General features: G+C 40.0%; 47 protein-coding genes, 4 tRNA genes, 1 pseudogene and 2 riboswitches (1 of these 54 running past the window's edge). Of the genes and pseudogenes, 17 read left to right on the top strand and 35 right to left on the bottom strand.

Features of this window, described 5'->3' with window-relative positions; translation table 11 throughout:
- From H6G74_RS21685 to H6G74_RS31605, 8 genes are all read right to left on the bottom strand, one after another.
- On the bottom strand, positions 1-1,104 hold the 5' portion of the coding sequence (locus H6G74_RS21685) for an OmpA family protein (RefSeq protein WP_190969637.1). 684 nt of this gene lie to the left of the window's left edge; 1,104 of the gene's 1,788 nt are visible here — the first part of the coding sequence; the start codon lies at positions 1,102-1,104; its stop codon lies off the left edge, out of view.
- Positions 1,105-1,146: 42 nt separating this feature from the next.
- The gene (locus H6G74_RS21680) at positions 1,147-1,755 is read right to left on the bottom strand and encodes a hypothetical protein (RefSeq protein WP_190969636.1); all 609 of its coding nucleotides are present in this window, start codon (positions 1,753-1,755) and stop codon (positions 1,147-1,149) included.
- Between the two features lie 155 nt (positions 1,756-1,910).
- Positions 1,911-3,248, bottom strand: a complete 1,338-nt coding sequence (locus H6G74_RS21675) for an ArsB/NhaD family transporter (RefSeq protein WP_190969635.1) — start codon at positions 3,246-3,248, stop codon at positions 1,911-1,913.
- A gap of 273 nt (positions 3,249-3,521) precedes the next feature.
- Positions 3,522-4,166, bottom strand: a complete 645-nt coding sequence (locus H6G74_RS21670; RefSeq protein WP_190969658.1) for a universal stress protein — start codon at positions 4,164-4,166, stop codon at positions 3,522-3,524.
- 201 nt (positions 4,167-4,367) lie between these two features.
- Positions 4,368-4,507, bottom strand: a riboswitch (cyclic di-AMP (ydaO/yuaA leader).
- Positions 4,508-4,524: 17 nt separating this feature from the next.
- Positions 4,525-5,361 (bottom strand): ABC transporter ATP-binding protein, encoded by an 837-nt coding sequence (locus tag H6G74_RS21665; RefSeq protein WP_190969657.1) that lies wholly within the window; start codon positions 5,359-5,361, stop codon positions 4,525-4,527.
- Positions 5,362-5,418: 57 nt separating this feature from the next.
- Complete coding sequence (locus tag H6G74_RS21660; protein ID WP_190969634.1) at positions 5,419-6,861, bottom strand: ABC transporter substrate-binding protein; 1,443 nt, start codon at positions 6,859-6,861, stop codon at positions 5,419-5,421.
- 107 nt (positions 6,862-6,968) lie between these two features.
- Positions 6,969-7,820: a nitrate ABC transporter permease gene (gene ntrB / locus H6G74_RS21655; RefSeq protein WP_190969633.1), complete on the bottom strand. Its 852-nt coding sequence runs from the start codon at positions 7,818-7,820 to the stop codon at positions 6,969-6,971.
- Complete coding sequence (locus tag H6G74_RS31605; protein WP_277927172.1) at positions 7,774-7,896, bottom strand: hypothetical protein; 123 nt, start codon at positions 7,894-7,896, stop codon at positions 7,774-7,776. Before H6G74_RS31605 ends, ntrB begins: the two co-directional genes overlap by 47 nt.
- A gap of 20 nt (positions 7,897-7,916) precedes the next feature.
- A riboswitch (cyclic di-AMP (ydaO/yuaA leader) is annotated at positions 7,917-8,128 on the bottom strand.
- 327 nt (positions 8,129-8,455) lie between these two features.
- Between H6G74_RS31605 and H6G74_RS21650 the strand changes: the two genes are divergently transcribed.
- Both H6G74_RS21650 and H6G74_RS21645 read left to right on the top strand, forming a co-directional pair.
- Complete coding sequence (locus tag H6G74_RS21650) at positions 8,456-9,646, top strand: sensor histidine kinase (protein ID WP_190969632.1); 1,191 nt, start codon at positions 8,456-8,458, stop codon at positions 9,644-9,646.
- 82 nt (positions 9,647-9,728) lie between these two features.
- Positions 9,729-10,181 (top strand): hypothetical protein, encoded by a 453-nt coding sequence (locus tag H6G74_RS21645; protein WP_190969656.1) that lies wholly within the window; start codon positions 9,729-9,731, stop codon positions 10,179-10,181.
- A gap of 15 nt (positions 10,182-10,196) precedes the next feature.
- On the opposite strand, the gene rnc is transcribed toward H6G74_RS21645, so the two are convergent.
- From rnc to H6G74_RS21625, 4 genes are all read right to left on the bottom strand, one after another.
- Entirely contained in the window at positions 10,197-10,880 is a 684-nt protein-coding gene (rnc, locus tag H6G74_RS21640; protein ID WP_190969631.1) for a ribonuclease III, read from the bottom strand.
- Positions 10,881-11,020: 140 nt separating this feature from the next.
- Positions 11,021-11,476, bottom strand: coding sequence for an NYN domain-containing protein (locus H6G74_RS21635; RefSeq protein ID WP_190969630.1), 456 nt, complete (start codon positions 11,474-11,476; stop codon positions 11,021-11,023).
- 420 nt (positions 11,477-11,896) lie between these two features.
- Positions 11,897-12,478: a Uma2 family endonuclease gene (locus H6G74_RS21630; protein ID WP_190969629.1), complete on the bottom strand. Its 582-nt coding sequence runs from the start codon at positions 12,476-12,478 to the stop codon at positions 11,897-11,899.
- 5 nt (positions 12,479-12,483) lie between these two features.
- On the bottom strand, positions 12,484-12,921 hold the full coding sequence (locus tag H6G74_RS21625) for a secondary thiamine-phosphate synthase enzyme YjbQ (protein WP_190969628.1): 438 nt from the start codon (positions 12,919-12,921) through the stop codon (positions 12,484-12,486).
- 153 nt (positions 12,922-13,074) lie between these two features.
- On the opposite strand from H6G74_RS21625, the gene H6G74_RS21620 reads away from it, so the two are divergent.
- Positions 13,075-13,752, top strand: coding sequence for an ATP-dependent Zn protease (locus H6G74_RS21620; protein ID WP_190969627.1), 678 nt, complete (start codon positions 13,075-13,077; stop codon positions 13,750-13,752).
- 171 nt (positions 13,753-13,923) lie between these two features.
- Here the strand turns inward: H6G74_RS21620 and H6G74_RS21615 are convergent, their stop codons facing one another.
- The 3 genes from H6G74_RS21615 to pdxA all read right to left on the bottom strand — a co-directional run bounded on the left by H6G74_RS21615 (position 13,924) and on the right by pdxA (position 17,330).
- Positions 13,924-16,008, bottom strand: a complete 2,085-nt coding sequence (locus H6G74_RS21615; protein WP_190969626.1) for a glycoside hydrolase family 10 protein — start codon at positions 16,006-16,008, stop codon at positions 13,924-13,926.
- A gap of 98 nt (positions 16,009-16,106) precedes the next feature.
- Positions 16,107-16,180 (bottom strand) — tRNA-Val (locus H6G74_RS21610).
- A gap of 67 nt (positions 16,181-16,247) precedes the next feature.
- On the bottom strand, positions 16,248-17,330 hold the full coding sequence (gene pdxA / locus H6G74_RS21605; RefSeq protein WP_190969625.1) for a 4-hydroxythreonine-4-phosphate dehydrogenase PdxA: 1,083 nt from the start codon (positions 17,328-17,330) through the stop codon (positions 16,248-16,250).
- Between the two features lie 261 nt (positions 17,331-17,591).
- Between pdxA and petM the strand changes: the two genes are divergently transcribed.
- The 4 genes from petM to nblR all read left to right on the top strand — a co-directional run bounded on the left by petM (position 17,592) and on the right by nblR (position 20,853).
- Positions 17,592-17,696 (top strand): cytochrome b6-f complex subunit PetM, encoded by a 105-nt coding sequence (gene petM, locus H6G74_RS21600; protein ID WP_062294992.1) that lies wholly within the window; start codon positions 17,592-17,594, stop codon positions 17,694-17,696.
- Between the two features lie 162 nt (positions 17,697-17,858).
- Positions 17,859-18,848, top strand: coding sequence for an SDR family oxidoreductase (locus tag H6G74_RS21595; RefSeq protein WP_190969624.1), 990 nt, complete (start codon positions 17,859-17,861; stop codon positions 18,846-18,848).
- Between the two features lie 131 nt (positions 18,849-18,979).
- Positions 18,980-19,897 (top strand): NAD(+) kinase, encoded by a 918-nt coding sequence (locus H6G74_RS21590; RefSeq protein ID WP_190969623.1) that lies wholly within the window; start codon positions 18,980-18,982, stop codon positions 19,895-19,897.
- Between the two features lie 269 nt (positions 19,898-20,166).
- Positions 20,167-20,853: a response regulator transcription factor NblR gene (gene nblR / locus H6G74_RS21585; RefSeq protein WP_190969622.1), complete on the top strand. Its 687-nt coding sequence runs from the start codon at positions 20,167-20,169 to the stop codon at positions 20,851-20,853.
- Between the two features lie 26 nt (positions 20,854-20,879).
- Here nblR and H6G74_RS21580 read toward each other — a convergent pair whose 3' ends face one another.
- Positions 20,880-21,155, bottom strand: a complete 276-nt coding sequence (locus H6G74_RS21580) for a DUF5132 domain-containing protein (protein ID WP_190969621.1) — start codon at positions 21,153-21,155, stop codon at positions 20,880-20,882.
- 178 nt (positions 21,156-21,333) lie between these two features.
- Complete coding sequence (locus H6G74_RS21575; RefSeq protein WP_190969620.1) at positions 21,334-22,518, bottom strand: NAD(P)H-quinone oxidoreductase subunit H; 1,185 nt, start codon at positions 22,516-22,518, stop codon at positions 21,334-21,336.
- 613 nt (positions 22,519-23,131) lie between these two features.
- On the opposite strand from H6G74_RS21575, the gene H6G74_RS21570 reads away from it, so the two are divergent.
- From H6G74_RS21570 to H6G74_RS21550, 5 genes are all read left to right on the top strand, one after another.
- Positions 23,132-28,564: a trifunctional serine/threonine-protein kinase/ATP-binding protein/sensor histidine kinase gene (locus H6G74_RS21570; protein WP_190969619.1), complete on the top strand. Its 5,433-nt coding sequence runs from the start codon at positions 23,132-23,134 to the stop codon at positions 28,562-28,564.
- Between the two features lie 418 nt (positions 28,565-28,982).
- The gene (locus H6G74_RS21565) at positions 28,983-29,681 is read left to right on the top strand and encodes a nuclear transport factor 2 family protein (protein ID WP_190969618.1); all 699 of its coding nucleotides are present in this window, start codon (positions 28,983-28,985) and stop codon (positions 29,679-29,681) included.
- A gap of 202 nt (positions 29,682-29,883) precedes the next feature.
- A complete protein-coding gene (locus H6G74_RS21560) occupies positions 29,884-31,794 on the top strand; it encodes a M48 family metallopeptidase (RefSeq protein WP_190969617.1) in 1,911 nt (636 codons plus the stop codon).
- A 226-nt stretch (positions 31,795-32,020) separates the two neighbouring features.
- Positions 32,021-32,917, top strand: a complete 897-nt coding sequence (gene rsmH / locus H6G74_RS21555) for a 16S rRNA (cytosine(1402)-N(4))-methyltransferase RsmH (protein ID WP_190969616.1) — start codon at positions 32,021-32,023, stop codon at positions 32,915-32,917.
- Between the two features lie 41 nt (positions 32,918-32,958).
- Positions 32,959-33,210, top strand: coding sequence for a UPF0175 family protein (locus tag H6G74_RS21550; protein ID WP_190969615.1), 252 nt, complete (start codon positions 32,959-32,961; stop codon positions 33,208-33,210).
- 164 nt (positions 33,211-33,374) lie between these two features.
- Here the strand turns inward: H6G74_RS21550 and H6G74_RS21545 are convergent, their stop codons facing one another.
- The 8 genes from H6G74_RS21545 to H6G74_RS21510 form a co-directional block, all read right to left on the bottom strand.
- Complete coding sequence (locus H6G74_RS21545) at positions 33,375-34,013, bottom strand: MotA/TolQ/ExbB proton channel family protein (RefSeq protein WP_190969655.1); 639 nt, start codon at positions 34,011-34,013, stop codon at positions 33,375-33,377.
- 76 nt (positions 34,014-34,089) lie between these two features.
- Complete coding sequence (locus H6G74_RS21540) at positions 34,090-34,842, bottom strand: DevA family ABC transporter ATP-binding protein (protein ID WP_190969614.1); 753 nt, start codon at positions 34,840-34,842, stop codon at positions 34,090-34,092.
- A 13-nt stretch (positions 34,843-34,855) separates the two neighbouring features.
- Positions 34,856-36,016 carry an ABC transporter permease DevC gene (gene devC / locus H6G74_RS21535; RefSeq protein ID WP_190969654.1) on the bottom strand — a complete coding sequence of 387 codons (1,161 nt, stop codon included), beginning with the start codon at positions 36,014-36,016 and terminating at the stop codon, positions 34,856-34,858.
- A gap of 59 nt (positions 36,017-36,075) precedes the next feature.
- On the bottom strand, positions 36,076-37,365 hold the full coding sequence (locus tag H6G74_RS21530) for an ABC exporter membrane fusion protein (protein ID WP_190969613.1): 1,290 nt from the start codon (positions 37,363-37,365) through the stop codon (positions 36,076-36,078).
- A gap of 24 nt (positions 37,366-37,389) precedes the next feature.
- Positions 37,390-37,977, bottom strand: a complete 588-nt coding sequence (locus tag H6G74_RS21525; RefSeq protein ID WP_190969612.1) for a TetR/AcrR family transcriptional regulator — start codon at positions 37,975-37,977, stop codon at positions 37,390-37,392.
- A gap of 457 nt (positions 37,978-38,434) precedes the next feature.
- Positions 38,435-39,124, bottom strand: coding sequence for a Uma2 family endonuclease (locus H6G74_RS21520; protein WP_190969611.1), 690 nt, complete (start codon positions 39,122-39,124; stop codon positions 38,435-38,437).
- Between the two features lie 88 nt (positions 39,125-39,212).
- Positions 39,213-40,805 (bottom strand): 2-isopropylmalate synthase, encoded by a 1,593-nt coding sequence (locus H6G74_RS21515; RefSeq protein ID WP_190969610.1) that lies wholly within the window; start codon positions 40,803-40,805, stop codon positions 39,213-39,215.
- A gap of 89 nt (positions 40,806-40,894) precedes the next feature.
- Positions 40,895-41,425 (bottom strand): LabA-like NYN domain-containing protein, encoded by a 531-nt coding sequence (locus tag H6G74_RS21510; protein ID WP_015114631.1) that lies wholly within the window; start codon positions 41,423-41,425, stop codon positions 40,895-40,897.
- A 976-nt stretch (positions 41,426-42,401) separates the two neighbouring features.
- Here H6G74_RS21510 and H6G74_RS21505 point away from each other — a divergent pair.
- Positions 42,402-44,696, top strand: coding sequence for a CHASE2 domain-containing serine/threonine-protein kinase (locus tag H6G74_RS21505; protein WP_190969609.1), 2,295 nt, complete (start codon positions 42,402-42,404; stop codon positions 44,694-44,696).
- 146 nt (positions 44,697-44,842) lie between these two features.
- On the opposite strand, the gene H6G74_RS21500 is transcribed toward H6G74_RS21505, so the two are convergent.
- Positions 44,843-45,502 (bottom strand): exonuclease, encoded by a 660-nt coding sequence (locus tag H6G74_RS21500; RefSeq protein ID WP_190969608.1) that lies wholly within the window; start codon positions 45,500-45,502, stop codon positions 44,843-44,845.
- A 130-nt stretch (positions 45,503-45,632) separates the two neighbouring features.
- On the opposite strand from H6G74_RS21500, the gene H6G74_RS21495 reads away from it, so the two are divergent.
- Positions 45,633-47,627, top strand: coding sequence for a helix-turn-helix transcriptional regulator (locus tag H6G74_RS21495; RefSeq protein ID WP_190969607.1), 1,995 nt, complete (start codon positions 45,633-45,635; stop codon positions 47,625-47,627).
- A 32-nt stretch (positions 47,628-47,659) separates the two neighbouring features.
- Here the strand turns inward: H6G74_RS21495 and H6G74_RS21490 are convergent, their stop codons facing one another.
- From H6G74_RS21490 to H6G74_RS21460, 7 genes are all read right to left on the bottom strand, one after another.
- Complete coding sequence (locus H6G74_RS21490) at positions 47,660-48,004, bottom strand: XisI protein (protein ID WP_190969606.1); 345 nt, start codon at positions 48,002-48,004, stop codon at positions 47,660-47,662.
- Positions 47,992-48,411 (bottom strand): XisH family protein, encoded by a 420-nt coding sequence (locus H6G74_RS21485; protein WP_190969605.1) that lies wholly within the window; start codon positions 48,409-48,411, stop codon positions 47,992-47,994. The genes H6G74_RS21490 and H6G74_RS21485 overlap by 13 nt, the downstream gene beginning before the upstream one ends.
- 240 nt (positions 48,412-48,651) lie before the next feature.
- Positions 48,652-50,253 carry a TROVE domain-containing protein gene (locus tag H6G74_RS21480; RefSeq protein ID WP_190969604.1) on the bottom strand — a complete coding sequence of 534 codons (1,602 nt, stop codon included), beginning with the start codon at positions 50,251-50,253 and terminating at the stop codon, positions 48,652-48,654.
- 37 nt (positions 50,254-50,290) lie between these two features.
- Positions 50,291-50,414 (bottom strand) — tRNA-OTHER (locus tag H6G74_RS21475).
- A 50-nt stretch (positions 50,415-50,464) separates the two neighbouring features.
- A tRNA-OTHER gene (locus H6G74_RS21470) sits at positions 50,465-50,587 on the bottom strand.
- A 40-nt stretch (positions 50,588-50,627) separates the two neighbouring features.
- Positions 50,628-50,757 (bottom strand) — tRNA-Met (locus H6G74_RS21465).
- A gap of 330 nt (positions 50,758-51,087) precedes the next feature.
- Positions 51,088-51,264: a hypothetical protein gene (locus H6G74_RS21460; RefSeq protein WP_190969603.1), complete on the bottom strand. Its 177-nt coding sequence runs from the start codon at positions 51,262-51,264 to the stop codon at positions 51,088-51,090.
- A gap of 45 nt (positions 51,265-51,309) precedes the next feature.
- On the opposite strand from H6G74_RS21460, the gene H6G74_RS21455 reads away from it, so the two are divergent.
- A complete protein-coding gene (locus H6G74_RS21455) occupies positions 51,310-52,035 on the top strand; it encodes a hypothetical protein (protein WP_190969602.1) in 726 nt (241 codons plus the stop codon).
- 71 nt (positions 52,036-52,106) lie between these two features.
- Here the strand turns inward: H6G74_RS21455 and H6G74_RS21450 are convergent, their stop codons facing one another.
- Positions 52,107-53,231 (bottom strand): quinone-dependent dihydroorotate dehydrogenase, encoded by a 1,125-nt coding sequence (locus H6G74_RS21450; protein WP_190969601.1) that lies wholly within the window; start codon positions 53,229-53,231, stop codon positions 52,107-52,109.
- 195 nt (positions 53,232-53,426) lie between these two features.
- Here H6G74_RS21450 and H6G74_RS21445 point away from each other — a divergent pair, with 195 nt between their 5' ends.
- Positions 53,427-56,291, top strand: a complete 2,865-nt coding sequence (locus H6G74_RS21445; RefSeq protein ID WP_190969653.1) for a sensor histidine kinase — start codon at positions 53,427-53,429, stop codon at positions 56,289-56,291.
- Positions 56,292-56,551: 260 nt separating this feature from the next.
- Positions 56,552-57,451: an alpha/beta hydrolase gene (locus tag H6G74_RS21440; protein WP_190969600.1), complete on the top strand. Its 900-nt coding sequence runs from the start codon at positions 56,552-56,554 to the stop codon at positions 57,449-57,451.
- A 112-nt stretch (positions 57,452-57,563) separates the two neighbouring features.
- Here H6G74_RS21440 and H6G74_RS31930 read toward each other — a convergent pair.
- Positions 57,564-57,671: pseudogene (locus H6G74_RS31930) on the bottom strand (IS982 family transposase); the annotation flags it as partial.

Below are 57,671 nucleotides of genomic sequence, written 5' to 3'. Positions count from 1 at the left end.
AGGATCACGCATTCCTGAAATAAAGTATTTCCCGTTGTAATATCGAGTGTTCAGCACCACAATTCCCGGCTGGGAGTTCAATTTATGGAGATAAGTTTGCCAGCGAATATTTTCTCTCACAGCGAAAAAGCCCCAAATTCCTGCGGCGATCGCCATTAAACCTAAGAAAGCCCAAGCATAGGCATAATTTTGCCGAGCCGGAGTTTTATACTGTACTGCTAAACAGCTTTCTAAATAAGGTTCACTAGCTTGAAATGGTTCGGTTTCGCCTGTAAAGCTATGCAGTTCTATTCCTAATTTGAGATGCAGTTTTTCAATTGCTGCTTGAAAAACTGCGCGTAATTCTTGTGGCGGTTTACCGCGAATTATCCCAGCGATAATTGCTTGTGGCCCTGCTTCTACCCAAATTGTGAGTTCGCCAAAGCGCAAACTTCTGAGTGTATCTTCTTGCAGCACACTAAAAGAATCTTTGACAAAATCTTGAATTGCTGTCAACATCGCTGCTACTAAATCGGGGTCTTGAACAGCTATTTGTTGTAACCTGACATGATGCAGCAATAAACCAGTTTGTCTGTGAATCAGAAATATTTGCTCAACGCGGTAAATTAAAGTCCGCAACAGGACAATTTCTGCAAAGGATTTTCCTGTCCTTTTGGCTTCTAACCTCCATTGAAAACTTTGTGGTGACAAGCTATTTTCTAAGGCTTGATTCAGCGATTGCATCATCTCATCTAAAGCTGTAGCGATCGCTTTGCGAGCAGCTGGGCCAATAATCGGAAAAAATGCTTCAGACAGCACATTTTCATCTTGGCTGACAGAGGCTTGAATTGCTTGTTCCACAGTCGAAACTATCGCTTCTACTAGCTGCTGATCTTGCTTGGAACGCAAAACCACAGCTTCAGGAAGCAAACGACTGATATCTTCTGGTTGAATTTGCGGATTATTTAATCTTTCGTAGAGTTTATTTAGTTGCGAAGGTTCAATCCCAAGGAGTAAGCTGCGAAGTAAATTGAGTTCATCTTGATTGAGAGAATCTAAGTTAGCAGATTCTCCATTCATGCTTTTAGCTTCTGGAGGTACTCGATTCGGGGGATAGTGATTCATTACCCAAATCCCTTAATCTACATCAGTAATTTAAATTTCATCTCAGAATTTCTGATCTGTATTCAGCCGCACAGCTAGTTCTGTAAACAAAGCAGCCAACTTAGAGCGGTCTGTTTTCTCTCTTTGGATGTCTTGCATTTCGCGTTTCAGCACCGCTAAAATTTCTTCATACTTTTGCTGAAGATCATCTTGTAAATTTTTCGATTGATTCAAGATATGTTCGCGCAATTCTCGTTGACGGTTGGTAGTTTGTTCGTCAACTTGAGCGATTTTATTTTCTAAAGATAAGTTACTATTTTTCTGCTCTTCCGAGAGCGATCGCATCCCTGCATCACGCTCTAATTGCTCTTTCTTCAGTTGTGCTGTTAACGAATCAACCTCTTGTCTGATATAACTTTCTAAAGCATCTAAACGTTTACGTGTTTCTTCGCGCAAGCTAACAATTTCTGAAATTAAATTTTCTTCTAAACGAGTAAATCTTTTGTCAACATCACGTATCTGGTTGCCAAAAAGAATATCTCGGACTTTATCTAAGCTGTTAGGTTCACCAATTCCATTAGTAGTAAATTGTAGTTTGTTATTGACTTGATTTAACCCCCCTTGTCCTGGTTCAAGTGCATTGTAATTGGTATATTCTTCAGGCGGGTTCATAAGTTTGATCCTTTTTGAAGCTGATTTTGACTTTGCTCTTATACCTATAATGCAACATTTACAGCCACGACAAAACCATACACTTAGGTATATTTAAATACGTGCTGTTAAAATCACCCCTCTCAAGAAGGAAATTGAATTAGTTATGATTATGCCTAGATCAGAAATCGCACTAACACATATAATCCCGAAGTGGCTAGTTGCAAAAACATCACGGGAATACCGTAGTGTAGAAAGGTTTTAAATGATATACGCCGACCATGTTGCTCAGAAATTCCGGCTGCAACTATGTTAGAAGATGCGCCTACAAGTGTACCGTTACCACCCAATGTTGCACCAAACATCATGGCATAAAACAATGGTAAAACCTCAGCCGGAAATTGCCCTTGAAAGTCTTGTGCTAACACCTCTGTCGGTGCTAACCCTACACTCACAAGATATTGCTTGAGTAAGGGTACCATTGCTACTACTAAAGGAATATTCGGCACAACACTAGATAATATCCCGACAAGAAATAATAAAACTAAAGAACCGAGAATAATATTTCTTCCTAAAATAATTGCCAAAAACCCTGATAAACCATTAATTACACCTGTTTTTTCTAATCCACCAATTAATACAAAAATACTCATAAAAAATATTAATGTACTCCAATCAACATCACGTAAAATATTGTTAACAGTATCAATGCGGCTGTGATGAGATAATAACAACGCCAAAGCTGCACCTAATAAAGCCACAGCAGCAGGTGAAATCGGCACTGGTAACGATTCGCCAATCACAAAAAATATTAATACAAAGGCTATAATCACCGCCCCCACAGTTAATACTCGTGGATGATTAATTTGGGGATGTGGTAATTCTTCCAGATTATCAAGCTTGGTATGCCAAATTTTCCGAAATAAAAATGGTAGGGTAGCTGTAACTGTAACAACAGCAATTACGCCACCTAAACTTAAGTTCCACATATAATCGATAAAACTAATATTAATCGCATCTCCCACAATAAACGTCGCCGGATCACCAACTAAAGTTAATAAACCAGCACTATTAGCTATAAACACCATTAATATCAACAATGGTACAAAATTTATACCTATTTCTTCTGCCATTGGTGGAATTAGTGGCGCTAATAACATTACAGTTGTAGCATTGGGTAAGACTGCACAAATCGGCGTAACAATCCCCACAATACTTAATAACAAACGTTTGCCATCACCTTTGGCTAGAATCACAATTTGAGTGGCTAAATAATCAAATATTTTAGTTGGTTCAAATGCTCTAACAAGCACCATTACACCAAAAAATAACCCTAATGTTCCATGACTATTACCGATATAACCCACGGCTTCTTTTAATGTCATAACGTTGGTGAAAACTAATAGCAATGCTCCCAATAAAGCAGCAATAGTCAGATGCACCCATTCCGTCATAATTAGGACAATTACACCCAAAAAGGTGAAAACGCTCAGGATAGCTTGCCAATGTTCCACTTTAAGCCTCTTGATATCTAGCTAGTTAGTTGCATATTACTGAAAAAGCCACCTAAAGTATAGGTGACTTGCATTAAAGAAGAATTTAGAAGTCAGAAGTTAAAAATCAGAATCAATACCGAGGGTAGTCGAAGAGTCAATGATTGGGTAATTTAGACTCGTCATCAAAATTTAGTGCGATGTTCCATCACTTATTCATCTGTAATTCATCGGAATTCATATTGAATTCTGACAACTGACTCCTGAATTCTAGTTTGTTATTTAAGACAGTAGTTATTCATCAATACCATTGGGTACGCCTAAAATCGCACAAGGAAAATTAAAACCAAGCGCCTGAATCATTTTATGATTAATAGATTTACACCCCAGTAATAAAACATCAGCCGCTTCTAATTTCACAACTTTTGTCAATTCTGTAGCAACGTTACCGAAGCGTAAATGCGATTTAAAAGAACCTTGCCATTCTTCAGCTAAACTACGTGCCTGCCAAAGAATTTTATCAGCTTGTTCTAGATGAGTCAAAGTTTGTACTTGTAAAGACTTGGTGATGCCTTTAATTTTTGGTTGAGTTAATACCGAGGTTGCAGATTGGTACATATTACTGACTCCACATTCGCAGGGAGTTAAATAATCTGCCCAATTCATTTTATCTAAAGACTTTTCACTCTGATTTTGTGCTACTACATAAACAGCTTGGACTATAACTTGCTGATTAGTCGCTAAACGTGTTTGATGAGCAATCCAAAAGGCAATGTCTAGTGCTGTGTGACTATGAGGTGAAGCGTCATAACCAACAATTAAATTGATGGGTTTAGCTGTGGGATAATTTGTCAAATCACTGCTTTTTGGCTCTGGTATTAATACCATTTGCTCAACTAAATCATCTCTACCTATGGCGCTTTGGAGGCGCACTAGCATTGGCTTAATGTTCACAGTTTAACTTCTCCTAAAGGGAACTAATGACGAATGAGAAGCAGGGTGAATGAAGCATGAAGTATGAAGTGTGAAGTATGAAATTTTCAGTAGTAATTTCATCCTTGAGACTTGATTCTTCAGGATTCATTTTTATCCTTTATTTCAAGAAACCCCAATAATAACTGTTATTACAGCCTAATTTTTGGGAGTTCCCTCCATTGCCGACGGAGTTAGCTGACGGGCTAAGACTGGAAGGTGTCTTTCTGAAAGATTAGCCCCATATATATGGTTCCTCCGTTTCAAATCATGATTGTTGATGGATTTGAATTAGGCGACCCGCTAAAAGAAATAATAAACTAATTTACTCATTTTGGGTGAAGTATTTATCAAGGAAATTCAAGGCATAATTACGCAATTCAAAATATTCTTGGGAATTACGCATAGCGGCGCGATCGCGTGGATGATCGAAAGGTACTTCTAAAATTTCCCCAATATTAGCGGCTGGGCCATTAGTCATTAGGACGATGCGATCGCTCATATAAATAGCCTCATCAACATCGTGAGTAATCATCATCACGGCTTGGCGATTATTTTCCCAAATATCTAATACTTGCCGTTGTAATTTTCCTCTAGTTAATGCGTCTAATGCCCCAAAAGGTTCATCCATCAGCAACATTTTCGGACGAATTGCTAAAGCCCTGGCAATACCTACCCGTTGTTTCATACCTCCAGAGATTTCATCAGGATACTTATCTGCTGCCGGGGTTAAGTTTACCATTGCCAAGTGTTCGTTAACAATGCTAATTTTTTCAGCGCGAGTTGCATTTTTTAACACTTCATCTACGGCTAAACGAATGTTTTCTCTAACAGTTAGCCAAGGTAATAAAGAGTAGTTTTGAAAGACCATCATCCTTTCTGCGCCTGGCTTGCGGATTTCTTTGCCATCTAGTCGCACTGACCCTGAAGTTGCTGTTTCTAACCCGGCAACAATTTTTAACAAAGTTGATTTACCACAACCAGAATGACCAATTACGGAAATAAATTCATCTTCACCAATGCTGAGATTGACACTATCCAAAACCACAAAATTACCTTTATCGGGTGTCGGATATGACTTGACTAAATTTTCAATTTCTAAGAAGTTATTACGAGACAGAACTTGCTGTTCAGTATCGATTGAAGTGGGTGTATATTTCATCATCAAAGGCTCCGCTAAAATTTGAACTATTTGTTGGTCTATGTTGAGAATTAATACCTAAGACATAAAGAAACGTACCGGAGATTTAGCCCGAATTTCAAAACTTTTGAGATAGCCTACCGGGTCACTAGGGTCGAAACGTTTTTTGTCAATAAATACTTCTGCCTCTTCCACTTTGTAATCGTCTTTAGGGCATTCAATACCTATTTCTGAGGCTATTTCTCGATATAAATCTGTTCTCCAACCTTTTTCGGCTAATTCCTCGGCATCTTTAGGAAAATCCTTGATTTGTCCCCACCGGGCAGCTTGAGTCATTAACCAAATACTTCTCGAACGCCACATAAATGTTGCGTGTTCGTTTGGCTGTTTGGGTAAGTTGTCGGGAATATCGTAAAAGATGGTAGTATCAGCCGCTTGGATAGTGCGGTCTTTGCCATCAAACCCACCATAGTTGTAACTTCCTAAAATACCTGGAGCTGTAAATTTGGTAATTGAGGCATTTTTATTTTTCGGTCTCGCACCTGTAAAGGAACGGTCGGTAAGTAGTTCGGCGACTTCTTGGCGATTTTCTACTTTGCTGCAATATTGGCAAGCTTCAATCATCGCTTTTACCAAAGAACGATAGGTTTTAGGATATTTATCGATGAAGGATTCCATCACGCCTAATAATCTATCGGGGTGTCCTAACCAGACTTCCTTACCTTGGGCGAAGGTAAAACCAATGTTTTCGTTACCTGTAATGGCTCTGGTGTTCCAAGGTTCGGCTACCATATAAGCTTGCATTGCCCCAATTCGCACGTTTGTCACCATTTGGGGAGGCGGGACGATGATGACGCGAAATTCTTTGAGAGGATCAACACCAGCCGCCGCAGATATATAACGCACGAAGTATTCGTAAATCGCGGAACTCAGAACTACTGCCCAAACTTTATTTTCGGCTGATTGCTTGTCAAAGTAGGCGCGGAAATCTTTTCCAAAGGCCTCTAATGCGCCGTCGCCATATTGTTGTTGATATTCGTACCACGGACGCAAGCCAAAATCCCACATAGCTTTATTCATCGTCATGGCGTTACCGTGGCGATGAATGGTCATAGCTGCACACAAGGGTGCGTGGCGTGCGCCTTCCGCCCCAATTCTGGCGTTAGTGACAGCCCCAGAGACGACGGGGGAAGCATCTAAACGACCAAAAATTAAACCGTCGCGGGAAGTTGCCCAACTGGCTTCGCGGTTGAGTTTGACGTTTAAACCATACTTGCGAAAAAAACCTTTTTTCCAGGCGATCGCAAATGGCGCACAATCATTAACAGGAACGTAACCAACAGTAATATCCGGTTTTTCTAGGTCTTGAGGCCTGACTACGGGTTTGACGGCTAAAGCTTCTTCTGTCAGTCCTGATGCAGATCTATCTCCTGAAATTCCACAGGATGATAGGGCAATTCCGGCTGTTGTGGTTCCCAGTCCTAAGAGAAAATATCTTCTAGTCCAGTTATTATCGCCCATTTTTATAGCTCCATATTGTTTTTTTGATGGGCTGCGAGATCCCCGACTTCTTAAAGAAATCGGGGATCTGACCACCTGTGAGGAATGCGAATGGCTGGTAAATTCTGTTATTTCGCAATTGTCGGGCGATGAGTTACAAATTCTTGGAGTTTACCAACAGCGAAATCGAGAATTAGTCCAGTTAAACCAATGACAAATACAGCCAGAAAAACAGAACTGAGATTTAACCGACTCCATTCATCCCAAACAAAAAAGCCAATACCAATACCGCCTGTCAGCATTTCGACGGCGACAATCACTAACCAAGCAATGCCTAAGCTAATTCGCAAACCTGTGAAGATATAAGGTAAACTGGCAGGCCAAATAATTTTAGTGATTCTGCGCCAGCGCGGCATTTCTAACACCTGTGCCACATCTATATAATCTTTCGGAACGCTGGCAACTCCCAGGGCTGTGTTAATAATGGTCGGCCACAAGGAAGTGATGAAAATTACAAAAATGGCTGAGGGATCTGCCAAGTTAAAGATAGCTAAAGCAATGGGCAACCAAGCCAAAGGGGATACTGGTTTAAATATCTGAATAATGGGGTTGAGGGCTAACATTGCCGGCTTAGACATCCCAATGAGAAATCCCAAAGGAATGGCGACGACTGCACCTAACGAAAAACCAATTAACACGCGGCGCAGACTGGCTAGTAACAACCAACCAATGCCCAAATTACCCGGACCACGTTGATAAAAGGGATTTAATATGTAGTCTAAATTAGCAATTAACGCCTCTGGTGGTGTGGGCATTAATTCATGGTTGACTAAAGCAACCGCCCACCACAGCAAAATAATGCCTAAAAAACCCAGAATAGGTAAAAAGACGACATCTTTAGTAATAATGGGCTTGCTTTTCTGCCATACAGATTTACCCGCGATCGCGGCGATCGCTGCTAAATTTAATTGCAATATCATCTTTAACCTCAGCAGGTTTCAGTACAGGTACAAAAATCTGAGCAGTACCAGCCTTGGACACTGATGAGATCAACACATTATAAAAATGCTATCTCTTCAGTCTCCTCTCAATGCCTACGAAGTTAGCTGACGGGCTAGGGCTGAGAGATGCCCCTCTTTTTAAAAGTGCTGAGTAATGAGTGCTGAGTGCTGAGTTCAACTCTTAGTCACTTTTTACTTTTTACTTCTACTAAAGATACGCCCCAAAATTTGGTTCCTCCGTTTCAGCGTTACGCACTTTGACGCGCTGAATTAGGCTGACTTACTCGAATTGAAAACAATATAGCGAAATATAACATTGCTGTCCAGTAAAAACAACTTCTTGGGATAGATTCTATTGATTGATATTGCTTAATTTATTTATCCTTTGGGCTATCAATGATGTGTAACAAATATCTACTATTACCTCGTTAGTATTACTCAACAAAAAGCCAAAAAGTTCAATCTCAATCGCTAAAATCTATCTCTATAGGTACGTAGTTTCCTACTTGTTATAGTTGAATGATTGCGTTAATTCGGCACCAAAAAATCACCATTCTCGATACACTAGTTCTAGTTCAAAATTTCCTAACTAAATCTTTACAAAAATTAACGTAATGGATTTTAGTCTCATACTGGCTGAAAATACTAACAGTATCATCGAGAAATGGGTGATGGCAGTTCGGCAAGACAGGCAGATTGAAAGTGCTGATGACTTGTCTTATACAGCGATTAGAAATCACATTCCTGATGTGTTTCGCGCCATGATTAGTGTACTTGCCCCATCTCAAGAGAGTGATATTAAGTCGATACTCAAAGCCAGTTGGCAGCATGGGTTACTGCGGGCGGAACAAGGTTTTGACCCAACAGAAATTGCTAGAGAATACCGCTTATTAAGAATAGTAATATTTGATACTTTAGAAGCAGATTTATTGCAAGGAACGCCAGTGGAAATTGTGCGTTATATGCGTTTAATTGATGCTGTCATAGATGAAGCGATCGCACGCTGTTTTAAGAGTTATGTTGAAGAGCGTTTACGAGAATTAAAGCATCTACATTTATCATTAACTCTGCATAACGAAGAATTAACCCGGTTAATTAATGCTAATCAAGATACATTTTCCCAACTCGCCCACGAATTGAAACATCCTCTGACATCAATTATTGGCTATTCTGATTTATTTTTACGACAACAAAAACGTAATTCTGATATTAAAGACTCTTATACAAATTTAGAACATATCGAGCGAGTATTACGCAATGGCAGACACTTGCTGCGTTTAATTAATGATGTATTAGAACTATCCCGATATGATGCGGGTAAAGTACAACTGCAAATCGCGCCTACCAATGTCAAAGAATTGGTAATTAATGTGTGTGAAATGTTGAAACCGTTGACAGAAGAGAAAGATTTACAAATTATTGTAGACTGCGATCGCTGTCCGGTAGAAATATTCACAGATGAGTTTCAATTACAACAAGTAATTACCAATCTTGTCAGTAACGCCATTCGCTATACAGAGTCGGGTAGTGTCAAGATTGTATGTCAAATTTTAGACGAAAACAATTGGTCATTTACGGTTGCTGATACAGGAATTGGGATAGCGCCAGAAAACCAAGGGCGGATATTTGAACCTTATTATCGGATAAATAAAAGCGATCGCACTTACCTACCTGATAGTACAGGATTGGGACTGGCGATCGTTTCTCGGTTAGTCAAATTACTCCAAGGCGAAATCAATTTAGAATCTCAGCTAGGCGTTGGTTCTACATTTACTGTAACTTTCCCCTTAGAAATCAATAGCTGATAGAACTAATTACATCCTTCACAAGTTCCTCAGATTTTTTCCCTAAATTAAAAACTGGGCGATTATAAATCGAGAAGGTTTCATTATGCTGAATTATAGAGAAAGAATTATTACTATATGGACAGTATTTCTCTTAGGATTATTGTTTCATACACAACTAGGTTTAATGCCGTTATTTCATGGTTTATCTGTAGCCGAATCGCAACACGCCTCACAAATGAGTGATATTTCTGTAATTCTGTGGCTAATGTTGGGATTTTTCACACTACCAATATTGGCGATAATTGCTACTTCTTTTACCGAATCTAAACGCTACCGCGTGTCGCATTTTACATTGACTGTGTTTTATAGCGTGATGAATTTGCTTCATCTTGTGGCAGATTTATTTGTGCAGCCAATTCTGTGGTATCAGATAACCTTGATGGTGATTTTATTCCTCATCGGTTTGTTATTAAACCTTGTGTCTTTTCAATGGATGAAAGCACAATCTAGAAGTAATCAGCCACAACCAAGGCTAACCTCTCCACACTCTTAGAAGTTATATCAATCTCTACAACATACCTTCTTGTTTCAACTTAGCCAGTGCATTTTCAGCAGCAGCTTTTTCCGCATCTTTTTTGTTACGTCCCTTTCCTTCTCCGTATTCTTTACCATCAACAAATACTTTTGCGGTGAATATTGGTGCGTGAGACAAACCACCTACCTGCTTTGTAATGTATTCAGGCGGGTTTATTGTTATATTGCGTTGTACCCATTCTTGAAAACGGTTTTTTGAGTCTACATTCGAGCGAACTACAACAATTTGTTCAGGGACAGAATCAAACAATGGTTCAATAATAGCTCGTACTGCTTCAATATCAGAATTACTGTCTAAATAATAAGCACCTACAACAGCTTCAAAAGTGCTACTCAGCAAATTAGGATTTTGAAACCCACCATCTAAAATCGCTCCTCTTCCTAACCGAATTCTAAAATCTATACCAACTTCTTCAGCAAATTTGGCTAATTGCTTTTCATCTACTAATGCAGAACGTCGGCGAGTTAATTCATCTTCTCCCTTTTCTGGGTGGTGGCGATAAAGATATTCACCACTTAAAAAATTCAGAATAGCATCACCGAGAAATTCCAAGCGTTCATTATGTTCCCCTTCTCCTGGATTTTCATGAACATAAGAACGGTGAGTCAGCGCATGACGTAAAAGTTTTTCATTCCGAAATGTTAGAAGTCTGTGCATGTTATTTTTAACTTATTTGTAAATATTTACTGTTAGAAAAATTTACGATTAGTTTGCATCTCAATATGCAAGCCATACCAATTGATGTAATTCACATCAAACCCAGTTTTACATAAACTGGGTTTTACAAAATCTTTCAATCAGACCAGTCTGTTTCTAAATAAATTATCTAACTCACTGGTATAATAAAACTTGTCAGCGAGAAATATCAAACTGTTTTTAACACTTTTTTCCTGAGCTAGAATTACGACTTTTTTACTTTTTGAATGCAAATCATCAATTAATATTTCACAATAACTATCTCCAGAAATCAGAATAGCTATATCAGAATTATCACGAACACAATCCATGACAACTTTAAAGTCCACAGCATTTTTAAACTTATTACCTACATGAATACAATCAAAATTTAGACTTTCTAAAGCTTTTTTAACTTTACTAGCGTTACACCAATTGCTATAAACTTTTCGGTTATTTATACAACCTAATGAATTAGCTAATAATAAAGAATCTTTAGCTATTTTTATGTTAGAGACATTTTGATAGTCCCAATAGATTGAAACTAAAGGTTGCTGCCAGCTTGTTTTTTCAAACATATTCTTACCTGAAGAATTGTGAGTTTTGCTCAACAGCATTCAAAAATCGCCTTTGCTTTAGCAAATAGCTGCATAGAATGTTCATCTTATAAATAAACACCTACACAAAGCCTTTAAGTTAAAAGTTACAAACTTTGCACTTTGTTATGAACAGGAAAGCTAATAGTCTAACGCCTGGGTAGCTACGAGCAAAAGTATTTAACCAAAACCTATTATTTAGCTAAATACTTTAACCCGTAACTACCCAGTTCACAGACTACAAGCTTACCTAGGCATAACAAAGTACAACCTATGTAACCACCAACCTAAGCCTTAGCTCTTGGATGATTGATTGCTGTGCTGAAAAAAATATAACACGTATAATTGTGGTAATGTCAAGTGCATACTGGTAATTTTTTTTATAAAGAAATCTTAAAGTAATTAGTTCTTACTCGGAAACACCTTGCTTAACTCTAAAGACAAATCAGGAAAACAAGGCAACGCTACTACTTGATTAGGGAAAACGATTCGCTTATTTAAATAACCATATTTAACGTGATTGTCTTGATAAGGTTCGCTGTAACATTCTAAATAATTATCGAACAAATTAAATATCCAATAATCAGAAATACCAGCTTGAGCATAAATAGGAATTTTCACATTTTTGTCGTAACTTAATGAAGAGTCTGCAACTTCCATCACTAACAAAACATCATCAGGAATAGGGTGAGACAATAGATAATTATCAGGACGGTTTTTAACAATAGTTAAATCAGGTTCAGGCTCACTATTGGGAAGTAAAGTAATTGGTACTTTAGATTGTAATGTTGCCTTATTTCTTACTAATTTTGGTAGTTCTCGTAATAAATTTCTTAAACAAGTTGCATGTGCTGTACCCTTACATATAATTTGAATAATTTCCCCGTTGATTAATTCAATATGTTCATCTTTATGAAAAAAGCCTAATTCTGTAAGTTTGTGGTATTCATCCAGTGTAAAACGTTTCGGTTGAATGATAGTCATAAGTTTCACTCGCCAGAAATCTGCACAGATACAGTTCGTTGACGCGGCCCATCTAATTCAAAAAATAATACAGATTGCCAAGTTCCTAATGCTAATTTTCCATCCACAATAGGAATTACTTCACTGGTGCTTAACATCATTGCTAGTAAATGAGAATGAGCATTCATCGGTTCATCTTCGGGAACATCTCGTAAATGTAAATCATTGTGTAAGTAACGGTCTGACTTTGGTGCTAATTTATTAAAGAATACTTTGATATCTTCTAATAATCTGACTTCATATTCATTGATGGCTAAAGCTGTGGTTGTGTGACGTGAAAAGACTAAAACTTGTCCGTTTTTAATTGATGTTTGAGCAATTAAATCTTTGATTTGTGGAGTGATGTTGTGAATATTAATTCCTGGTTCGGTGGCGATTTCGATTAATTGATGAATTATGGGCATTTTTCTTTCCTACTCCCTACTCCCTGCCTACACAAACAGATTCAGGAATCAAACCGTATTCCTATATCTATGCAGACTATCAGAAATCCTGCTCAAAAATGGAGCGATCGCCCCATAATTAAGAAAGATTAAGCCTGAGTTAAAAAACTGACAATGAGCCAAACAGCCCTCAATTTAGTAGCCATATCAGTCTTTCTGATGACTTTTTCGGTATTGCTGGGGCCATTAATCAACTTATCGCCGACAGTACCAGCACTCGCCACTTTCACCATTTTGGGAATCGCTACTTTAGACAGTTTTAGCTTGCAAGGTAAGGGTGGAACTATCTTGCTAGATTGGATTGCGGGATTTTCGAGTGAACACCGCGATCGCATTATCCACCATGAAGCGGGACATTTTTTGGTAGCTTCGGTGCTGGGTATTCCCGTCACTGGCTACACCCTCAGCGCCTGGGAAGCTTGGCGAAAAGGACAACCAGGACAAGGCGGTGTTGCTTTTAATGATGGTGAGTTAGCTGCACAATTAGAAAAAGGTTCAATCAGCGCCCAAATGCTAGATCGTTACTGCACAATGTGGATGGCTGGTATTGCGGCGGAAGCTTTGGTATTTGATCGCGCAGAGGGTGGTGGTGATGATAAAGCGAAGTTGGCGGAAGTCTTAAAAGTTGTGGGTTTTTCTGAGTCAGCCTTTCAGCAAAAACAACGGTTTCATGTTTTGCAAGCAAAAACTCTCTTAGAAGAAAATTGGTCAAGTTATGAAGCCTTAGTCCAAGCTATGCAAAAACATGCTTCTGTGGAAGAATGCCAAAGTGCGATCGCTAATACAAAATAAAAATACAACGAAAAATTAAGTGTTCGGGAGAGGGTGAAGGGGCAGAATCAAGTCAAAAGTCAAAAGTAAAAAATTCTCTGACTTTTGAATTTTGACTTCCCTGTAAGGTGTAGGTGTTCAAAACCCTTACACCTATTCTTAACTGACAATCTTTGTGCGTAAGTCCTATCATTAACTCACAGTAATAACTACACCCAAACTTTCATTTGCTAACCTATCAACGGCACAAACAGCATAAGTTCCAGGTTGAACAGTAGCGAAGGTTGTACCAGCAGATAAAATACGCTGAATAGTCCAACTATCACCCGTTTGGCGGTAAAGTGTCCAAGACCTTACAGGCTGATTATCTCCTGGTTGCCAGTTAAGTTTGCCATCTTTAAATTGCAAGGCTTGGGGAGGAGATACTTGGGCAGCACTCCGCCAAGGCATAGAAGGTACTATTGCAGGTCTAGAATAAAGAGAATCTTTGAATTGGTCAGCAATACCGCGCCGATTTTGATTAATCGCACTCATACTAAAGAAAATATTTCCTAGAGATAAGTTGCTGGCTAAGTTACGGGAAATTTTGACTTGTTTATCAATCTCATCGTCTTTCCAAGCTTTACCATCTAATTGACCAAGATTATTTCCGGCGTAAATATGTCGCTGCTGAGAATTAATTTCTGTCCACCATCGCAGTAGTGCAGGATAACTTTGTTTGGTTTGGTCGATCCGCCAATAAAGTTGCGGTGCTAAATAATCAATCCAACCTTGTTCTAACCATTTGCGTGAGTCAGCATACAATACACTGTAGGCATCTAAACCAGTAATTCCCGCAGGTTGTCCGGGGCGATAAATTCCAAATGGACTAATCCCAAATTTGATATGAGGTTTGGTTGTCTTGATTCCTTGTGAAAGCCGCAACACCATTTGATTGACATTTTCGCGTCGCCAATCATCTAAACTTAATAAACCACCTGCGGCTCTGTATGCGGCGTAGGTTTTATTATCAGGGAAAGATTGCCCTTGGATGGGATAGGGATAAAAATAATCGTCTAAGTGAATACCATCGATGTCATAGCGCCGTACAACATCAAGAATTACATTGTAAGCTCTATCTTGAACAATTTTTGAGCCAGGGTCCATCCACAGTTGATTGCCCCACTGATAAACTACTTCTGGATGGGTAACTGCGATGTGGGGGCGGACATTAGGAGAACCTTTGATGCTAGTTTTGGCGCGGTAGGGGTTGAACCAAGCGTGAACTTCGATATTGCGTTTGTGACATTCAGCGATCGCAAACTCTAAAGGATCATAAAATGGTTCGGGCGCTTTTCCTTGAGTTCCAGTAATCCAAGCACTCCAAGGTTCTAATTCTGACGCATACAAAGCATCACCTTCAGGACGCACTTGCAAAATCAAAGCGTTGAAATTCAGTGCTTGCAACTGGTTGACAATTTCTAAAAATTCTGACCTTTGTTGTGCAGTTGGAAGTCCCGCCTTGGAAGGCCAGTCACTATTCCACACCGATGCTACCCAAGCCCCACGAAACTCGCGTGTATGGCTGACTTTAACGGTACTAGATACAGGGGGTCTAGGTGTGGGTGTGGGTATTGGTGTAGGTGTGGGTGTCGGTATTGGTGTAGGTGTCGGTGTTGGTGTTGCAGTTGGTGGAACTACAAGATAAACAGAAGATATCTTTTGGGCATTACCCAGATACACCAAAGCTTGATAAACCATCACAGCCACATCACCACGAGTTGCAGCTGTGGCGTAATTCAGTAATTTAATATTGGGAAAACTGGCAACAAAACCTGCACTCGTAGCTAAAGCGATTTGATTTCTGGCATAACCAGGAATGTTAATTGCATCTTGATAAATTTGTGGTAATTGGTTTACTAAGTCCGGTGGTATTTTCGCTGTAATACCCAAACCATTGATTAGTGAAACTAAAACATCACCCCTAGCAATGCGATTATTAGGACGGAAATATTTATCGGGATAGCCAGTCAAAAATCCTGTTTCGTAACATTTCTCAATAGCTTTTACTGCCCAGTGATTTGCCGGGACATCAACAAAGGGAGTGTATTGGCGTTTTTCTGGTACAGTAAAAACTGCTGCTATGATCGCCGCAAACTCAGCACGCGTCACTGAGTTATCCGGGCGAAAAGTACCGTTGGGATAGCCATTTAAAATGCGCCGCGCTGCTAAGGCTTCAATAAACGGACGCGCCCAATGGTTTTGAGTGTCTGAGAAGCGTGCAGTAGTAGAGACCATTGTTGATTGCCATTAGTTTGCTTGGCTGGATTCTAACAGCGCGGCCGCAATTTTTCCCGGACTTCGCGGAAATTTTCATATTTGACAATCTATAAGTATGGACGTAACTGGATTCGAACCAGTGACCTCTACGATGTCAACGTAGCGCTCTAACCAACTGAGCTATACGTCCTTAACTACACAATTTCCAATAATAGCGCATATTAATCTAGATAGTCAAGGATAAGGATATTTTTTCATCAATCAACTTGTCTTCTAGTACTGGCTAACTCAGCAGCTAATTGAATTGCGGCTTTCATACTGGTGGGGTCGGCAATTCCTTTACCTGCAATATCAAATGCTGTACCGTGGTCTGGTGAAGTGCGGATAAATGGTAAACCAATGGAAGTATTCACAGCGCGGTCAAAGGCCATGAGTTTCACAGGAATTAAGCCTTGGTCGTGGTAAAGTGCCAAATACGCATCTGCTGGATTCTGAATGGATGAATTGCCATACCAAGCTTGACCAGGTTTCACCCACATTGTATCGGGAGGAATTGGCCCTTCTAAGACCAATTGGGGGCGTTTTTGCTGTTCTTGTTTGATCCAAGGAATCAACCAATCGAGTTCTTCGGTTCCTAGTTGTCCTTGTTCGCCACTATGGGGATTTAAACCTGCGATCGCAATTCTCGGTTTACTAATACCAAAATCTGTTTGTAAGCACTCTACCAATAAATCTAGTTTTTGGCTGAGTAATTGGGGTGTGAGTGTATCTGCTACTTGGCGCAGGGGAATGTGTGTTGTAGCTAACAGGGTGCGGAGTGTCCAACCAGTGTAAGGCGATCGCGCTACAAATAACATCCCATATCGCTCTACATTTGATTTTTCTGCCAAAAGTTCTGTTTGACCGGGATAATTATAGCCTGCGGCTTTCCAAGCGGATTTAGCAATGGGCGCTGTGACTATACCATCAAATTCGCCTACTAATGTTTGGGCGATCGCATATTCCATATAAGCAAAACTCGCCGCACCACTCACCCTGTTACCCACACCAGGAACAATGTCATCGAGATTTTGATGCAACTGCACATCAATAACTTTTAAGCTGTGGGGATTTGCCAAGGCGACTAAATTACCCGATAAATTTAATTGGTCATAAGTCTGCACTAACCAATCTTGATTTCCTACTATCGTGACATCACAATTTTGAGTTACTTGTGGATCAGCTAAAGCTTTTAAGATTACTTCAGTCCCAATTCCTGCGGTATCTCCCAATGTCAGTGCTAATCGAGGCCGAATTGCTTTGTGTGATTTTGCTATGAGGTTTTGCTCACTTTGATACATAAGACTAATTTATCTCGATTTGTCATGGAATTGGCTTGATCCCGCAATCATCGGGATTAACCATCAAACTAGTTTAGAATTGTTTACACAGGTCTAATTCAACGGTAGCTGTTGAGAAACTTCAGTCTATCTGGGGTCATTGGTAAAAGTAAAACTTCTACTCCTGAATTCCCAGATGGCAACAAACAGCCCAAATTATATGCAATCTAAAGGTTAGCCTTTAGAATTATGACAAACGATTCACAAAGGAGACACACAACAATGGGTGGCGAAATTTTCAGTACAGCTTTTCTGGCTTTTAGTTTAATCTTCGTGGGTTGGGCTTTAGGTGCTTTATTGCTGAAAATTCAGGGTGCAGAAGAATAATCTCTCTGGAGTCTGAAAAAATAGCGTGTCCGGATAACGGACAACGCTGTTTTCAAAATTTTCAGGTATTAAATAATTTCTAAGAAAAGTGTAAACTTTTGTTTACGGATATAATTCTGTTAAGATTCTTTTCATAAAACATTAAGATTTAATACAACCCTCATGACATTACTAATAGTCGGTGCCACTGGCACCTTGGGAAGACAAGTGGCTCGTCGTGCGATCGATGAGGGGTATAAAGTGCGTTGTCTTGTCCGCAGTAGTAAAAAAGCGGCATTTCTCAAAGAGTGGGGTGCGGAACTCGTTCTCGGAGATTTGTGCTACCCCGAAACCCTACCAACCGCACTAGAAGGAGTCACCGCAATTATTGATGCGGCTACTTCCCGTGCCACCGATTCTTTAACAATTAAGCAGGTAGACTGGGAAGGTCAAGTAGCCTTAATTCAAGCAGCTAAAGCGGCAGGTGTGGAACGTTTTATTTTCTTCTCTATAATTGATGCCGAAAAATACCCAGAAGTACCCCTGATGGAAATTAAGCGGTGTACAGAACTATTTTTAGCTGAATCTGGACTCAATTACACAGTTTTACGTTTAGCTGGCTTCATGCAAGGGTTAATTGGTCAATATGGCATCCCGATTTTAGAAGCACAGCCAGTTTGGGTAACTGGTGAGTCATCACCGATTGCTTATATGGATACTCAAGACATTGCGAAATTTGCTGTGCGGGCTTTGAGTGTACCAGCCACAGAAAAACAAGCTTTCCCGGTTGTGGGAACTCGTGCTTGGAGTGCAGAAGAAATTATTAGCTTGTGTGAACGCTTGTCTGGTAAAGATGCCAAAGTCACCAGAATGCCATTAAACTTATTGCGGACTGTACGCCGATGTGTCCGGTTCTTTCAGTGGGGATGGAATGTAGCAGATAGACTGGCGTTTACAGAAGTGTTAGCCAGTGGCAGACCATTAAACGCCCCAATGGATGAAGTGTATCAAGTATTTGGCTTAAATCCACAAGAAACAACTACTCTCGAAGTTTATTTACAAGAGTATTTTAGTAGAATTATGAAAAAGCTCAAAGAGCTAAACTACGAAAAAACCAAGACCAAAAAGCAAAAAGACAAACGATCGCCATTTAAAAAAGTTAATAGTCAATAGTCATTGTGCTGAGTAAAAAATGCTAGCCCCTAGCCTCTAGTCTCTAGCCTCTTTTTGAATTTTGCTCACGGACTCAAAATATGTAAGGATTACATAGTACAAAGCATCGCTAAAAGTTTGGATATTTGAATGTGCCGAAAGCAGGCATTATCTACAATGATTTAAAACCGATAGCCAGTCGTGTCGCTATCGAACTAGAAGAAAAACTCACCGTTGCGGGTTGGGATGTATGTGTCACCAGTAGCATCGGTGGAATACTGGGCTATGCCAATCCCGAAAGTCCTGTATGCCACACTCCAGTTGACGGTTTAACACCACCTGGGTTTGACTCAGACATGAAGTTTGCGGTTGTCCTAGGGGGAGACGGCACCGTTTTAGCTGCATCTCGTCAAGTTGCACCCTTGGGTATTCCCTTGTTAACAGTGAATACCGGTCACATGGGGTTTTTAACAGAAGCTTATCTTAATCAACTCCCCCAAGCCCTAGAACAAGCAATGGCGGGTGAGTATGAAATTGAAGAACGGGCAATGCTGACTGTGAAAGTATTGCGCGGAGATTCGCTTCTCTGGGAAGCCCTGTGCTTGAACGAAATGGTGCTGCATCGAGAACCGTTAACTTGTATGTGTCATTTTGAAATTGCTATTGGTCGTCACGCACCAGTAGATATTGCCGCAGATGGCATAATTGTTTCGACACCTACAGGTTCTACGGCCTATTCCCTCAGTGCAGGCGGCCCCGTAGTCACTCCTGGGATACCAGCTTTACAGTTAGTACCGATTTGTCCGCATTCCTTAGCTTCTAGGGCTTTGGTGTTCCCAGATACGGAGACTGTAAATATTTATCCGGTCAATATTCCGCGTTTGGTGATGGTGGTCGATGGCAATGGCGGGTGTTATGTGTTCTCGGAAGATCGGGTATATTTAGAGCGATCGCAATATAGTGTCCGATTTATTCGTCTACAACCACCAGAATTTTTCCGCATCTTACGCGAAAAACTCGGATGGGGTCTACCGCATATCGCCAAACCCACCTCTGTGGAATTACCGTAATGGTCAATGGTCAATATTTGAGGACTTACGCACCAAGATTGTCTGTGGAGATTGAGTGTAGAGGTGAAAGGGTTTGAGATACATACACCCTTAAACCCCTATACCCCTACACCCATGATCAATAGACAACCTTTACTGGAGTCAAAATTGTTTCTTTGGGTTTTTTCCCGAATTACTAGTTTATAAATAGAATTGAAAAACAAAGTTATCGCCAAGTGCTGAGTGCTACTTCTGTTGACCATTGACCATTGACTTTTGACTTAAAATTTATGACAGTTGCTCACAGTCCCTGTGTGTTGGTGATTGAAACTGATGAAAGCTTGGCAAATCAGCTATCTTCTGATTTGCAAGAAGCTGGTTATGATGCGATTTTGGCCCACGATGCCGCCAGTGGGTTGCAATATAGCCGTGATTGTCAACCTGCTTTAATTGTTTTAGACCGGATGTTGGCAGGGGAATCGGGACTATCCTTATGTAAAAATATCAGAAGTACTGGGATGCGTTCTCCGGTGCTGGTGTTAATGGCGCGGGATACCGTTGATGACCGTGTAGCTTGTCTAGAAGCGGGCGCTGATGATTATATTCTCAAACCTTACCGCCCAGAAGAATTTTTAAAGCTAATTCGCTTGTATTTAAAACCTGATATTGATACGACAGAACAGTTGCGTTTTGGGGATTTAGTTTTAGATATTTCAACCCGTCGCGCTATTCAGAATGGCCGGGTAATTGATTTAACGATGAAAGAATTTGAGTTATTGAAGTTCTTAATGGAACATCCCCGTGAAGTATTAACCCGCGAACAAATATTAGAAAATGTTTGGGGTTACGACTTTATGGGTGAATCAAATGTGATTGAGGTTTATATTCGTTATCTCCGCCTGAAAATTGAAGATGAAGGACAAAAACGCCTCATTCAAACAGTGCGGGGTGTGGGATATGTCTTGCGGGAGTCTTAAAATAATTCGGCATTTGGTGACGCAGCCTAGATTTCTCTGGGTTCTGCTGATTTCATCCGTTCTTCACCAACTTCTGCCTTAGCTTCAGCAATGATATCGTCCCAGACTTCACTCACTTCTGCGATCGCAGCTTTGCTTTTTTCGTAGAATAATATTCCTTTTTTCACAACTGCTTTGGCTACTGGTCTACCAACACCAGCGACTACTGGCAACAATACAGGCACTAGCACAACCCCAACAATACCTGTAACTCCTAGTCCTTCAGCTAAATCTCCAAGGTCTGGTAAAAGTTTTACAGACATAATATGTTCACCTCCCTGGTTTTCCTCAGTTTATTTTAATTCTTTTTTGTTAGTACTCAGGCAAATCAGCCTTCAACTGCAAAGTAATGTAACAGAGGCAAAGAGGCTAGTTTGATTACTCTGAATATTACTTGGTTTGTTTGGGCAGGCAAGATGCCTACCCTAAAATAATCATCGCTTATCTGTCTACAGATCCCATGATTACGTCAATACTACCGAGGATGACCACAATATCTGCGACCTTCATACCCCGCAATAAGTGAGGCAGAATTTGCAGGTTGTTGAAATCTGCGGGGCGAATTTTCCAGCGCCAAGGGAAGACATTATCATCACCAACCAGATAAATGCCTAGTTCACCTTTACCGCTTTCCACACGGGCATAAATTTCGCCTTTGGGCATTTTGAAGGTGGGAGCAACCTTTTTACCAATAAACTGGTAATCAAAATCATCCCATTCAGATTTTTTGCCAGCAGCTAGGCGTTTAGCTTCTAGGTTTTCGTAGGGGCCGCCTGGTAATCCTTTCAGGGCTTGCTTGAGAATCTTCACAGATTCGCGCATTTCCCGCATCCGTACCATATAACGCGCTAAACAATCACCGGCAGTTTCCCACTGAACTTCCCAGTCAAAATCGTCGTAGCATTCGTAATGGTCAACTTTACGCAAGTCCCACTTCACGCCAGAAGCACGTAACATTGGGCCAGATAGCCCCCAGTTAATTGCTTCTTCGCGGGTAATTGTACCAATACCTTCAACACGACGGCGGAAGATGGGGTTATTGGTAACTAACTTTTCGTATTCATCAACTACAGGTAAGAAGTAGTCGCAAAATTCTTCACATTTATCTACCCAACCATACGGTAAATCCGCAGCCACACCGCCAACGCGGAAGTAGTTGTTATTTACCATACGGTAGCCTGTAGCGGCTTCCCACAAATCGTAAATCATCTCCCGTTCTCGGAATTGGTAGAAGAAGGGAGTTTGTGCGCCTACGTCAGCTAGGAACGGGCCAAACCATAGCAAGTGGTTGGCGATGCGATTAAGTTCCAGCATAATGACGCGGATGTAGCTGGCGCGTTTGGGAACTGCAATCCCAGCTAACTTTTCGGGGGCGTTAACTGTGACAGCTTCGTTAAACATTCCTGCTGCGTAGTCCCAGCGACTAACGTAGGGAACATACATAACAGTGGTACGGTTCTCGGCAATTTTTTCCATACCTCGGTGTAAATAGCCGATCACCGGTTCACAATCAATGACATCCTCGCCATCCAAGGTGACAATTAGCCGCAGAACCCCGTGCATTGAGGGGTGGTGTGGCCCCATGTTCAGCACCATTGGTTCAGTACGGGTTTCTATTCTGGCCATAAATTTCCGTGTTCTCCCATGATCAAAAATTGAAAGGAACCGCGTAGATGCCAACCAGACCGATAAAATCGTGTCTGCCAAAGTTAAGTTTGTAAGGACAATATTTTGCGGGTAAAGCCTGCATCCATTGTCAATACCGGAGTTTGTTGGAGAAGATGTGGCAGCAGAGAGATTTTACGATGTTTCGTTTTGTTTCACTTCTTCAACTATTATATGGAGCTTGAGATGCCGGAAATTCAAGCATCGGAATTTTTTCAACTCTGGTTGTGTTGGAGTGCGATCGCTGTCTTTACAATAGGTTAAGTACAAGCACAGTAGTTTTTACAGCAACATCGTACTTAGAATTGAGTGTCAGGGTGATCTGCTCAAAAAGCTGGGTAATTTACGGTATTTAATTAACCTTCCCATAAGCCGAAATTGTTTGTTTGAAATCTGCCTTTGTATATTTCTATCAGTTTTAACTGCAATTTTTAACTCAAAAAACTGATATGAGGCATTAATAACTTACATGATTGTGATCATTGCCATAACACTGGGAATAATTAAACCAGTAACTCTTCCATAACTAGCGAAGATTTTATTTTAATTTGTGTTCCTTTAAAACTAAAAACAAATGCCAAATCTTACAGAATATCCTATCCTCTCTAATCTCCATGAAGGACTGCAAACGATTATCTATCGCACGCACCTACCAGAAACTAAGCAATCAGTTATTCTCAAGCTTTTAAAAAAAGAATATCCTAGCCTAGAAGCTTTTACCCGCCTCAAAAATGAATATCTGATTCAACAGACTTTAGATTCTCCTTATATTGTTAAAGCTATCAGTTTAGAAAATTTTGAGCATCGTGTCGGACTATTGCTCGAAGATTTTGGTGGTCAATCTTTAGCCCAATTTATCCAGACAAATACTCTTGACTTAATTCAATCTTTAAAAATTACCATCGAATTAACTAAAGCTTTAGAACATCTTCATCAACAGCAAATTATTCATAAAGATATCAAGCCCAGCAACATTATTATTAACTTACAAACCAATACTGTTAAACTTGCTGACTTTGGTATCGCCTCTCGGTTAAATAAAGAAACTCCCCAATTTACCAATCCTAATTGTGTAGAAGGGACACTCGCCTATATGTCTCCTGAACAAACAGGGAGAATGAATCGTATTCTTGACTATCGTAGCGATTTTTATTCCCTGGGCGTGACTTTATATGAAATGCTGACTCAGCAAATTCCATTCATCAGCCCAGATCCCCTAGAAGTTGTTTATCGACATATTGCAGTTCCGCCAGTCAATCCTCAGTTATTGAATCCTGAAATTCCCGATACAGTTTCAGAAATTGTGATGAAACTGATGGCGAAAAATGCTGAAGATAGATATCAAAGTGCAACAGGATTATTAGTTGATTTAGAAAATTGTCTGGAACAATTAGAAACTAAAGGGGAAATTACTAACTTTATTCCTGGTCAGTTAGATATTTTAAGTCAGTTATTAATCCCCCAAAAGTTATACGGTAGGGAAACCCAAGTTAATGAACTTTTAACAGCCTTTGAGCGTGTGAATTCTGGTACTAGTGAAATTATGCTAGTCTCTGGATATTCCGGTATTGGGAAATCTGCATTAGTTAATGAAGTCAATAAACCTATAACCCAACGGCAAGGCTACTTTATTTCTGGTAAATTTGACCAACTCAAGCGGAATATTCCCTACGCTTCTTTAATTCAGGCTTTTACCTATTTAGTACGCTGTTTGTTAACAGAAAACCAAGAAAAAATATCTGTTTGGAAAAGCAAGATATTAGCCGCCTTAGGAACAAACGGTAAGGTAATTACTGATGTGATTCCCGAAGTCGAATTAATCATTGGCAAACAACCAGAAATCCCAGAATTAGGTGCATCCGAGTCGCAAAATCGCTTTCATAGAGTTTTTGAAGAGTTTATTCAGGTTTTTACTCAAAAAGAACATCCATTAGTTATATTTTTAGATGATTTGCAATGGGCAGATTCGGCTACTTTAAACTTAATCAAACTACTAACAACAAACCCCAATAGCAAATATTTATTATTCATTGGTGCATACAGAGATAATGAAGTCAGTCCCACCCATCCTTTAATTCAGACAATCACTGAGATTGAGAATGTCGGCATAACTGTCAATAATCTGGTTTTACAACCTTTAGATTTACATCACGTTAACCAAATAATTGCTGAGACTCTACAAGCAAGCCGCCATAGCAGCAATCAGGATGTGATATCTCAAGCATTGAAACAGCAGATTTTTCAACTAGCCGAATTAATTTTTAATAAAACAGGTGGGAATCCCTTTTTCTTGACTCAATTGCTGCAAGCACTTTATCAAGAATATTTATTGTTATTTGATTTTAATAGTCAACAATGGCAGTGGGATTTAGACAAAATTCAAGCAATTGGCATTACTGATAAAAATGTTGTCGAACTAGTTGCTAGTCGTCTGGAAAAACTACCTCCGGCTACTCAGGATATTTTGAAATTAGCCGCTTGTGTAGGTGATAGATTTAGCCTAGATGTGTTGACAATTATCAATGAAAAAGCACCGTCAATCACAGCTAATGAATTATATCCAGCGTTACAAGCTGGACTGATTTTGCCTTTAAATGAAAGTTACCGGATTCCTTTAGTTTTTAATCAAGAAGAGGCAGTCAAATTAAAATTTGAAACTTCTACAATTAGTTATAAATTTTTACACGACCGAGTACAACAAGCTGCTTACTCCTTAATTCCAGCATCTCAAAAGCAAGATACTCATTTAAAAATCGGTCAGTTGCTTGTCAAAAATATCCCTCCAGCAGAAATCGAAGCTCATATTTTTGATATAGTTAATCAGCTAAATGTTGGTGTTAATTCCATAGTTGAGCAATCCCAAAAGACAGAATTAGCCAAGTTTAATTTAATTGCGGGACGGAAGGCGAAAGCATCTACCGCGTATGAAGCCGCTTTGAAGTATTACAAAATTGGTATAGAACTGTTAAGCACAGATGTTTGGCAAACAGAATATCAGTTAGCACTAAGTTTATATGAAGGTGGTGCGGAAGTTGCTCATTTGGGTAGTAACTTTGAACAAATGTTGGAATGGGCTGATGTTGTGTTACTGGAGGCGCAAACTTTACTTGATAAAGTCCATGTTTATGAAGTGCAGATTATCGCCTCGATTATTCATAAACAACAACGAAAAGCAATTCAAATCGCATTATCAACTCTAGAGTTACTGGGAATTAAAATTCCAGAGCAACCAACAACCGTGGAATATGAACTCAGGGTAGAGGAAATTACTGCTAATTTACAAACCAAAGCGATCGCAGATTTAATTAACCTACCATTAATGACCGATCCTCAAAAGATAGCAGCAATGAGAATTTTAATGGGAGTTCTCCCCGCAGCTTTTCAAACTGCACCAGAGTTAATGCCCCTCATTGCCTATGAAATGGTGATTTTGTCTTTAAAATATGGCAATACATCTGTTTCTGCCTATGGCTACAGCTTATATGGATTACTGCTTTGCGGAGTTCAAGGAAAAATTGATGTCGGCTATGAATTTGGGAAATTAGCATTAAATGTAGTTTCACAATTTAATGCCCAAGAATTAAAACCAAAAATTCTCACAGTAGTCAGCGCCCATGTGATGCACTGGCAAGAACATATTCAAGAAACCTTAATCACATCTAAACAAGGATTTGCCAGTGGTTTAGAAACTGGAGATTTAGAATATGCTGGTTATTGTGGATATATCTATCCTTATCACTCTTTTTGGCTGGGCAAGGAGCTCTGGATTTTAGAAAAAGAACTGGTTGCTTATTGTGACTCACTGAAAAAAATTCAGCAACAAGTCGCCTTTACTTGGAATTCTATATATCTGCAAACAGTATTGAATTTGAAAGGCAGTCCAGAGAATGTTTACTATTTAATGGGCGAAGCTTACGATGAGCAAGTGATGTTACCTACTCATCAACAGGTGAATGATTTGTACACTATAAATCACCTGTTTGTTAATAAACTGATGCTGGCTTATTTATTTGGTGAGTATCAGCTTGCTGTTGAGTATGCAGCAATGGCAGAAAAATCATTAGGTGGTGTTACCGGATTATTTGTAGTTCCCTTGTTCTATTTTTATGATTCATTAGCACAACTGGCAAATTATCCAACAGCTTCTGAATCAACACAAGCAGAAATTTTAGCCAAAGTCAGAAATAATCAGCAAAAAATGGAACTCTGGGCGACTCATGCACCGATGAATCACCTGCATAAATTTTATTTGGTGGAAGCAGAAATACAGAGAGTTTTACAGCGCCATTTAGAGGCGATGGATTACTATGAACTGGCTATTCAAAAAGCGCAAGTTAATGGTTATCTGTTAGATGAAGCTTTAGCATATCAGTTAGCGGGTGAGTTTTATCGGTCTGTAGGGAAAGAATTAATTCAGCAAACTTACATTACTAAGGCTTATTATGCCTGTATTCGTTGGGGTGCGATCGCCAAAGTTAAACAATTAGAAGTCCAATATCCTTTTTTGGTTAAACAAACTACCACTCCCGATAATTCCGCCCTCAAACTAGATGTCGTTCGCACTACAACTCACACTACTACCAGTAGTGGTTTAGGCGATTTCTTGGACTTAAATACCTTCATTAAAGTTTCTCAAGCAATTACTAATGAAATTGTCTTAGAAAACTTGTTAAGTAAGTTAATCAAGATTTTACTAGAAAATGCTGCTGCCCAAAAAGCCGTATTACTACTGGTAAAAGAAAATCAGCTATATATCGAAGCTGCTGGTAATGCTGTGGATGATATGGTCACAGTTTTACAATCACTGCCTATTAATAGCTATCTCGATTTACCGTTGTCTGTGATTAATTATGTTTTCCGCACCCAAGAAAATCTCATCTTAAATGATGCAGGCGCGACTGAACCTTTTAGCATCGATAGCTATATTCAAGCAGCAAAATCTAAATCCATTCTTTGTTTGCCAATTATTTATCAATCACAAATTACAGGGATTATTTATCTAGAGAATAAATTGTCCACAGGGGCGTTTATGCCTGAAAGGGTAAAGGTATTAAAAGTTTTGGTTTCTCAAATGGCGATCGCAATTGAAAATGCTCGTCTATATGCCAACGAACAAGATAAATCTAAGCAATTATCCCAGTCTCTCCAAGACTTACAAGCAGCACAATTACAAATTATCCAAAGTGAAAAAATGTCATCTTTAGGTAATTTAGTCGCTGGGGTTGCCCATGAAATTAACAACCCACTCAGCTTTATTTCTGGCAATCTAGATTTAGCTAAAGATGCTGTGACTGATTTGATTGATTATCTACAACTTTATCAGTCTAATTTTCCTCATCCTGGTGATGAAATTGATGATAAAGCCGAAGAAATAGATATAGATATTTTATTAGAAGAATTACCCAAAATGATTGATGGGATGAAAACAGGGACAAAACGGATTCGGGAAATTAGTACTTCTCTGCGGACATTTTCTCGCGCGGATACCAAATCTAAAGTATCAGCCAATATTCATGATGGAATTGATAGTACCTTGATGATTTTACAACATCGCTTAAAAGCCAACTATGATCATCCTGGTATTCAAGTTATTAAAGAGTATGGCAATATTCCTTCAGTAGAATGCTACTTAGGACAGCTAAACCAAGTTTTTATGAATATCTTAGCTAATGCCATTGATGCTTTAGAAGAAGCCTACTCTTCCAGGCAAATAGCAGATAAACCAGCAGATATCACGAATACAATTACTATCAAAACAGAGGTTGATCAGGTGCATCAACAGGTGGTAATTAAAATTAAAGATAATGCTAAAGGTATGACGGAAGAAGTGAAAGCCTGTATTTTTGATCACTTATTTACTACTAAAAATGTGGGTAAAGGTACAGGACTAGGCTTATCTATAAGTCGGCAAATTATTGTTGATAATCATAATGGTAGTTTAGATTGTGAGTCAGCTTTAGGAGTAGGCACAGAATTTATCATTTCCCTTCCTATTTCTAGTTCATAAATAATTGACATCAAGTTATAGTCACACTATTAGAGATATTGTATACACAGTCTCTAATATCATTGGATTTTTTCTCTACCCATTTTCTAAAAAATGGGTATTATTTTTTCATATTATATTTATGAATTTTTTATAGATTGAAAGTAATTTTACAGAATATCAACAATTTATTCACACATAACTAAGATTATTACTTTGGTTAAAAAATGGTTGTAATCCTCAGTTGCATCTAGCGTAGAAATTGTTATTAATATTGATATGACCAAAAGTAATTAAATAACCTCTTTGGCATAACTTTTTACTGATAAAGTGAACAGAATTTAGCCAATTTTTATAGCTAGATAAGCAATAGCTTGCAGTAAAAAATACCAGCAAAAATCCAGACATTTATATATATAGGCATTGAGACGTTAATTCTATGAAAAAAAGCAGAGAAATTCAGCAGATTGCATCAAATTTAATGTCATTTGTTGTCAAGCGGTTAAGCTTGATTTTGCTGGCTGGTGTAATCGTTATTTTCGTAGGAAGTAAATTTGATGTAGCCAGTGCATCACAACCAAATGCAGAATCAGAAATTGAAAGTTTGTCAGTTTGTTACGCATTAGGAACTGATGCTATCGGTCGCGGGAATTTGCAAGAAGGTATAAATACTTACCAAAAATGTTTTACTCCAGATGCTAAAATAACTGCGATTTTTCCCAATGGCGCTCAGGCACAATTTATTGGTGCAGTTAATTGGGCTAATTTTGTCTCTTCAGTATTTCAAGGTAATGGATATACAGCTACTCAACATTTGCTAGGTACTTTCGATATAGATGTCAAAAATAATACGGCAACTATGTCTTCTTACCTTCATGCAACCCATAAGCTTTCCGATACCAGCATTGATGTTGCTAATGGTACCTATGTAGATAAAGTTGTCATTCAAAATGGTAAATGGAAAATTAAGGAACGTGTTCTGACACTGATTGATTTCTTAAATCTTTCTTCTCCTGCTTCTCCTGACGCGGAAGTTTCTTCAGCAGCTAGAAGTAGTAATTCTGTTTCTAATACTTCCTCTGATGATTCTAATAATTCCAAAAAACCACATAGACCACATGTTCCTGGTTATATGTAAGAACGTTACACAGAGTTTAATTTGGGATTAATCAACAGTTAGGACAGGTATTTTACCTGTCCTAAAAAGTATCAACTCTGAGCATTATATATTTACGTAGAATGGCACAAAGAATAAATGACTCAAGAGTTCTGCATTTTTACGTAAGTCAAGCATATATGGTGTCAGCTATATTGCAAATTGAACAAGCTAGTAAACATCTATGGCTTTCGATCAACAGCGTTTTGATAAGCTAATTCAGAGATTAGAAATTTTTGCTAGTCAACAGCCAAATCTTTATAGATTTCACGTTGCATGTTTGGCTGTGTTAGGTTACGCCTACATAGTCATGATTTTAGCTGTAACTGTGGCATTACTGCTAGCTATTGGCTGGTTGATGTTCAATGCTAGATCATTTAGCCGTGGAACTATTAAAGGTGTGATTTTTTTACTAGCGATCGCTATTATATTATTGCGATCGCTTTGGGTATCAGTTCCCCCACCTACAGGGTTAGCATTACGCCGCAAAGATGCACCTAGCTTGTTTTGTTTGGTTGATGATCTCACTACAAAATTAAAGGCTCCGAGATTTCATCATATCTTACTCACCACAGATTTTAATGCCACCGTTGTGCAGAGACCACGCTTAGGTTTATTTGGCTGGTATCAAAATTACCTGGTTGTCGGTTTGCCATTGATGTTAGCATTGCCTCCTGAACAATTTCGGGCGGTTTTAGTTCATGAGTTGGGACATTTATCAGGAAATTATCATCGCTTCAATGCTTGGATTTATCGTCAGCGTCTCATTTGGTATCGCATTCAAGCAGTGCTAGAACAAAGTAGTAATGAATCATTATGGGTAGTTTTTCACAAGTTCTTACAGTGGTATATTCCATTTTTTTCAGCTTATTCTTTTGAATTAGCCAGATTACACGAATATGAAGTTGATAGATGTGCTGTAGAAATCACAGGCGTAGAAAATACAGCCAAGGCTTTGATGAATCGCAAGGTAAAAATTAGATTTTTAGAAAATTATTTCTGGTCTAATATTTATCATCAAGTCCAAACAGAAGTTGAGCCACCAAAAACAAGTTATACCGCTATGCAAACAGCTTTAACTCAAGGAGTACCTTTGAGAGAAGCAAGTATTTATTTAGCGCAAGCACTGGCGGAAAAAACGAATCATACAGATACTCATCCTTCCCTAACAGATAGATTACAAGCTTTAGGCTTTGTTCCTGGTATTCAAGAAGAATTATCTGTGGCTGCACCAATGCTGATTAGTGCAGCACAAGAATATTTAGGTAACGCTTTTGAAAACATTAGAGATAATTTTAGTCAAGCTTGGTGTGAAAAAATCGCCACACCTTGGCGACAAAAATATGCAGAATTGCAACAATCATTAGCTATCTTAGATAAACTCAATGCCAAGGCTGAAAAACAACCGCTATCATTAGGAGAAGCAACGACAAGAGCATTATTAACATTTGAGCTAGAAGGTGAAGAAGCTGTCATACCATTGTTGCGCGAAGTCATTCAATTAGATCATACCCATGCTTCCGCTAATTACCTATTAGGACAAATACTATTAAAACAACAAGATGCTAGTGGTATCGAACATATTGAAAGAGCGATCGCCAAAGATATCGACATTGCTGTTGATGGTTATCAAATAATCTGTTCTTTCCTCAAACGCCAAGGACAGGATGATCGAGCCGAACTATATCATGATCTGGCCGAAGAACATTATGATCTGCTCTTACGTGGTCAAGAAGAACGTGCTAGTTTAAATGTAACTGACGAATTTAAAGCCCATAGTCTTTCTGATGCAGAAATAACTCATCTACGTCAGCAATTATCTCGCTATCCCAATATTACAACTGCTTATTTAGTCCAAAAAGTTGTGCAGTATTTCCCCGAAAAACCACTTTATATCCTGGCTGTAATGCGAAAATTTAGCTTCTGGGAAAGCAATCATGAAACTGATAACGCACAACTTGTTGACGCACTGTTAAAAGAAATTGAATTGCCAGGAGCAGTATTTTGCTTTATTTTGAATAGTAATCTCAATTTTGAGAAGAAGTTTAAACAAATACCAGAGGCAACTGTTTACCAACAAAAAATTAAAAAATGAAATCTCTTACTCTCAGTGCCTCTGTGTGAAGTAAATTTCTCTTGGAAGTGAAATACATAATAATTCTGTGTGGTAGTATTTGAAGGAAATTATCTTTCATTTGTGAAAATATTTTTAACGAACCGCAAAGGGTGCATAGAGGCGATAGCGGCTTCCCGCAGGGTAGGACGCTAAGAAAAGTTTCACAGATTTTTGACTACTACTACAGATTTTTGCTTTAAGTCTAATGAATTCTGATTCTTCCTCATCGCTAATTATTGACGAACAGGTATTTTCTCATTTACCTGTGTTACCGCAAGAAATAATTGCAGGTTTAGCGGTGTCTGCGGGAGGTCATTATTTGGATACAACTGTAGGTGGTGGTGGCCACAGTCGGTTGATTTTACAAACTGCACCGGATGTACAGTTAACTGCTATTGACCAAGATGAGGATGCTTTAGCCGCAGCCAAGAAAGAATTAGCGGAGTTTGGCGATCGCGTAAAATTTATTCAAAGTAACTTTGCGGCTTACCAGTTTCCCGACGCTACTTTTAATGGTATCCTCGCTGATTTGGGAGTGAGTTCTTATCAGTTAGATACTCCCGCACGGGGTTTTAGCTTTCGCCATACTGCAAGTTTAGATATGCGGATGAATCAGCAAGCTTCCCTGACGGCGGCGGATGTGATTAATGAGTGGGAGGAAGCGGAACTTGCAGATATTTTCTTTAAATACGGTGAAGAAAGATTATCTCGACGGATAGCTAGACGCATTGTCGAACGTCGTCCATTTGATACAACAACAGCATTAGCGGAAGCGATCGCCTCTGCTGTTCCTCCCAAATACCGTTATGGTAGAATCCACCCAGCAACCCGCGCCTTTCAAGCTTTGCGAATTGTGGTCAATGATGAGTTAAAGTCTTTAGAAACTTTTTTAGCCAAAGCACCAAACGCCTTGGTTCCTGGTGGGAGAATTGCGGTAATTAGTTTTCATAGTTTAGAAGACCGCTTAGTTAAGCATGGTTTACGCAATTCTCCACTGTTGCGGGTGATCACCAAAAAGCCAATCACAGCACAAGAGTTAGAGATTAGTAATAACCCGCGATCGCGTTCTGCCAAACTGAGAATAGCAGAAAAAATCAATTGAAGATTCAAGCATAATTAAACTAAAAAACCGAGTTAGGAACAATGCACACCCTCTCCCTGCAATATCCTGATGACTTACTTATTACCTCTGGTAAATCACCCCAAGCCTTAGAAGCAGAACTCACGTTTTTGCTTGCTGTGAAACTATATGAGTTACGGCGACTCTCACTCGGTAAAGCTGCTGCTTTTTGCAATATGAACAAACCTCAATTTATGTACGAACTAGGACGTTTACAAATTCCTGTGATTAACCTTGATGATGACCAAATCGTTGATGAATTGAGTGATGACTAACTCTGTCATTGTTGCTGAGTCCATACTCAGCACTTTAATATAATTAAAATCTGGCGTTGCATAAATGCGGGATGATTTCTATCACGCAGAGGCGCAGAGACGCAGAGAGGATAAAGAGTTTGAAATTTTAGCACATCAAATTTCATCTCCTGATTCAGCAACGCCTAAAATTTATCTCTCCTTTCATAACGGCGGCGATAGAGTAATTCTAACTGTCCACCATACTCTTGAATGCGTGCTAGTTGGCGCTGGTAGAGTCCTCGGAAGGTATTTGCAAACAACAGGGTAAAAATAGCCACGACTAATCCTGATGCGGTGGATACCAATGCTTCACTAATCCCCGCAGTCACACCTACTGTTGTTGTACCACCGACATCACCAATATTTAGCGAAGCAAAGGAAGTAATTAAGCCTAAAACTGTACCCAACAAACCTAATAATGGTGCAAGACCAATGATCGTATCAAAAATGTTTTGAAAGCGTTTGAGTAAGGGTATTTCGGCTTGTGCTTCACTTTCTAGCGCCAAACGAAATTCTTCTGGTGTTGGTTCTTCTAATTCTAAAGCGGCGAGAAAAATTCGGGCGATGGGTAAATCTGTATTTTGCTGTAATTTGTTTAAAGCACCAACCACATTATCTGAACGATAAAGCTTGAGTACTTCTTTAACAACGGGATTTTGGCGGTTGGTAATTATGAACCAAAATAAAATACGTTCAATAATCAAAGCCACTGCTAACAGAGAGAACCCCAGTAGCGGCCACATCACCACGCCACCAGCCGCGAATAAATTGCTAATTTGCATTTTCGTCAAGAGTCAATTGTCAATTTTTCATTGTCAATTGTCACTGGTCATTTGTCATTAGTTTTCTTTTGCAGAATTAGTGCATTGTTGTTGCTATATCTACACCATCACTTTTGAGTATTCCATCTTCCATATAAATGATGCGATCGGCGATATCTAAAATCCGGTTGTCATGGGTAACTAGCAAAATTGTACAGCCTTGTTCTTTGGCGAGTTTCTGCATTAATTCCACAACATCACGTCCAGATTTTTTATCGAGGGCGGCTGTGGGTTCGTCTGCTAAGACAATTTTAGGATGACTGACTAAGGCACGGGCGATCGCTACCCGTTGTTTTTGTCCGCCGGAAAGTTTTTCTGGGTAATAGTTTACACGTTCGCCTAAGCCTACTGTTTCTAGCATAGCGATCGCTTTGGCATTCATATTTTCATTCAGGTATTCATCATGTAATTCTAAAGACATACGGACATTTTCTCTGGCGGTGAGAAATGTCATCAAGTTATGTGCCTGAAAAATATAGCCAATTTGACGACGTAATACTGTTAATTTGCGTTTACTCGCGCCGCAAATTTCCTGTCCTAAAATTTTTAAACTGCCTTCTTGGGCAGATCGTAGCCCCCCTAATAATGTTAATAAAGTGGTTTTACCGGAACCAGATGGGCCAGTCATAATCACAATTTCACCAGCATTAATCTCTAAATTAATATCAAATAAAACCTGTTTTTTTAAATTACCTTCTCCAAAGTAATGATTTAATTGATGGACGGTAATTACAGGTTCTAAATTAGCCAGTGAGTCGGAGGAATTTACAGGCAGAGATTCTTGTAACATAAAATTTGGATGATTAGAAAATATCAGCAGGGTCAGCAGCACTGAGTTTACGCATAGCGATCGCGCCTGAACCTGTACACATGATTAACGTCAAAACAAATACATTAATTGCCCGTTGTGAACTCATCACGATGGGCAGCATAGTGGCAGCATAGGTAAGGTTGTACAGCCCGATAGACAGAAAAAATGCCGGAATAAAACCTAAAATAGCCAGAAATAATGCTTCTTGGAACAACACTACTAACAAATAGCGATCTGTATAGCCCATTGCTTTTAAAGTTGCATATTCGGGCAAATGATCGGAAACATCGGAATACAGAATTTGGTAAACAATCACAATACCAACAATAAACCCAACTCCCACACCTAACCCAAAAATAAAGCCAATTCCTGTACCACTAGACCAGTAGGCTTTTTCAATTTGGGCAAATTCTTCTGGAGTCAGGACACTGATATCTTTGGGTAGTCCTGCAATCAGCTGCGCTTGTACTTTTTGAGGGTCTGCGTCTGGTTTGAGAGTAATTAACCCAACTTCAATACTGTCTGGTTTACGTTGGGGAAAGACTTGTAAAAAGGTAGAGTCACTGGCGATCACATTACCATCAGCAGCAAAAGACGCACCATTACTAAACACACCCTTGACGCTGACATTTTTACTGTTCAATTCCGTTTCAAACTTGCCAGTTTTCTGAAAAATCTCCCCCACAGCGCCATATTCTGGACGACCTGCTTGGTCGAACAGCACTTGATTTAATTGTTTAATCTGGTCTAGATTGTTTTGAATTTCGGGAAAATTAAACACAGATTTTGCTGGATCAATCCCCCAAACTAAAATCGCACGTTCTAATCTGGTTTCGGGATTGCGCCATTGTCCAGTGCCAATATAAACTGGGCTTACCGACTTTACACCCTCATAACCTAATGTTTGGTACAATCGCTCTCTGGAAAAGCTTTTAACAGAAAATAGGGTTTGAAATTGGGGATTAATTAATACCAAATCTGCCTGTAAACTGCGATGTGGTTTGATCGCTGCATCAAACAACGCCCCCTCAAACCCCATCTGAATAAATATCAGCATATCGGCAAAGGTAATACCTGCAACTGCTACTAAGAGGCGAGTTCTTTCTTTTAATAATTGTCGCCATGCTAATGGTGTTTTGATGAATAATTTCATATTTGTCATTTGTTATTTGTCATTTGTTATTGGTGTAACTTTCCCCCATTCCCTACTCCCTAAATTTCAATGGCTGTTTGCACTTGCAAGTTTGTCAAACCTGCAACTTTTTTACTATCTTCGGGATTGAGGCGAATTTTGACTTCTACAACTCGACTATCTAAGTTTTCTCCAGGTTCGTTGCTGAAAACATTTTGGCGGTTGACTTGTAAGCCAACATAGAAAACTTCACCGCGCAGTTCGCCGTTAAATGCTGGACTGGTGACTGTGGCTGTTTGTCCGAGTTTGACTTTGCCAATGTCTGTTTGATAAACTTCGGCGACTGCAATCATTTGCTCGGTTTGCGCTAAGTCTGCAATACCCTTGTCACTCATTTTTTCGCCAACTCTGGTGTGAATCTTAAGTATTTGTCCGGTCATTGGCGCTCTAATATAAGCTGCTTGTAGGTCAGTTTGGGCACGTTTGAGTGCGGCGATCGCATTTTCAACTTCCATTCTGGCGGCTTGCACATCCACGGGGCGGACTTCGGCAATACTGGTGAGTGTGGCTTTGGCTTCGCTAACTTGTTTGTTACCAGTGGCGTTAATTCGTGCTAAAGAAACTTTCGCTTCTGCTAGTTGTCTGCTGGCGGTGGAATTAATTCGCCCTAAAACTGCTTTGGCTTCGTCTAGTTGTTGTTTGCTTGTCTCGACAATCAAGCGTTTACTGTCAAAGGCAGAGTTGGAAATTGCGCCTTCGGTATATAGCTTTTGATAACGTTCATATTCAACTTGGGCGTTGCGGAGTTCTGCTTCGAGTTTGCGAATGCTGGCGGCTTGGGCGATTCGATCGCCTTCCCATTGCGCTTCAATCCGGGCGATCGCTTCCCGTTGTCCAATAAAATCTCCTACAGATTGAGCCTGTAAACGCTCGACGTTGGCTCTTTGTGCCTGAATTTCCCCAGTTTTGGCACCAGCTTTGACTTGATCAAGTCTGGCTTGAGCGACACGCACTTGTTTCTCTGCTTGGAGTACAGCAGTTTCTAGGCGATCGCGCGAATCTAAAATGGCGATTATCTGTCCTGGTTTGACAATATCACCTTCTTGCACCCGAATTTCCTGGAGGCGATCGCCATCCAAAACCAAGGGCGCAGATAAGCTAATCACTTCTGCTTCTGGTTCGAGTCTGGCTAAAGCTGAAACTTTCGGTGTTGATGCGGTTACAGTCGCTGGTTCTTGAGAAGCTGTGCGTCCAATTAACCCAAACTGAGACACACCATAAACCACAATTCCCCCAGTAATAGCCGTAGCCCCAATCACTAAACCCAATAATTTTTTATTGGCAGATTTCAATAGTAGATTTTGTCCCATATTCCCCTCTAAAAATTCAAATTACTAATTCTGACTCGTGCTGTTTTGTTGCAAATAAACTGTCAACATTTTCCCCAGCAACGTACATTGCTCAACAAAATCAATAGTTTCATCTCCCCATAATTTCTCCAGAATTAACCCATTCACAAAGCTCAAAACAAAAGAGGATAAAACCTGATCTTCCACACCTAAAAACCTACAAGCAGCTTGCTGATAGCGTTGATTAGCACGTTTAAAAACATTGCTCTGATGTCGCATTTTCTCTGAATCTTGATGTTGACAAAAATCAACCCAAACAAATGTCCACTTAATAAAGTAATCCTCGTTTTTGACTAAATATTTCCCTAAAGCTGTCATTGCTTCTGACAGAGTTTCTTTACCTTCTAGTTCTGCCAAAGCCGCACTCACATCTTGCTGTGAAATTTCTTCTACTAATTGTTCAAATAAGGCTTCTTTACTAGAAAAGTAGTGATACAAAGTCCCTGTCGAAACTCCCATCTCTTGAGCAATCTGCCGCATAGTCACCGAGCCATAACCTTTTTGAGCAAATAAATCAAAGCATTTGCTGAGAAGTTCTTTCCGATATTGGTCATGGTCAACAATTTTGGGCATAAGTCAAATGATTGTGGATTTGGAATTCTGGGGGCGAGCGAGCGGACTTTATTTATATCGAACGTTCGTTATTTATAATTTACCACGTAAAAAAATGCTTACACAAGGCATTGATAAAAACACATACTACACAGACAAACGTGAAATCTTTTGATCTGATGCAGTGTGGCTCAACTATGAATGTGTCGTGAATACGGGCAACTTGCTAAGTCACAGCAGACTATTAGTAGTCAAGGTTAAATTTACACTTATATACACTTCTTAATCTAATCTTGACTGTCAGTTTATGTCAAGCAGAATAATACTTACACCGAAATTACTCACAAAACTGGAGGCGACTGGCGTTTTCAAGGTTTAAGGGCTTCGCCATGAGCGTCAGCCGAACGGTGTAGGGGCGTAAAATCACTTAATTCTGCTGATAATTCGCCTTGGACAACTTTTTTTATATTAAATTTACCTATCCATTCGATTCCATTGCCTGGGTTAACTGTTGTACAAAAGCTTGATGCTCAGGCGAATTCAGCCCTGTCTGTAATACAGTTAATACCTGCTGCATATCACATGCCAGCAATGCCGACCTATCTAACCACAAGCCGGGAAAGACTTGGCTTTGAAATATCCCAGCTTGGTTCGGTTGCAGATTGACATATTCTCCTGCTTCCAAGCAGAACCAATCAATCTGCTGGTCAAATACTTGCCAGACAATATACTCTTTAATGCCATTCCGTCGATAAGCACGCTTTTTGTCACCTAAATCAACTGTGGCACTACTGGCGGCAATTTCGGCAATTAATTCTGGTGCGCCTTCTACATAACCATCCTGGCTAAAGCGTGATTGTCCCCCAGCTTGAGCATCAATCAACAACAGCGCATCGGGTTGGGGTTCATTGTCTAAATCAAGGCGCACAGTCGGGTTATCACCGAGGCGTACTCCTGGAGTCAAGGCTTGATAAACTCCCAGCCAAGTCATAACTCTCGCGTGGGGTTCAGCATGGGGTTCAAAACGCAGAGGTGAAGCCATGTAGACAGTTCCTTCAATTAATTCAGCTTTTTTTAACTTCGGCATGGCATTGTAACGCCGTTCAAATTCAAAGCGAGTCAAGCGATCGCCATTTTCTAAGGGAGGAACTGTCAAACGTAGAACCATAATTATGGCCGCAACCTTTATTTTTATCCTACAGGTAAAGGGTGTAGGGTGAGAATTTGCCACTCACACCCTTTGTTTTAAACTGTATCTATGCAGTTACTTCTTCTGGCTGTTGCTTTGTTTGCAAGGATGCGTAAAGACGATTTAACGCATTAACATAAGCTTGCGCGGATGCAACTATGATGTCTGTGTTCGCTGCATGGCCAGAAAATACTCTTGATTCATAGCGCAGCCGAATTGTGACTTCGCCAATGGCATCAATACCAGCCGTGACTGACTGTACAGAAAATTCAATTAACTGATTAGGTACGTTGACAACGCGGTTAATTGCTTTGTAAACTGCATCAACTGGCCCAGTACCAATGGCGGCATCAGTTAATTCTTCGCCATCTGGGGTGCGGAGGGTGACTGTCGCTGTGGGACGAGCATTGCTACCGCAGGAAACTTGCACCAACTCTACTTTAAACAAATCGGGTGCTTGTTGAATTTCATCATTGACAATTGCTTCCAAGTCCCAATCAGAAATTTCTTTCTTTTTATCAGCAACTTCTTTAAAGCGTACAAATGCTTTGTTTAATTCGGTTTCGGATAATTCAAAGCCCAATTCTTTTAAGCGGGTGCGAAAAGCATTTCTGCCAGAATGTTTGCCCAAAACAATTTGATTGTCTGTTAAACCAATCAATTGGGCATCCATAATTTCGTAGGTCAGTTTATTTTTTAATACCCCATCTTGATGGATACCAGATTCGTGGGCAAAGGCATTTGCGCCAACAATTGCTTTATTGGGCTGTACTAACATTCCTGTCAAACTCGAAACTTGACGGGAAGTTTTGTAAATTTGGCGGGTGTCAATATTTGTTAATGGTTCTTCCGAATCAACGGGTCTACCTAAGAAGGGATTGAAATATTGACGACGGACATGCAGCGCCATAACTAATTCTTCTAAAGCGGCATTTCCGGCACGTTCACCAATACCATTAATGGTGCATTCTAATTGCCTTGCGCCATTTTTGACTGCTTCTAAAAAGTTAGCAACGGCTAAACCTAAGTCGTTATGACCATGAACGGAGATAATTGCTTGATCAATGTTGGGGACATTTTCTTTAATGCCCTTAATTAACGCACCAAATTCGCTGGGAGTTGTGTAACCTACAGTATCAGGAATATTAACTGTAGTTGCGCCAGATGCGATCGCCCGTTCTAATACTTGATACAAAAACTCTGGATCAGAACGTCCGGCATCTTCAGGAGAAAATTCCACATCATCAGTAAAAGTCTTAGCATAGGCGACCATTTCTTCCGCGATCGCCACTACTTCTGGTCGCGTTTTTTTCAATTTGTATTGCAAGTGAATATCAGAAGTTGCAATAAATGTATGAATTCGCCCCTTCGCTGCCCCTTTAATTGCTTCGGCTGCTGTTTTAATATCGTCGTGTCTGGCTCTAGCTAAACTACAAATAATTGGGCCATCTTCTGTCCCCACAGTTTGAGCAATTTTGCTAACTGCTTCAAAATCTCCTGGACTCGCAAAGGCAAAACCTGCTTCAATCACATCTACGCCTAAACGGGCTAGTTGTTTGGCGATCGCCAATTTTTCATCTATATTCAGTGTTGCACCTGGGCATTGTTCACCATCTCGGAGTGTCGTATCAAAAATGATAATTCGCTCTGGTTTATTCATCTTTTTGGTTTTTTGTTTAGGTGTAGTTCTTTTATTTTAAATATTTGTAACCTTAGTTGTTTCGCTCTAATTTTTGTAAATAATTATTGCTAAGGTACTTGACCATCTACTTTTTCTATTTGGTCTCTAATATCATTCAAATCTATATATCTGTCCGTAGCATTACGCAGCTCTCTGGCAATCATTCCTTCTGTAGATACTACTGTAATATGTGTATTTTTAGAACGTAATAGTTCAATAGCTCGTTCAAAATCACCATCGCCACTAAATAAAACTACTCGGTCGTACTGGTCTACAGTATTAAACATATCTACGACAATTTCTATATCTAAATTTGCTTTTTGGGAATAGCGACCGGAAGTATCATCATAGTATTCTTTGAGAATTTTCGTTCGGACTGTGTAGCCTAGACTGATGAGAGCATCTCGGAAACCTCGTTGATCTTGGGGGTCTTTTAAGCCCGTGTACCAAAAAGCATTAATTAAAGTCGTCTCTGATTGCTCATGTTTGAAATATTCTAATACTCGCCGAGGGTCAAAAAACCAGCCATTTTTTTGTTGAGCATAGAACATATTATTTCCGTCTACAAAAATAGACAGACGATTCATAGGGGAACCCATAAAAATTTACACCTAAAATATAGCAATGAATTTAGATTGAACAATAGATTATAGCAACTCTTAAATCATAAATTTGCTAGTAGCTGGGAACTAGTTCTCCATGTATAGCCTTTATCTTACCTCTTGCAAAGCATAAATTTGACGCAAACATCAACCCAAGCTGCTGGGTGTGGGATAGTTTAACCTCTAACACTATATAAATATGTCATACAATCAAAATCTACCAATAAAGCTGGCTGAGTAACAGCATTCTTAGTGATATAACTGTCAATTTTACTCCTAAAGAGGTAAGGTATATGTCTGAAAGGAGGATATTGGCTAATGCTCATATATACATACAGTTGAGTGAAGTAAAGTTATATGTTCAGGCAAATGTAAAAATGAGAGGTAACTGGGAACTCAAGGAGAGATTTCAAGTATATTAATCCACATATTGGTTTTATTGTTAATAAAATTAGGAACTTTTTGGCAAATATCACCTGGACACAATCAGTCTGAGTCATTTTAAATCAAGTTTCCTGGATCATATTTTGATGAGGTTCACATTGAGTCTTCACAGGTGAAAGTCCGGCTGCTATCCAATGCAGAATGTGAATATCCTGACAACAGGAGATTTTTAACTCAGGAGTGGAACCTCAGAAATAAACAATTAATTTTCGATCTCCAACTCCTTTATATCCTTACATGATGAAATAAAGTTTCAGCGACCAATTTGCCACAACCTCAGCCTGTACGGTAGGAATTGCCTGAGTTTGACTCCACTAAAAGAATCATCAATGCTCAAACTCCCTCAGCAAATAACTCAGACTGTCTTAGATTTGGAGGCATTTCCCATTTAGATTTGGCATATTATCCAGAGTCAGAGAAGATAGATTACAAATGTATAAGATTTTCATTTAAGTTTTATTTCAATATGTTTTTAGTAGAAACGAGACTAAATAAATCAAGTTGTCTGTAAACCAATTATTAACACGATATGGCAGAAGAACCTACATCTACCTTCAGCAAAAAAAATGTCTCTACTGCCAATACAGCTTCAGGCAAACCCACAAAAGTCACTTTGACAGCCTCACAGTCTAAACTTGTGGCTCGCTTAAGTCACTTTTTAGTGGCGGTATCTACCATTGGTTCAGCATTGCTGACTACTTCTGGTGTGGGCTGGGTGAATTTGATGGAGAGTCAGATATTTTCGGCGTTTTTTCAACTGCGGGGTACGATCGCACCACCAGCAGATATCGTGATTTTGGCAATTGACGACCAGTCAATTTCAGTTCCCGAACAGTACTATAATTCAGATCCAAAACAGTATGCCTACCTAGAACCACTGAAATCTTTTCCGTTTAAACGGGCTGCTTATGGACAAATTATCGAAAAATTAGTCAAAGCTGGGGCGCGAGCTGTGGCAGTGGATGTAGTATTTGACACACCCAGCAGCTATGGCAGTGAGGACGATCGCCAACTGCAAGCTGTCTTAAAAAAATATGGCAGCAAAGTGACTTTAGCCGCGCTGTATGAGAATTTTGAGAGCCATCAGGGGACTTTTACACAATTGACGCTACCCCAAGAGATGTTTCAAGTTGGTGGAGTGACAGTTGGTTCTGTAAATTTCCCCTTAGAAGCAGATGGCAAAGTACACAAATTAGCAAGCGAATTTCCTAAGCTGTTAGCAGCTAATGGAATGTTGGCAGAGAAAGCACCTTCCTTTGATGAAGCAGTTTTAGGCGCAGCCCAAATTAAATATCCCCAACCCAAAGGCGATCGCATTTATTTTTGGGGTTCAGCCGGAACATTTGAGCAAATTCCTCTGTGGTATGTTCTCGACCCACCAAATTGGAATAATTATTTGCAGCAAGGTAGAGTTTTTCAAGACAAAATTGTTTTGATTGGCTCTACAGATAAACTCAACAATGATTATCATCCAGTAGCGGCGGTGAATCCCCCCCAGAGAATGGCGGGAGTCGAAATTCATGCCAATGCGATCGCCACTTTAATGCAGAATAAAGCGATCGCCCCAGCAATTTCTAGTTCAACATTGCAAGGATTGTTTGTGCTGGTTTTAGTTGGGGCTACCGTTTACATCGCCAATAGAACCAAGAGCAATATTAAACGCTTTGTGATAAGTTTAGCCGCAGCTAGTATTTGGGGAGGAATTAGCTATGTGTGCTTTATACATGGTCAGTTAATTTTTCCCACTGCCATCCCAATGATAGCGATCGCTTTCAACGGATTGTCTTATCTGGGAATAGAAGTTGCTAGAGAAAAATTGCGAACCCGTCAATTAGTCACAATCTTTCAGAAATATAAAACATCTCCCGTTGTTCAAGAAATTATCAGCCAACAAAATGACCTGCAAGACTTACTCAATCAAAGAGATTTAGCTGTATCGGGTAGAATCCTCGCCGGACGCTACAAAATTGTCAAAGTTCTTGGTTCTGGTGGATTTAGCGAAACCTACATCGCTGAAGATATGCACCGTCCTGGTTATCCACGCTGTGTAGTCAAGCAATTAAAACCAGCCAACACCCAAGCAAAAAGTTTAGAACTTGCCAGACGTTTATTTCATTCCGAAGCCGCAACTCTCGAAAAATTGGGGACTCATCCGCAAATTCCCCAACTTTTGGCTTATTTTGAACAAGACGATGAGTTTTATTTAGTTCAGGAATATGTCATAGGTCATTCCTTGATTAAAGAACTACCATCCGGTCAAGGTTTAAGAGAAACTCAAGTCAGAGAAATTATCAAAGAACTATTACAAATCTTAGTTTTTGTTCACGAAAACGGAGTGATTCATCGAGATATTAAACCCAGTAATATCATGCGCCGCCAAACAGATAATAAACTCGTCTTAATAGACTTTGGTGCTGTCAAAGAAGTCTCAGTTCCACAACTAGAAAATTCCGAACAAGCCCCTTTTACAATTGGTATTGGGACAAGAGGCTATGCACCTAGCGAACAATGTTTTGGTCGTCCGCAATATAGTAGTGATATTTATGCGATCGGGATGATTGGGATTCGCGCATTAACGGGAATTGCCCCCCATGAAATGAATAGAAATGAGGATGGCGAATGGCAATGGAAAAATCAGGCAATTGTCAGTGACGACTTCGCTGCGATTTTGGATAAAATGGTACTTGATGATTTTAAACAACGCTATCAATCAGCCAAAGAAGTATTAGTGATGCTGGATAAATTTGCAATTTTCCCCGATACAAATATTGTGCTGCAAAATGACGATTCAAACTTGCCTACTATACCTTGGTTGGGAGATTGAGTAGGAAATTTGTAATGTAAACAGGACTTACGCAAAGGACACGGAAAATCGAACCACAGAGACGCAGAGTTCACGGAGGAAGAAAGTTTGAGAGGTTTTTTACGTAAGTCCTAATAAATCTTGAATCAATACTAGCGATCGCACGTCTATGCAGCAATGATATTTTGGAAAAACTTGAGCCGATTCATCCACCCATACCAATTGTCAATTAGCATTTTGTGGTTAAATGGAAAAATTTGGGCTTCTCTGTGTGGCAAAGCTACAACAATCAGACCGTGATGTATCTTGCATTGAAAGAGGCGATCGCTATAATATCTATTTACTGCACCAGTGTAAGCAGCTAACTGTAAAGGCTTACCATAAAGCCGATCAATATTACCTTTTGCTTCCTCGGCTGTCGTCCATTCAATTGTATGCGGAACACCTTGATAACGCGCCACTAAATCAACCTTTCCTGCGTAACATTCAACATAGTTAGGTACAACTTGCTCAACTAATTGAATATCGTCAATTTCTTTTAGCATAGATTGAACACTATCCCAGTAAGGCTGAATAAAACTGTTTTCCGGTTTGGGTGAATAGCCTTGCAGATGTTCTTTAGTCAACTTATGCAAAGCATTTCCTCGACTGCGACTGTTTGCAGCAATTCGATTTGCTTGTGTTTCGCCAACTTTTTTACGCCATTGAGAGAGGGCTTTTAGAGATTCTGGCGACTGGGTGGCTTTTAAAACTGTAGTGACAGCAGGAAGAAGAATACCGTTATCACCTTGATAGTAGCATTGCCCGTTGATGTAGATGGATTTCATAAGTTGTGGCGTGTGAATTACTACATCAAATTTTGCGTTACTCTAATACACAAGTAATACACATACTGTGAGTCTTTGCGAATATATCAAGTACACAGATGTGTACTGTGGTTGTGATGAACTGAGAGTTATGAATCAACAACATTTCAATGCAGTATTTAATCGCTTAACACCAAGGCGGCGAGAGGTACTGCTAAAACTACTAGCTAATGAAAAAGATGAAGCGATCGCCAAATCTCTGAACATAGAACCAGCAACCGTGAGACAGCATGTTGGTAAAATTTGTAGAAAATTTGGTTTAAGGAATGAATTTCCAGATCAACGCCAATCTAAGCGACCCGAATTAATTGCTTTATTTGCTAAGTACAAACCTGAGTTATTAAATCAAAATACTTCAGAATTCTCACAAACTGAAAATTTCATTAAAGGTAAAACAATATCTGAAAATCATGATTTTTTAGGGCGTGAAGATGCGATCTCAGACCTTAATAAACTAGTTAATGAAGGCGCAAAAGTTATCCTCATTCAAGCAGAGGGTGGTGTAGGTAAAACCACCTTAGCTAGAAAATGGTTTGAGAGTCAAGGTTTAGAGTATTTAGAATTACGAGTAGGAACCACGCCTCAAAACCTCAACTCTGTAGAAAATTGGGTAAAAATCAAACTAAGAGACTATTTTAAAGAGAATCCAGAACAAAATTTTATGGCTATGCTGGAGCAACTTCAAAGAAAGCTTCAAACTGAAAAAATTGGTGTGTTAATTGATAATCTTGAACCTGTTTTAATAAATGGACAGTTTATAGATACACATCAGAGTTACTATGTAGAACTATTAACATTACTATCTCATACAAATGTGAATTCGATTACCTTGATTACAAGTCGTGAAGCACTTTATGAATATACACGAATTAAAACTTATAAGTTGGCAGTTCTCAAACAAGAAGCATGGCAACAATATTTTGAAAGCCATAAAATTACTATAGATGTTGATTGTCTCTGTGAAATATACCAAGCATATGGTGGTAATGCTGAATTTATGTACATACTCAGTGGTGATATTGTCACAGCTTCAAAAGGAAATTTAAAAGCTTACTGGCAGAATAACCGAAATGATTTATTAAAACATCGAGGATTAAAATTACTAATTGAGCGTCAGTTTATTAAACTCAAAAAAGATAACTTACAGGCTTATAAACTTCTCTGCCGTTTTGGGTATTACCCTAATCATGATATTACAACACCAGAAATATGGTTATTGTGTTTACTGTGGGATGTACCAAAAAATAGGCGACAACTGATCATAAGGGATTTATGCGATCGCTCATTGATAAAATACACTGATAACCAATATTACCTTCATCCTGCAATTCTAAACTTAGCTATAGAAAACTATAATTTAATAACTGATAGTCCTCATATAGATTTATATAATATTAAACAAGATATTGATTCTATAATACCTAGAGAAGATGAGTTTATATCATTCTTTGAATGGATGAAACAAAAATCATCTTCTGTTATATCTGGGTTTAAAAAGTCAGCAGTTCGAGCATTTTACTTTTATTTAGGTATTACTATTAATGATATAGTATCTCATTTATGTCCTAATCCAGTTATAGCTTTTTTTGAGGAAGATTTTAATCCTGAAATAGCCTATGCTTTGGGTTTAGACTTAACAAGAGAACCATACGATAATAATGATATTTATCTTGATTTTGAGTTAGCCTGCTCTTTTGGTGATTCTCCTAAAAAGCCAGATATCGATTACTCTAATCTAGAACCAGAATTTTTTACTTTACTTAAAGAAATGGAAAGGTACATTCTTGATTACAATGGTACTATGGATTTTTTATATGGAGGCAATGCAGTATATTGGGAGGATGAGTGGGCAAATAAAATTAAAGCTTTAGATGAACAGTTAAGGTTAACGTTAGTTAAATATCGCAATATTGGTCATATATGGAAGTTTAACCATCAGCAAAGAGAACTAATACAGCAATATTATGACGCTAATAAGTTACTAGTTTATTGTCTAAAAAATGCTTCCCAAGAAGTGCGATCGCATATCGAAGACACACTATTATTGCCCATCGCTGAAATTGAAAAAAGAAAACTCAGTGAGTGATTATATATTAATAATTTGGGCAGAAATATTAATTAACCCACCGCATAATCAGTAAACTGACGCATATAAGGCGAGTGAAAACCTAAAACAATATCCTGCTTTGGTACACCCAACTCTACTAAATCAGCAGCAATATCATCTTCTGTACCATTCCATTGCAGCCAAATCTTTTCATTCTTAATATCTAAATGTATGACTGGGCCATAAACTCGCTTTCCTTTATCCCAGCCAACATATATGAGTTGATAATGGTCGTGTATAGTATCAAAGATTGTTTGCATTTCTAACTCATCATCTTTATTATTCGATGTTCGACGTTTAGCATATTCTCTCAATACATGTTGAACATATTCTCGATATTCTTCTAGCTTTGCCATTTGAAAATCTCCTCTTTAGTTGGCTCAAAGATGAGTAGATTGATTTGACTACGTTGAATTACTGTTTGAATAAATCTTGTAGTAAAAAATTCCTCATAAGTTATTGCCGGAACTGCTAAATATAAAATACGCTCAGGCTGATATTCTTCTAAAGCATAGCGATAATTAATAAATTGCCCAATTGCTAAATGAAAGTCTGACAAAGTTGAAGGACTTAAAAAACTTTTCACTTCAACAGCAATTTTTTGACTGTCTCTGTTAGCCATAATCAATTTTTCCGCAGCTATATCAATAAACATATTAGTGAGCCGTTCAACTGGAATAGTTAACGGCTCATCTGTAATTCTCCAGCCATCTTTTTGAAGAGCTATTTTAACTGCATCGTGAAATCTATCTTTCGCTGACATCCCATGCCACTTGTCGCTTTTAAGGGTATTTTAGCAAATACCTATAATGATAATATTCAATTCCACAAAAACGATAAAGGCGGGTGCGGGGATCGAACCCGCTAGTCCCCGGAGATGGTGGAGACGTTAACCGATAACCCTAAATTCTTCGTCCCAAAGGGCAAGTTGTGAACAAGGGATAACCCGCCAAGAAGTGTGAAGTATGAAGTATAAAATTTCGTACTTCATACTTCACAATTTTTACAACTCACCTGTCGCTAACATTTGGATGATGCGAGGTGTACCAGGGTCGAATCCTGCTAAGTCCCAAGACAGTGGATCTTGGGGATCTACCAAGGTGATGCGGTATGGTGTCAAGGTGACATATACAGCCTTCACATTTGGATTGATTTTTTTGCGGTACTCCTTCAAGGCTTGGCTAGGATGCTTGTAACCAGCCCAGCTTTCTGAGTCAGTCCAAAAGCAGACTACATCGGCTTTGAACTTATTTTTAATCATCCAGTCGTAAGCTACAGAGGCATCTGTACCGCCGAAGTTTTGATTGCTGGCTTTACGCACCGCAGAACTAAAGCTATCTTTGGCTGTGATATTTAATTCTCGGAATTCGTTAGCAAAGCCGCGAATCATATAGTTTTTCTCGGCTTTGGCTGTTACCAGTGCCATTGTGGTGGCAATTTCACAGCAACTTAGTCCCATGTCTGCAACTAAGCTACCCATCGAACCGGAAACGTCTACGGCGTGCATGAAAACTTTGCCTGTAGGTTCCACCACATCAAAAGACAACTCAACGGCTTTTTCTAAGATGTCTACGATGCGAGGAACGGGAGTCCAAGTTTTCTTACTGCGTCCTAGTCTTCCCCCAGACTCGTAAGTTTTGAGGGCTTTCAAAACATCGATTGGATGAATGCGACCTTTACGCAGATGTTCTTGATTGTTGAGAACTGCTTCCACACGCTCTAAGTTGGCAGTTTCGTCAGCACGTAATACGCCCAGTTCTGTGAGTGAACCGAGATTTCGCAGCATTGCACCGATGGGCATTTCTTGGAATAGCAACTGCCAAGCAGCTTTGTCCATATTGCCCACTGGTGCAGCCATTTCGTGGGTTAAGCGTCCTTGCAAAATGGCTTCGTGGGTTTGCCCAGGGTTGCGCTTCAGCCATTCATACCACCAAATCTGCGCCAAAGCTTGTGAAGGTATCTCTGTTGGTAATTCCTCCCAACCTCTGACAACCCATTCAAATAATTGACGGTGGTTTTCTGTAGGTGGTTTGACGTGGAATAACCGCAAAGCATCGCGGTGGGTGAAGCCTTGGCGTTGTTGATATTTCAAGAGTTGATAAGCCAAACCTTTGACATCTTCTCTTGATAGCCAAGTTTTACCTGCTTCGCGCACAACTTTACCAAAGCCCCGCAGAGATTTGGTGTAGTTCAGCCATTCGTAGAAGTGGCTACCTGTACGAATAACTTGAGGGAAGATTTCAGCAAAGGCTTGTTTGGCTTCTTTTGTTTCACCCATTGATAGCAAGACTAAAGCCAGGATAGGTGCGCTGTTATTGATAGCCCGTCCATCGCTGGCATAGATAATTTCTTCTGCAACATGGCTGGGATTTTCGGCGACGGCTTGGTTGACAACCGCTACAAAATCTTCAGTTAATTCTTGTTTTCCAGCGTAGTAGGTGCTTTGGGCTGTCCCAACTAACAGACAGCGCCGTAGCATCTTCCATAAGCCAGCATCAAACATCCAACCACCAGAACGTCCTTGAATCATCTCGGCTTCCCGTCCGGGGATAGGCTGAGTTTGTGGCGTGCTGGTTTTATTTCTGGTGAAGAAGTTGTAGTTCATGGTTTCATCTCCCAGCCCTTGCGGGCAAAAATGAAAGGTGGCAGGGCAGGACTCGAACCTGCGACATCCCGCGTGGAAGGCGATAACCCTCATTCTTCGGCCTTTGCAGGCAAGGGGTGAATAAGGATGTTTAGGCGCTCTACCGACTGAGCTACCTGCCACATAAGAATTGTTTTTTACTCAGCACTCATAACTCAGCACTTTGTTGGAGTGTAGCGGAGCAGGATTTGAACCTGCGACCTCTCGAACCCTAATCGATAACCCTCAATTCTTCGGCCTTTGCAGGCAAGGAGTGAATAAGGGTAAAGCACTCTACCACTGAGCTACCCGCCACAGAAAAATTTTAGATTTTGGATTAAATATCAAATTAGGTTTGGTGTGGCAGGGTAGGAATCGAACCTACAACCCTCCCGATTATGAGTCGATAACCCTCATTCTTCGGCCTTTGCAAGCAAGGAGTGAACAAAGATGTTTTTGGCGCTCTACCATTGAGCTACCTGCCACATAAGAATTGTTTTTTACTCAGCACTCATAACTCAGCACTTTGTTGGGTGTAGCGGAGCAGGATTTTCACCTGCACCTCCAGAATTTTTTCTCAAGGATGTTTTAAGTTATTTGCGATAACCCTTGATGTGTCGGCCTTTGCAGGCAAGGTGGGCGCTCTGGTATTTGAGCTATCCGCTACAGTTTTTGGCTAACTCCTTTGGGAAAATCAGCTTGTAGTATTAATGTAATATATGTAGTTTTAAACGTCAATAGGTTGAGGCAATGATAGATAAATTTTTTCAAAGCAAGGGGGCGCTGAGGTTTGTTGAATAGAGGATAAAATATTTCTTAATGTTTATGTAAAGATTTTTTTTGCCGAGTTTTTTGTCTGGCAAAAATTTTTTGCCAATTTTTGCCGAAAATTTGGGTTGTTTGGGTTTTAGGTGATGCAAATGAGCGATCGCACACCTGGTTTTTTCCGTAATTTTGCCAAAAGATACAAAAACCAGTCCAAATTTTTGCCAATATAATATATTATTTCCCAAAAAAATTCGCTTGGCAAAAATCGGCATGAGTGAAAAAACAATGGAAAGTGGCGGGAAGGGTTTTCTCGTTCTACTTTTGCCAATATCGTTTTTAATAATTTTCCTGGTTTCTACCTGGAGATTTTTGCTGGCGCTGGTTGTTTTGATTATTGGTTTCAATATCTGGCAACAATATCAATGGCAACAATGGTGTCAGCGAGTTAACCCGGTTTTCCATCAGTTAGTTCGGGAAAACCAGGGCAAAATTACACCAATGGACTTGGCAATGCGGGGTAGTTTTCCTGGCCCGACAGCAAAACGCTACCTGGATGGCAAAGCTTCAGAGTTTGGTGCAAGTATAGTCAATGCTGGTTCAGGCAATGAAGTTTATTACTTTATTACTGCCAGTATTTTGGGTAATATTCTTGACAGTAGCGAGCCTGTCAAAACTTTGTCTGCTCAACCTGTAACAACGGCTGCGCGATCGCTTTTAGCACCGCCAGCAACTCAAACACTATTAGCAGAACCAGAAGTTGAATTAGCAGCGCCAGTAACTCATACAGAAGTCAAACCCAATTTAGCAAAACAGTTAGTTTTCGGTTCACTAATTCAATCGGAATTAGCGAAACGGTTGAATGTTTATTCCAGCACTGTCTACAAACGGCGTAATGATCCAGATTTTCCCGAATGGACTCGCAGCCGTGATCCTGATGGTATTGCTTGGAGTTTCTCGGAAAAAACAAAAGAGTTCTTTCCCATAGAAGAATCATGAATGATTAAGGTGAAATCTGAACAGGAGTCAGAATCCAGAATCCAGAATCTGACTTCTGCATTCTTCACCGTTCACACTTTTAATCCGATCGCTTCGGTGATCGAGTTTAATTTATTCTGCTCTAACTTGGTCAGCAAACCATTCAAAATTCGGCGCACCATCAAGGGGCCTTCATAAATCCAGCCTGTATAAACTTGAATGAGGCTGGCTCCCGCAGTGATTTTTTCCCAAGCGTCTTCTGCGGAAAATATGCCACCAACCCCGATAATGGGAATTTGCCCTTGGGTTTGCTGCCAAATAAACTTGATGATTTCTGTGGAGCGATCGCGCAATGGCGCACCACTAATTCCACCAGCTTCATCTTGCGGGGGTTTCCCAGTTGGGTGAATTAGCTGGGTTTTCAAGCCATCACGGCTGATGGTGGTGTTTGTGGCAATAATTCCTGCTAATTGGTAGGTTTTAGCCAAGCCAATAATGTCGGCGATCGCTTCCCATTCTAAATCAGGTGCTATCTTGACAAATATTGGTTTATGTGTATTGTTTTCTTTTTGTAGTACGTCCAAGATTGAACTGAGCATAGCGGCATCTTGGAGCGATCGCAATCCTGGTGTATTGGGTGAAGAGACATTCACCACAAAATAATCGCCTAATTCTTTGAGTAAGCGGAAACTGTTGAGGTAGTCTGCGGCGGCTGCTTCTAACGGGGTGATTTTCGATTTACCTAAATTTATGCCGATGGGTATTGTATGAATCAAATCTTTTTGTGCTGCTAACCTAGCGGACATCACTGCTGCACCTTGATTATTAAAACCCATCCGGTTAAGAACCGCTTGATCTAAAGGTAAACGAAATAACCTTGGTTGGGGATTTCCTGGCTGGGGGTGAAAAGTGACAGTTCCCAACTCAGCGAAGCCAAAACCAAAGTTAGACCAAATTTTTGCCCCTACCCCATCCTTATCAAAACCGGCTGCTAAACCCAAGGGGTTGGGGAAATTTAGCCCAAATAAATTTTGTTCCAGACGGCGATCGCACAGACACAAAGACTGCTGTAAAGTTTGATTGACTAAACTAGCAGGAGCATGATGATTTTGCGATAACCAATCTAGACTGCGGATAGCCTGCTTATGTAACCACTCTGCATCTGTTTTCAGCAGGTTGAACAGTAGGGGACGAAGAGCAATTTGGTAAATATCCATGTGAAGACGGGAATAGGGGAATTGGGAGTGGGCAATGGGGCTAGATAGGAAAACTTTATCTATGAGTTTTCCCCCTTTCCCCCTGCCCCCTGCCCCCTTGCAGTCTTCATGATAAGTCTTTCACTGAACATGATTAACTTGGGTTGCTTTTCTGGGCATCTTATATATTAAAGAGCGATGTCAACTAAAAATCCAATGGGGCAGCCACAAAGACCGATAGCAGCTGAACATACAATCATTGCTTTGGGACGTGTCCTCCAAACGCTGAGGGAAGAGGATAATGTTGATGTTCTGATTGATACTACTATTGCTTATATTCAAGAGCAGTTCGACTACAACTTGGTTTGGATTGCTTTATATGACTTACCAAAACATACATTAGTTGGTAAAGGTGGGGTTGCGCCTGATGGTGACACTAAATTTTTACGCAAACAAGTGACACTCACTCCTGGCGGACTTTTAGAACAAGTAGTCATTGAACAGCGTCCCTTGGGTGTTGCTGATTTGCGGTTGGAACCTCGTGCAGCCGAATGGCAAGAAATTGGTAAAAAATTTAATATTCAGGGAACGATTGTTTTACCTATTCGCTATCGAGACCGTTTTTTAGGTTTATTATTGTTTGGTTCGGAACGTTGGGGATATTTGTTACCAGGTGATGCCAAAGCTCGTTTATTAATGGTGTTGGGCGAACTGGGAGCAGTACTTTATCAACAAGAATTGAATTTACAGCAACAGCAAACAAAGCATCTTGATCAGCCAATTTTACAATTATTAGAAAATTTACGCACTCTCAATAATATAGACCAAAAGCTGAAAGCCGTTGTTCAAACAACACATCAGTTTGTTGCGCCTAGCCGGACAAATATTTACTGGTTTGAGCGCCAAGGGCGTTATTTTTGGTGTCGGATGAGTAATCAACTGGCTAATATCGGCAGGAATAACAGCCTACAGCAACTAGCGGCGGGGATGACAGTCCAGGATTTAAGTGAATTTTATTATGCTTTGTCGGTGAATCAAATTGTTTTGATTGGTGATGAGCGCAGTTCTTTAAAAAGTCATTTTACTGCCAAAGTATTGGAACGTTTACAGGTGCGATCGCTGTTAGCCGCACCTATCCTGTGGCAAAAAGAACTATTGGGTTTTCTGGCGGTAGAAGCCAATGAACCGCGCATTTGGACAGAAGCAGACAAAAACTTTGTTCAAAGTGCAGCAGGGTTAATTTCTTTAGTTGCGCCTAGCGAAACTATGGATACGACTATCAAGCAAATTCAAGAAGATGCCCAATTAACTAGCCAAGTTGCCCAAGCGATTTATCACGAAGAGGACTTACAAGTAACTTTACGCGATTGTGCTACTAAAGTTTTAACGCGCTTTGCCGCTACTCGCTTTTTACTCTTACAGTACAATCCTGACCTAAATAGTTATCAAATTATTTTTCAAACCCAACCCCAAAATCGTCGTCCACTAACAGTTAACTTCAATACGCTCAAAGATATGGATGAGCAGATGTTGAAGTCCGCCACCACATCTGTAGAGGTGCAGAAAGTAGAAGAAGATTTGCGGTTTTTTAACTGGCGACCTTTGTTATTAGAACATGGAATGCGATCGCTGTTGGTTTGTAACTGCGCTCAAGATCATACACCCAATGCCCTGTTAGTGATTGCCCACGAAACAAATCGGGGTTGGGCAAGCTTAGACAAAGAATTATTGTGGGCTGTCAGTCAACAAATTGGCGTAATTGTCCGCCAGTGGCAATTAAATGCTGAAGTGGAACAACAGCAAAAAATTCTCCATAGTCTTCAGCGATGCTTACGTATTTTGGAAAAAACCCAAAATGATACAACTGAATCGGGTGCAAAACGTCTAGAACGCACCGCCATAGAACAAATAGCCACTGTTCTCCATTCTCCGTTAGCAGTGTTGTTATCTTGGTCGCCGGGAGATAACTTTGCCGAAATTATTCCGAGTGTGATTCATGATAATCGATTTGCGGTTGTAACTGATCAACCAATTCCCATTCACACTGAAGTAATAATTCAGTGGGCATTAGCCAAAGATGATTATGTGTGTGTGTATGCTGATGATTTACCACCAGAAACCAGAAAATGGTTAAATGGACAAAACATTGGTCAAGTTTTAGCGATCGCACTCCGTACTAGTCCTGATTATGCACCCACAGGTGTAGTGTTAGTTGCCGATTACCGAGAACGCTATTGGACAGAACAAAGCCTGAATGCTACAGAAACTTTGGTAACACAATTAGCATGGTCGCGTCGTCAACAACAAGTTACCAAATTGCTGGAGTCATCAAACCAAGAATTGCGCCAACTCAACTGGTACAAACATCGTCGCCTAGAAGAAATTCAACGCACTGCCACACAGTTATTCAGCCAAATTGAAGACTTGGGTATTCCCAGTAATGAACTGACACAGACACGTTATAAACTCTTACTCCGGCAATTAGACCATAACACCGCAGCCATGACTGGACTAGTTAAACTAGAGCAATGGCAATTGTATCAGAGTTCCGAAACCATGCCCATAGCCAGTTTGTTGAAGCGATCGCTCGAACGAGTGGATAATTTACTCAAACAACGTAAACTCTGGGCAGGAGTACATGGTTTAGGACAATCAGCGACAGATACAGATTCCGGTAATAGTGGAATCTTCCTCAAAGGATTACAATCTTCCAGTTATCCCTCATCCTTAGCAATTACAGGCGATATCGTTAAATTTGAATTAGTACTATATGAATTATTGCTTGTCGCTTGTAACCGTTCTCAAAGTGGCGGCAGAATTGATATTTGGTGTCGTCGCTTAGAAGAAAAATTGCTAGAAATATCAATTACAGATCATGGAATGATTGAACCGCCTTTGTTAGCAGCACTACAAAATCAGATACCCAAAGATATACTAGCCAGTTCTTACCTCAACCAACCACCAGCTTTACACCTGCTAATTTGTCAACAACTCACACAACAGTTGGGCGGAACCCTAGATTTTTATCAGTTACCAGATCATCGGGTAGTTAGTCGTTTAGTGTTACCTTTAGCTGATTGAAAAAGGAAAGAGTGAAAGAGTATACCTGAATTTCTCACGTATGGGTAGCGGTGGGAGGTGTGGGGAGTGTGGGGAGAGAGGGGAGAGAGGGGAGAGAGGGGAGAGAGGGGAGTGTGGGGGGGAAAGATTTCTTTACCATCCTCCCACACCTCCCACACCTCCCACCCTTCCCACACCCTTCTTAACAAACAACCTTTGTACATCAGCCTTCTTCCAGCTCTACGTTAAATTTAAATGAATACAAGCTGGATGGGTTTAAGATGACTGTAAAAACAAAGCATCAATTTTCATTTGAGTGGCAGCAAAAGCGTTATGCGATCGCTTACGATACAGTCGGTCAGGGTAAACCTGTATTGCTGTTACCTGCTTTTAGTACGGTTTCTAGTCGTGCAGAAATGCAAGGAATTGCCGAGAGAATTGCCCACCGCTACCAAGCAGTGACACTCGATTGGTTGGGATTTGGTGAATCTGAACGTCCTGCTTTAGACTATCAACCTGCGCTGTTACAGCAAATGCTTCTGGCGTTTGTCCAACAAACTTTCTCTGAACCAGTGGCGATAATTGCGGCTGGTCATACGGCTGGCTATGCCTTGCAACTGGCTCAACAACAACCCCAGACTTGCTCTTGCATGATTTTAGTCGCACCTACCTGGCGTGGCCCCCTACCAACAATGGGCGTACCCAAGCCACTAGCAACGGCAGTCCGACAATTAGTCAGATTTCCGGTGATTGGTCAAGGACTTTATCAAGCAAATACAACCAAGGGCTTTCTGCGGCTGATGTATCGTAGGCATGTTTATGCAGATAAGTCAAACCTCACGCCAGAGTTTATTGAGCAGAAACAGCAAATTACTCGACAACCAGGGGCGCGATTTGCCCCAGCGGCCTTTGTTACAGGTGGACTTGATCCAGTTAGCGATCGCCAAGAATTTCTTACACTACTGCAATCTTCACTTGCACCCGTGCTGTTAATTTTAGCAGAACAAGCCCCTCCCTATTCCAAACAAGAAATGACCGCAATGGCCGCAATTCCAGAAATTCAATCATTAACTCTTCCTGGCACATTAGGAATGTCTGAAGAGTATGCAGGCGAAATTGCAGAAGCCATATTGCCCTTTTTAGATACAAATATCCCGCATAATTCAGGAGTTAGAAGTTAGAATTTAGTTTAAAAATACTCTGTGTTGCTGAATCGAGGTATGAGTTTCAAGGTAGAGACGTTTCATGAAACGTCTCTAAGTAAGCCTGTAGAAATAAACTAAACTATACGCCTTATGTGAATGAAGCCAGAGGATGCTGTTCAAAAGTAAGCACATCAATACCAAAACGCTGACGCAGAAAAAGGCGTAGAGTATGACTGGTGATTTTAGCGGCAACATG

The organism is Nostoc spongiaeforme FACHB-130 (assembly GCF_014698475.1).
GTDB classification, from domain to species: Bacteria; Cyanobacteriota; Cyanobacteriia; order Cyanobacteriales; family Nostocaceae; genus Nostoc_B; species Nostoc_B spongiaeforme.
This window is presented reverse-complemented; position numbering and strand designations above follow the sequence as displayed.

Excerpts from the sequence above, each read along its gene's own strand:
- H6G74_RS21520 (WP_190969611.1), bottom strand. The coding sequence starts at position 39,124 with ATGGTTCTACGTTTGACAGTTCCTCCCTTAGAAAATGGCGATCGCTTG.
- H6G74_RS21485 (WP_190969605.1), bottom strand. The coding sequence starts at position 48,411 with ATGTCAGCGAAAGATAGATTTCACGATGCAGTTAAAATAGCTCTTCAA.
- H6G74_RS21525 (WP_190969612.1), bottom strand. The coding sequence starts at position 37,977 with ATGCCCAAAATTGTTGACCATGACCAATATCGGAAAGAACTTCTCAGC.
- pdxA (WP_190969625.1), bottom strand. The coding sequence starts at position 17,330 with ATGTATCAAAGTGAGCAAAACCTCATAGCAAAATCACACAAAGCAATT.
- H6G74_RS21630 (WP_190969629.1), bottom strand. The coding sequence starts at position 12,478 with ATGACTATCATTCAACCGAAACGTTTTACACTGGATGAATACCACAAA.
- ntrB (WP_190969633.1), bottom strand. The coding sequence starts at position 7,820 with ATGATATTGCAATTAAATTTAGCAGCGATCGCCGCGATCGCGGGTAAA.
- H6G74_RS21455 (WP_190969602.1), top strand. The coding sequence starts at position 51,310 with ATGAGTGAAAAAACAATGGAAAGTGGCGGGAAGGGTTTTCTCGTTCTA.
- H6G74_RS21480 (WP_190969604.1), bottom strand. The coding sequence starts at position 50,253 with ATGAACTACAACTTCTTCACCAGAAATAAAACCAGCACGCCACAAACT.
- H6G74_RS21540 (WP_190969614.1), bottom strand. The coding sequence starts at position 34,842 with ATGTTACAAGAATCTCTGCCTGTAAATTCCTCCGACTCACTGGCTAAT.
- H6G74_RS21490 (WP_190969606.1), bottom strand. The coding sequence starts at position 48,004 with ATGGCAAAGCTAGAAGAATATCGAGAATATGTTCAACATGTATTGAGA.
- H6G74_RS21500 (WP_190969608.1), bottom strand. The coding sequence starts at position 45,502 with ATGAAATCCATCTACATCAACGGGCAATGCTACTATCAAGGTGATAAC.
- H6G74_RS21615 (WP_190969626.1), bottom strand. The coding sequence starts at position 16,008 with ATGGTCTCTACTACTGCACGCTTCTCAGACACTCAAAACCATTGGGCG.
- H6G74_RS21570 (WP_190969619.1), top strand. The coding sequence starts at position 23,132 with ATGCCAAATCTTACAGAATATCCTATCCTCTCTAATCTCCATGAAGGA.
- H6G74_RS21580 (WP_190969621.1), bottom strand. The coding sequence starts at position 21,155 with ATGTCTGTAAAACTTTTACCAGACCTTGGAGATTTAGCTGAAGGACTA.
- H6G74_RS21495 (WP_190969607.1), top strand. The coding sequence starts at position 45,633 with ATGAATCAACAACATTTCAATGCAGTATTTAATCGCTTAACACCAAGG.
- rnc (WP_190969631.1), bottom strand. The coding sequence starts at position 10,880 with ATGCACAGACTTCTAACATTTCGGAATGAAAAACTTTTACGTCATGCG.
- rsmH (WP_190969616.1), top strand. The coding sequence starts at position 32,021 with ATGAATTCTGATTCTTCCTCATCGCTAATTATTGACGAACAGGTATTT.
- H6G74_RS21650 (WP_190969632.1), top strand. The coding sequence starts at position 8,456 with ATGGATTTTAGTCTCATACTGGCTGAAAATACTAACAGTATCATCGAG.
- H6G74_RS21665 (WP_190969657.1), bottom strand. The coding sequence starts at position 5,361 with ATGAAATATACACCCACTTCAATCGATACTGAACAGCAAGTTCTGTCT.
- H6G74_RS21450 (WP_190969601.1), bottom strand. The coding sequence starts at position 53,231 with ATGGATATTTACCAAATTGCTCTTCGTCCCCTACTGTTCAACCTGCTG.
- H6G74_RS21635 (WP_190969630.1), bottom strand. The coding sequence starts at position 11,476 with ATGTTTGAAAAAACAAGCTGGCAGCAACCTTTAGTTTCAATCTATTGG.
- H6G74_RS21530 (WP_190969613.1), bottom strand. The coding sequence starts at position 37,365 with ATGGGACAAAATCTACTATTGAAATCTGCCAATAAAAAATTATTGGGT.
- H6G74_RS21625 (WP_190969628.1), bottom strand. The coding sequence starts at position 12,921 with ATGCCCATAATTCATCAATTAATCGAAATCGCCACCGAACCAGGAATT.
- H6G74_RS21545 (WP_190969655.1), bottom strand. The coding sequence starts at position 34,013 with ATGCAAATTAGCAATTTATTCGCGGCTGGTGGCGTGGTGATGTGGCCG.
- H6G74_RS21515 (WP_190969610.1), bottom strand. The coding sequence starts at position 40,805 with ATGAATAAACCAGAGCGAATTATCATTTTTGATACGACACTCCGAGAT.
- H6G74_RS21440 (WP_190969600.1), top strand. The coding sequence starts at position 56,552 with ATGACTGTAAAAACAAAGCATCAATTTTCATTTGAGTGGCAGCAAAAG.
- H6G74_RS21565 (WP_190969618.1), top strand. The coding sequence starts at position 28,983 with ATGAAAAAAAGCAGAGAAATTCAGCAGATTGCATCAAATTTAATGTCA.
- nblR (WP_190969622.1), top strand. The coding sequence starts at position 20,167 with ATGACAGTTGCTCACAGTCCCTGTGTGTTGGTGATTGAAACTGATGAA.
- H6G74_RS21680 (WP_190969636.1), bottom strand. The coding sequence starts at position 1,755 with ATGAACCCGCCTGAAGAATATACCAATTACAATGCACTTGAACCAGGA.
- H6G74_RS21595 (WP_190969624.1), top strand. The coding sequence starts at position 17,859 with ATGACATTACTAATAGTCGGTGCCACTGGCACCTTGGGAAGACAAGTG.
- H6G74_RS21445 (WP_190969653.1), top strand. The coding sequence starts at position 53,427 with ATGGGGCAGCCACAAAGACCGATAGCAGCTGAACATACAATCATTGCT.
- petM (WP_062294992.1), top strand. The coding sequence starts at position 17,592 with ATGGGTGGCGAAATTTTCAGTACAGCTTTTCTGGCTTTTAGTTTAATC.
- H6G74_RS21505 (WP_190969609.1), top strand. The coding sequence starts at position 42,402 with ATGGCAGAAGAACCTACATCTACCTTCAGCAAAAAAAATGTCTCTACT.
- devC (WP_190969654.1), bottom strand. The coding sequence starts at position 36,016 with ATGAAATTATTCATCAAAACACCATTAGCATGGCGACAATTATTAAAA.
- H6G74_RS21575 (WP_190969620.1), bottom strand. The coding sequence starts at position 22,518 with ATGGCCAGAATAGAAACCCGTACTGAACCAATGGTGCTGAACATGGGG.
- H6G74_RS21660 (WP_190969634.1), bottom strand. The coding sequence starts at position 6,861 with ATGGGCGATAATAACTGGACTAGAAGATATTTTCTCTTAGGACTGGGA.
- H6G74_RS21620 (WP_190969627.1), top strand. The coding sequence starts at position 13,075 with ATGAGCCAAACAGCCCTCAATTTAGTAGCCATATCAGTCTTTCTGATG.
- H6G74_RS21510 (WP_015114631.1), bottom strand. The coding sequence starts at position 41,425 with ATGGGTTCCCCTATGAATCGTCTGTCTATTTTTGTAGACGGAAATAAT.
- H6G74_RS21670 (WP_190969658.1), bottom strand. The coding sequence starts at position 4,166 with ATGCTAGTGCGCCTCCAAAGCGCCATAGGTAGAGATGATTTAGTTGAG.
- H6G74_RS21550 (WP_190969615.1), top strand. The coding sequence starts at position 32,959 with ATGCACACCCTCTCCCTGCAATATCCTGATGACTTACTTATTACCTCT.
- H6G74_RS21560 (WP_190969617.1), top strand. The coding sequence starts at position 29,884 with ATGGCTTTCGATCAACAGCGTTTTGATAAGCTAATTCAGAGATTAGAA.